This is a genomic window from Pseudogemmobacter hezensis, from assembly GCF_013155295.1.
In the GTDB taxonomy this organism is placed as follows: Bacteria; Pseudomonadota; Alphaproteobacteria; order Rhodobacterales; family Rhodobacteraceae; genus Pseudogemmobacter; species Pseudogemmobacter hezensis.
On the sequence record NZ_JABJXT010000004.1, the window covers coordinates 173,015 to 229,982 of the forward strand.

Consider the following 56,968-nt stretch of genomic DNA (forward strand, 5'->3'; position numbering starts at 1 on the left):
CGCGGGTGGCGGGCAGCGGCTGATCGCCCGCATCGGCCCGGCCAAAGCGGCGCGGATGGTGCTGACCGGGGAAATCATCGATGCCGACACCGCCTTCGCCTGGGGGCTTGCCGCCTGTCGCGCCGGGGACGCGCTGGCCGAGGGGGCGGCGCTGACCGCGCGCCTCGCGCAGCGGGCGCCGCTGGCGCTGCAGGCGGCCAAAGCGGCGCTGATCCAGGGCGCCGAGGCCGCGCTTGCGCTGGATGCCGAGCGGGCCGCATTCGAGGCGCTGCTGGACAGCCAGGACAAGGCCGAGGGCATCCGCGCCTTCCGCGAAAAGCGCAAACCCATCTGGCAGGGGAAATGACATGGCGACGGTGGCGGTGATTGGCCTTGGCACGATGGGCCTTGGCATTGCGCAGACCTATGCGGCAGCGGGGTTTGAGGTGCTGGCCACTGATGCCCATGCCCCCGTCCGCGACACGGCGGCCAGCCGCCTGGCCGCAGCGCTTGCCCCCCGTGTCGAGGCGGGCAAGATGACGCCCGCCGCCCGCGATGCGCTTTTGTCCAGGTTCCGCGTGGTAAACGGCCCCGAAGTGATGGGCGCGGCGGATCTGGCGATCGAGGCCGTTGTTGAACGGCTGGACGTAAAACAGCATATTTTCAATGCATTAGAGGATGTCATGCGCCCCGATGCGGTGCTGGCCAGCAATACATCCTCGCTTTCCGTGGCCAGGATGGCCCAGGGGCTGCGCCATCCCGAACGCCTGATCGGCCTGCATTTCTTCAACCCCGCCCCGGTGATGAAACTGGTCGAGCTGGTCGCGCATCCGGCCAGCGGACCCCAGGCCCTGCACCTCGCGCGGCAGCTGACCGAGGCGGCGGGCAAGACCGTCATCCAATGCCCCGACCGCCCCGGCTTTATCGTCAACCGCTGCGCCAGACCCTTTTACGGCGAGGCGCTCGCACTGTTGGAAGAGGGCCGCAGCCCCGGCGAGATCGACGCGGCGATGCAGGGCGCGGGCTACCGCCTTGGCCCATTCGCGCTGATTGACCTGGTGGGCGCAGACATCAATCTGGCCGCGACCGAAAGCCTTGCGGCGGCGATGGGCGGCAGCCCGCGCTATCATGTGTTTGAGGCGCTGAAGGTCCAGGTCGCCAGCGGCAATCTGGGGCGCAAAACCGGGCGCGGGTTTCTGTTCCCCGACAGCCCCGGCCCCCTGCCCGATGATGCCTCCAGCCTTGTTCTGCGCATCGAGGCCACGCTGATCAATGAGGCGCTCTGGCTGCTGTCCGAGGGGGGGATTGATGAAAGCGGTATTGATACCGCATTGAAACTGGGGCTGAATTTCCCGCGCGGGCCGTTTGAGATGCTGTCCCTTCACGGCGCAGACAGCGTGCGGGCCACACTTGCACGGCTGGAAACCAGCGCCCCGCCACCGCTGAAAATCCGCTATTTGGCCGCGCCTGGCCTGTAGGAAACCAGACGCCGCATAAGCAAAGGGCCGGGGATTTCCCGGCCCTTTTGTCGCTCAGACAAAGCTGCGGATGGTCTGGATCGCACCGTCGAGATCCTTGCCTTCCTCATCCTTCAGCGCCGCCTCGCGCAGACGACGCGCCCAATCGGCGGCATCCTCGCGCCCGGCGACCAGATCAATCGCCGCGATCACCCGGTCAAACTTCGACAGGCCCCGCGCATGGGTGTCGGAATAGCCCTTGATGAGGCGGCGGCAGCGGATCAGCTCGACCGCGAGGGCGTAGTTGCGATCAACCTCAGCCAGGGCGCGGGTCAGCCAGGCCTCAAGATGCGCCACCTCTTGTGCGTGGCGCAGCGTGCGGCGGCGCCAGAACTTCATGCCGCCCAGCAGGTAAAGCATGGCATAGCCGCGAAAGCTGTCGGTGCGGATGCGCCGCCCATGGCCGAACCAACGGTTCAGTCGCGCCATGGATTTCGGATTGGCCTCGACCCGTGCCCCCCATTTGAGCGGCAGCATGCCGGCGATTTCCTCGGCGCGGGGGTGCATGAACTCGGTCAGCTGCATCAGATGCTGATCCTTTGCGCCCATCTCGCCGCGGATCCGGGCAAAGCGGTTGCCACGGGTTTTCAGATCGGCCACCCGGATCACATCGTCGTAACACATTGCATTTGCGATGTATTTCGCCGCCTGGACCGAGAGATCCCAGGGGGCGTGATCGCGGTCCAGCACGGTTTGCAGCCGATCCAGATAGTCCGCCCCATAGGCGATGTCCTGAAAACTGACCACCTTGCGCAGCCCGTGTTCCCCCATTTCCGCCACCGGAGCGGGCATCGCCTGCAGCCGCGCCACCAGCTTTTCCCAGGCCGCCATCAGCTTTGCCGGGCCGCGCACCATTGTATCTGCTACCGCAGGCGCGGGCTCGTTCTTGCCGATATCGCCGTTCAGCGCCGCATCATAGCCCGCGCCAAAGGCCCGGAGACTGGCCTCAATCCCCTTGCCGCCCGAGTGGCGGATCGCATCCTCAAAGGCCTGGCGCGGGAACGGCAGCGCCCCCGAGGCCGCCAGCGCCCCGAACAAAGTCGAGGAAATGATCGAGCCGTTTTTCACCGCCACCGCCTCATAATCGGCGGCCAGCAGGCGTTTCGCGGTCTGGATCGCGGCCTCGCGCACTGCCTCGGGGTCGGCGACGCCGTCGCCCGGCACCATCTTCTCGGAAACCGCCAGATTGCGATGGGTCGAGGCGATCAGCGTGGTGCGATCAGGCGTGACAAAGCCGCGAATGATGGCGCGACCGGCCTCCATCCATTCGGCGGCGATCATGACATCGACGTCGCCCGCCGCCGGCATCAGCGAGAAAACCGGATCGCCGCCGTCTTTCGGGGCCATCTCGACATAGTAGATCGTGGCCCCGGTGCGCTGCGACACCCCCGCGACCGAGGTCGCCTGGGCCGCAAACCCCTGAGATCGCGCGACATCCTCGATCCAGCCGGTCAGCACGCCGCCACCCTGGCCGCCCACCGCATAGATCGCCACTTTGATGATGGATTTCAGCTTTTCATCGGGCTGACGGGGCGGGATCACTTCATGCAGGCTCATACCGGGAACTCCAGCGTACGGGCGGCGCGGCGGCGGGCAAGCCAGCCGATCAGGCGGGTTCGCAACCCGGCGCGCCATTTCTCAAACCCGGTCGGGTTATGGACCACGTCAGCGCGGTAGAAGCTGGGGCACAGCACCGCCGCATCAGCCACCTCGCCGCAATTGCCGCAGCCAACGCAGGTCTGGTCGATCCGCGCCACCGGGTCATCGCGCAAGGGATCGCCCGTGTGTTTCAGCCCCAAAGAGGGGCAGCCCGACAGCCGCATGCAGGCGTGATCGCCGGTGCAGACCGCCTCATCAACGCCAAAGCGAGGCGCCTCAACCCGGCGGCCCTCTTTGATCGCTTTGGCCTTCAGCGGCCGCTCGCGGCGCTGCTTGTTCAGCATACATTCCGACGAGGCGACGATGACTTTCGGGCCTTTTTCGTCGGTGGTCAGCGCCTCGGTGATGGTCGCTTTCAGCTTTGGCACATCATAGGTGTGGTCGATCTGGCGCACCCATTTCACGCCGATTCCCTTTACCGCCTGCGAGATCGGGTTGTTCGTCGCCTTGGTGTCGTTTTTCGCCCGCGACGACATCACATCCTGGCCGCCCGTCGCCGCCGAGTAATAATTGTCGACCACGACCACCAGGCTGTCAGACTTGTTGAACACCATATTGCCGATCGAGGTGTTCAGCCCGTTGTGCCAGAAGCCGCCATCACCGATGATCGAGATAGGCCGCCTCTCGCCACCGCCGTCAAAGGCCGCGTTGGCCGCTGGCCCAAGGCCATAGCCCATCGTCGCCCCGCCCACATAAAAGGGCGGCATAGAGCCGAACAGATGGCAGCCGATATCGGCGGTGATCTGATGCTTGCCGCGTTCCTGCTGCACCATTTTCAGCGCGGCAAAGATGGGGCGCTCGGGGCAGCCGGTGCAAAATCCTGGCGGCCGCATCGGCACCACTTTGGTCAGATCCGGCAACTGCGGCTTGTCCTCATTCGGTGCGCGGACGGTGGCGGGCAGCATATCGGGCGCGGCGATTTTCAAAAACGCCGTCAGACTGTCCAGCATCACCTGGCCGGTATATTCGCCCCCCATCGGCAGGATGCCCTTGCCGTGCAGTTTGACCGTCGACCCGGCGCGGTAGAGATAGGTGGAAAGCTGCTGCTCCATAAATTCGGGGTGGCCCTCTTCGACCATCAGGAGGTTTTCCTTGCCCTCGCAGAATTCCAGAAACTCTGATGAAACAAGTGGATAGGCCACATTCAGGCAATAGATCGGCAGGTCTGTATTGCCGTAAAGATCGGCCAGCCCCATGCGCTGCAGCGCCCGGATCACGCCGTTGTACATGCCGCCCTGAACCACCAGCCCGGCCTTGCCGCCCTTCGGGCCGAAGAATTCATTCAGCTTATGCTCGATGATGAATTTCTCGGCGGCGGGCCAGCGATTGTTGATCTTGTCCTGTTCATGCAGATAGGTGAAGGGCGGCAGCACCACGCGGGTAACATCGGCCTGCGGGTTCTTCAGCGCGTCTTTGACGGTCAGCGGCGGGCGCCTGTTGTCGCGGCACTCAAAGGTGCCGGTGACATGGCAAGAGCGGATCCGCACGATCATCATCACGGGCGTATTCGTCGCCTCGGACATATCAAACCCGTAATGCACGGCGTCAACCATCGCCTGCAGATTGGGGCGCGGGTCCAGCAGCCACATCTGCGATTTCATCGCAAAAGCGTGGCTGCGTTCCTGCATGATCGAGGAGCCCTCGCCATAATCCTCGCCGACGATGATCAGCGCGCCGCCATTGACGCCGGAATCGGTCAGGTTCGCCAGCGCGTCAGATGCCACATTGACGCCCACCGGCCCCTTGAAGGTCACCGCCCCCCGGATCGGATAATGGATCGAGGCCGCCAGCATCGCTGCCGCCCCTGCCTCATTCGCGTTGGCCTCAAAGCGGACGCCAAGCTCTGCCATCAGCTCTTCGGCATCGGCCAGCACATCCATCATATGCGAGATGGGTGCGCCCTGATAGCCGCCGACATAGCCGACCCCGCTTTCCAGCAGCGCCTTGGTCAGGGCAAGGATTCCCTCGCCGGTAAATGTCTCGCCCGCGCCTTTGCGCAGGTGCTCAACCTCGGCCTTGAAGCTGCGCTCTGCCATGGTTCAAACCTCTTGCTTGCATATATTGGCTAGCATTTTCTGAAGGGTGCCGACGAAAGCATGCCGCTCTTCGTCGGAAATGCCGCGAAACATCCGCTCGGTGGCCAGCGCCATATGCGGCCAGATCCTCTCGAATGCGGCGCGGCCCTGATCGGTGGAAAAGACGCGGGTGGCGCGGCTGTCATTGGCGTCAGTCTCACGCCGGACCAGCCCCTCGGCCTGCAGCTGATCCAGCGCCCGGGACAGGGTTGATTGTTCGGTCACCGCCAGCTCTGCCAGCTCGCGGATCAGGGGGCCATCCATCACGGAAAGCACCCCAAGCGCCCGCATCTTGGCGGTGGTCAGGCCCATATCGGCCATCTCACCGCGCAGGATGCCGTTATACTGGCTCATCAGGCGGTTCATCAGATAGGGCGGAAAGGCGGAAAGACCGATCTGCCCCAGCCGCTGCGCCGGGCTGGGGGTCTCGCTGCTCATGCGCCCAGCCTTTTCGCCGCATTATAGCCCGAGCCGCCGCCAAGCCCCGGCCCCGGATGGGTTGAGGCGCCGATATGGATCAGCCCGCGCACCGGGCCGGTGCCATTCGTCGAATTGTAGAAGGGCCGCCAGATGAAGAACTGATCGACCGCGCAGGAACCGCCATAGGGATCGCCGCCGACCAGGTTGACGTTCATCGCCTCCAGGTCTTTGGGGCTATAGGCGCGGCGTGCCAGAACCATCTTGTCGAAATCTTTGATATGGCTGGAAAGAATGGCCTGCAGGCGGTCGGCGAAGGCCTCTTTCGCGGCGTCCCAGTCGCGGGCCTCGATCTCGCCTGCGGCATCGCCTTTGATCACTGTGGGCACGTCGGGGATCTGCATCCAGATCACCGATTTGCCCTGAGGGCAGCGGGTTGGATCAAGACGCGAGGGCTGGCCCACGCAGATCGTCGGTGTGACCGGCAGCATGCCGCGCTCGGCCTCGTTTGACGATTTTGAGACCGCATCGACGCTGTCCGCCAGATGGATCAGCGCCACCTGTTCCAGCCCCGGCGTTTTCCATTCCGGCACTCCGTCCAGCGCGAAATGCAGCTGGAAATCGCCACGCCCATGGCGGAAGCGCTTCAGCGCGGCCTTTTCCTCGGGCAGGCTCACATCTTTCAAAAGCCGGTTGTAAAGCTGCCCCGGCGCGACCGAGGCCAGCACCGATTTCGAGGCGATATGTTCACCGCCCTTCAGCCGCACGCCCGTCACGCGGCCATTTTCCACCGTGATTTCATCGACATCGGCGCTGCAGCGCACCTGGCCGCCATTGGCCTCTATCAGCGAGACGAAGGCCTTCGCCGCCTGCCCCGCACCGCCTTTTGAGATCGGCGCGCCTGCGCCTTCAAGCGCGAAGGCGATCACCCGGCCCATCGCGCCGGAATAGGCATTCTCGACCGTCAGCCCGCAATGCAGCGCCCAGGGGGCGAAAAGCGTGCGGGCTTCTTCGGATTTGAACGTGGTCTCAACCCAGCCGCGCATCGGATCCAGCTGCTGGCCCATCCAGCCCGCAATCCCGCGCAGGCCCCGCTTGCGGGTCTCTTTCAACAGGGTTTTCAGCGTGGCCCAGGACCAGAGCGGCTGGCCCAGGATCGCAAACATGAAAGGCGCATCCGCCGCCAGACGATCCACCTCGGCCGCGAAAGCATCCCCATCGCCGGGGGCCGCGGCATTCAGCGCCGCGACGTTTTCCGCCCGGTTGGTTGACAGCACCAGCGAGCGGCCATCCTTGCGCAAAACAGCGGTCGGATGCGGGGTGTTGCAATATTCAAAGCCATGTTTGGCGAGGTGCGGCCCAAGCGCCGCCCCCGCCGCACTGGTCATAAACAGAACGAAAGTGGTCGCCATTGGGTCATGGACAAAGCCGGGATGCAGCTCATTGGTGCGCAGACAGCCGCCTGCCACCTCTTCGCGCTCCAGCACCAGAACCTTGCGGCCCTTCAGCGCCAGCAGACTGGCCGCAACCAGCCCGTTAATCCCGGATCCAATGATAATATGGTCAACAGCGGCCATTTTCACTCAACTTTCTGCAACAAGCGCCAGCGCACGCATCGGCGAGCCGGTGCCATTTTTGATTTTCAAAGGCGCGGCAATCAGCACCGCGCCTTTGGGCGGCAATTTATCCAGGTTCACCAGCGAGGCGAGACCAAAGCGGTTGTTGGCATGCAAGAGGTTATGCGCCGGGAAAGGTGGGCTCATACCGCCTGCGCAGCCCGCGTCAGTGCCGATGCACTGGCTGCCCCAGCCAACGATGCCCTTGTCGACCAGGAACTGGATCGCCTCGGCGGTCGGGCCGGGGGTATGGGGGCCGGTCTCATTGGCGTTCAGGAACTGCGCCTCATCATGGTTAAAGCGATCCCAGTCAGAGCGCAGCACCACCCATTCGCCAGCCTGAATCGCGCCATGTTTGGCCTCCCATGCCTCGATATGCGCGACGGTCAGCAGGAAATCCGGGTCAGCGGCGCATTCGGCGCTGAAATCCAGCACATTCACCGGGGCAATCAGACGCTGAACATCGATGGTGTCGGTATAGCCTTCGGGGTTTTCGCGCCCGGTGATCCAGTGATGGGGCACGTCGAAATGGGTGCCCGAATGCTCGCCCAGCTCCAGCCAGTTCCAGGCCCAGAAGGGGCCATTCTCGTCATATTCGCAGATCTTATGGATTTTGATCGGCGGCGTGTCTTTCGCCAGTTCCGGCGGCAGTTTCAAAAGCGGCGTTTCCGGCCCCAGCGTCGCGGTCAGGTCAACCACCCTGATCCCGCCCGAGGCCAGCAATCCGGCAAGCTGCATCAGCGCATTGGCTGCGGTCATATCGTTTCTCCCTGTCTGACCTGTTGGTCTTCGATTGGTGTCTGGCATCCTTTGCGCCCGACAACAGAGGGGCCCGGATGTCATGACGCTTTTCTCTGCGTCTGTGAGAATCACGCTAGACAGAAATAAATGCGTTTGCAAATATATCTTAAAAAGCGGGGGTAAGAAATATGTCAGACAGCTATGACGTGGTTCTGATCGGGGCCGGCCACAATACCCTGGCCTGCGCCCTGCACCTCGCGGCAAAGGGCTGGAAAACCGGCCTTTTTGAGGCCGCCCCAACCCCCGGCGGCGCGGTGAAAACCGGGGAGTATACCCTGCCCGGCTTTCGCCATGACTGGGCGGCGATGAACCTGAACCTCTTCGCCGGATCAGCGTTTTATAAGGACTATTCGGCAGAACTGGCGCAGCATGGCTGCGCCTTTACGCCTGTCAGTAAGCCCTTTGCCTCGGCCTTTCCCGATGGCTCCTGGCTGGGGGTTACCACCGACCGCGCGGAAACCCTGGCCCGCATCCGCGCCGAGGATCCCGCCGATGCCGAGACCTGGTCGCGCCTGAATGACAGTTTTCCGCAAACTGCCGAAGCGATAGGCGGTCTGCTTTCGATCCCGATGAAATTTAATGCGATTGCATGTTTCATGTTTAAAATGCTGCGCCGCAACAAAATCGGCGGCAGCCTGGATATCGCGCAGTTCATGGCCCAGACGCCGCGCCGCTTTCTGACGCGCAGCTTCCGCTCAGAGAAGATGCAGGCGCTTTTGGGGGCCTGGGGGCTGCATCTGGATTACGCGCCCGATGTCGCGGGCGGCGGCATTTTCCCCTATCTTGAGGGAATGGTTGCACAAAACCTGGGGATGACGCTGGGCCAGGGCGGCGCAGACACCATCATCCGGGCCATGGTCAAAGCGATTGAGGCACGCGGCGGGCGCGTCGAATGCAATGCCAGTGTCGCCAAAATCCTGCATGAAAACGGCAAGGCCAGCGGGATCGAGCTGGCAGATGGTCGCCGCATTGCAGCGAAAAAAGCGGTGATTGCCGGTGTTGCGCCCCAGGCCCTGCTGCGGATGACCGGGCCGACAGAGTCGCGCTTTGACCAGGCGATGCGCGATTACGCCTATGCGCCGGGCACGATGATGATCCACCTGGCGATGGACAGCCTGCCCGACTGGGCGGCGGGCGCGGCGCTGCAGGAATTCGCCTATATCCATCTTGCCCCCAGCCTGGACCAGCAGGCGCGGGTCTATCAGCAGGCCCAGGCCGGCCTGTTGCCGGATGAGCCGATCCTTGTCGTGGGTCAGCCGACAACCGTTGACCCCTCGCGGGCGCCTCAGGGCAAGCATGTCCTTTGGGTGCAGGTGCGTATGGTGCCGGGCCAGATCAAAGGCGATGCGGCGGGCCAGATCACGGCGAAAACCTGGGATGAGGCCACCGCGCCGATGGCCGAGCGGGCGCTGGATATTCTTGAGCGCTATGCTCCCGGCACGCGGGCAAAGATCCTGGAGAAACACGTCGTCTCACCCCTGGATCTTGAGGCTGAGAACCCCAATCTGGTCGGCGGTGATCAGGTTTGCGGCAGCCATCACATCTCGCAAAACTTTATGTTCCGCCCGGCGCGGGGCCATTCTGACGGCTCGACCGCGCTGAAAAACCTGCATCTGACCGGGGCGGCCGTCTGGCCGGGCGCGGGCACAGGCGCGGGGCCAGGCTATCTCCTGGCAAGGAGGCTGGCAAAATAAGACCCTCCTTCAAATAAGACCCTACGGCCGCGCGCGCATAATCCGGCATCAGACCGGAGCGGGCGGAAAAACCGACCCATCCACAAGACAACGACAGGGAATGATATGAAACTCAATCGCAGAGCCTTGCTGCAGCTCTCGGCGGCCAGTGTCACATTGGGGGCGTTCAGCCTGCCCGCGCTGGCGCAGATCGACGAGCTGGTGATCGCCTATAACGTCACTCTGCCCAGCTGGGACCCGACCACCGGCCCAAGCGCGGTGAACCCGACGATCCAGGGCATCTATCAGTCGGTCTTTGACCAGTTCATCCTGCAACAGCCCGATCTGACGCCCGCGCCGGGGCTGGTGACCGAATGGGGCTGGAATGAGGATTACAGCCAGATCTGGCTGGTGGTGCGCGAGGGCGTCAAATGGCATGACGGCTCGGATCTGACGCCCGAGGATATCGCCTGGAGCCTGGCGCGTGTGGCCGATCCGGCGACCGGCAGCCCGATCCAGTTCGTCTGGGGCACGCTGGAAAACCACCGGGTCGAGGGCAATCGCGTCATCGCCGATGTGAAGCAATTCGACCCCACCATCTTCAAATGGATGTATTTCCTGACCGGCTATGTGCTGCCGAAAGCCTATTATGAAAAGGTGGGGCCTGAGGGTTTTGAGGCCGCGCCGATTGGCACCGGCCCCTATATGGTCGAGAAATTCGAGCGCAACGCCTATGTGCGGCTGAAGGCGAATGAGGCCTATTGGGGCGGCGCGCCCGAGTTCAAAACGGTGACGATCAAATTCGTAACCGATGCGGCGGCGCGGGTGGCGGAAATCGAATCCGGCAACAGCCATGTCACCCTTGAGATGCCCTATGAGGAATATGACCGCCTGAAAGGGTCGATGAATGGGGTGGCTGCGCCCATCTCGGATATCGGGATGATTTTCCTCAATGATATCGATGTGATGCTGGATCCGAATGTGCGCAAGGCGGCGGCGCATGCGATTGACAAACAGGCGATCATTGATCGGTTGCTGTCGGGGTACGGCGTGAAGATCGACACGCTGGAGACGCCGGAATATGTGGCCTATGATGCGTCAATCACCGTGCCCTACGACCCGGAAAAGGCGGTCGCGCTGCTGGCGGCCTCGGGCTATTCGACCGACAACCCGGTGAAGTTCAAAATCCAGACGACGCGGGGCTTCAAGCCCAAGGATTATGAGATGATCCAGGCGATTGTCGGGCTCTGGCGCCGCGTCGGCATCGAGGCCGAGATCGAGGTTTATGAGATCGCCAAACATTATGAGCTGCGGGCCGCAGATCAGCTGGCCCCGGCGGCGTTCTACAACTGGGGCAACTCGGTTGGGGATCCGACCACGGGGACGGGTTTTGCGATGTTTGGCCCCAGCCCGCATTCGGTCTGGGACGGGCAGGATCTGATAGACATGATCAACCCGCTTTGGGGCGAAAAGGATGAGGCGAAGCGGATCGAGGGCTGGAAGGCCGTCGATCGGTTCATCGCCGAGGATGCGCTGGTGATTCCGCTGTTGCAATATGTGCAGCCGATCCTCTCGGCGAAGGGGGTTGTGGTGACGCCGCATGCCTCTGGTGCCTTGCTGCCGCATCTGATGAAGCGCGGCTGAGAGTGACCGACCCGGGGGGCTTTGCGCCCCCCGGACCCCCCGCAGGATATTTAAGGACAGATGAAAGGGCCAGGGGACTGGCGCTTTCTGGATGGTCATGCAGCATCTGAGAACAGTAATGGGGCGGCTGTTGACCACGCTGATCACGCTTTTGGGCGTGGCGGTGGTGGTCTTTGTCGTCATCCGGGTCGTGCCGGGCAATCCGATCGCCATGATGCTGCCCCCGGGCGCGACAGAGGCGGATATTGCGCGGCTGAACGCGCTTTATGGGTTCGACAAGTCGATCCCGCAGCAGTTTTTTATCTGGCTGGGCGGCGTGGTGCAGGGCGATTTTGGCACCTCGATCACCGCGAGGCAGCCCGTGACGGGGATGGTGCTGGGGCGGCTGCCTGCGACGCTGGAGCTGTCGGTCATGGCGCTGGTTATGGCCTGCGTGATGGGTGGCGCGATGGCGCTTTGGGGGACGCGGCGGCGCGAGACAAAGACCGAAGCCGCGATTGATGTGGCCAATGGTATGGCGCTGTCGGTGCCCGATTTCCTGTGGGGGCTTTTGCTGATCCTGGGGTTTGGGGTTCTTTGGCCGGTGTTTCATATCTCGGGGCGGGTGACGCCCTCGCTGGAGCTGCCTTTCACCACGAATTTCTATCTGTTTGAAAGCCTGATCCGGCTGCGCTTTGATCTTTGGGCCGATATCGTCAGCCATATGTTCCTGCCTGCGCTGGCGCTGGCGATCCCTTTGTCGGCGATCATCGGGCAGCTTCTGAAGCAAAGCCTGAAAGAGACCATGCATCTGGATTACGTCACGCTGGCGCGCACCCGCGGCTATGGCGAGACGCATGTGATCCTGCGTGAGGCTTTGCGCAATGCGATCCTGCCGACGCTGACGCTGGTGGGGGTGCAGTTCACCTTTCTGATCGGTGGCACGGTGATCATCGAGCGGCTGTTTTCCTATGAGGGGCTTGGCAATATGGCCATTGAGGCGGTGACCAACCGCGATCTGCCGCTGATCCAGGGGATCGTGATCCTTTTCGCGCTGATCTTCACCGGGGTGAACCTGGTCGTCGATCTGCTTTATGCCGTTCTGAACCCGAGGCTGCGCCATGGCTGATGCGCGAATGATGGTTAGGCGCCAGGCCGGGGCGCGGCTGTGGCTGTCGGCTTTCTGGCTGGGGCTGGTGGCGCTGGCGGCGCTTTTTGCGCCACTGATCGCGCCGCATGACCCGCTGGCGCAGGATCTGTTTCTGGGCCGGATGCCGCCCTTCTGGGTGGCGGGGGCCGAGCCTGGCTATTGGCTGGGCACTGACAGCCTGGGCCGCGATGTTTTAAGCCGGCTGATCTATGGCGCAAGGATTGCGCTGACAGTGGCGCTGGTTGCGGGGGCTGCGACCTGCGTGCTGGGCGCGGGGCTTGGGCTGATGGCGGGCTATATGCGCGGCTGGGTCGATACCGTCATCTCACGCTTTATCGACATCTGGATGGCCTTTCCGCCGGTTCTGTTTTCCATCCTGCTGATTGCGGTGATGGGGCCGGGGCTGATCTCGATCATCATCGCCATCGTCATCATCGACTGGACCCGTTTCGCGCGGGTGATCCGGGCCGAGGCGATGGGCCAGGGGGCGATGGATTATGTCGCCTCGGCCAGGGTGGCGGGGCGCGGGCGCATCTCGACCATGCTGACCGAGATCCTGCCCAATGTCCTGCCGACCATCGTCGTTTTGCTGACGCTGGAGATGGGGATTGCGGTGATCATCGAGGCGATCCTGAGTTTCGTGAACCTGTCGATCCCCACCGATGATGCGACCTGGGGCGGGATGATTTCCGAGGGCCGGGTCTCAATCCATCAGGCCTGGTGGGTGCTGGTTTTCCCGCTGATCGCGCTGTTCCTGACCGTGCTGGCCTTCTCTCAGCTGGGTGAGGGGCTGAAGGACCGCTATGACCCGGTGTTGCGGTGAGGGGGCTGCGATGAATTATCTTGAGCTGAAGGGCCTTTCGGCGCGGATCATGCGCCAGAACCATCCGCTTTTGCGTTCGGTTTCACTGGCGCTGGCGCCCGGAGAGGTGCGGGGCCTGGTGGGCGAAAGCGGGGCCGGAAAGTCGATGATCGGCAAGGCGGTGCTGGGCATCCTGCCCAAAGCTGTAGAGCTGACCGGGGGTGAGATCTGGCTTGATGGCCAGGATCTGCAGCGCCTTTCCGCCCGTGATCGCCGCCACCGGATCGGGCAGAGCTGTGCGCTGATCCCGCAGGATCCGCTGACGGCGCTGAACCCCTCACGCCGGATCGCGCCGCAGATCACCGACCGGCTGGTTGACATCCTGGGGTGGGAACGGGCGCGGGCGGTGACCCGCGCCGAAGAGCTGCTGCATGAGGTCAGGATCGAGGATCCGGCGCGGGTGATGCGCGCTTATCCGCATGAGCTCTCGGGCGGGATGCGCCAGCGGATCCTGATCGCCTCGGCCTTTGCGGCAGAGCCGAAGCTGATCGTCGCGGACGAGCCGACCACCGCGCTGGATGTGACGGTGCAAAAGCAGATCCTGAAACTTATCAAAGACATGCAGGCCCGCCACGGCACCGCGATCCTGTTTGTCACCCATGATCTGGGCGTGGTGTCAAAGGTCTGCAACCGGCTTTCCGTGCTTTATGGCGGCATGGTCGTTGAGGATAATGACATCGACAGTTTCTTCGCCGGGCCGCGCCATCCCTATTCGCGGGCGCTGCTGGCGGCGACGCCGAAATACACCGATCCCGGGGCCAGCCTGACCCCGGTTCCCGACAGTGTCATCGCCGGGGTGCGCGGCGAAATTGAGGCTTTTGACCAAAGGCAGGCCCATGTCTGAAGATCTTTACCGCGCCGAGGGCCTGCGCCTGTCGCTGCCCGATCTGAACCGCAAACCGCTTTGGGGCCCGGCGCCGCGAAACGAGATCCTGAAGGGCCTGGATTTCAGCATCCGCAGGGGCGAGATCCTTGGGATTGTCGGCGGCTCGGGCTCGGGGAAGTCGACGCTGGGGCGCTGCCTGGTGCGGCTTTTGCAGCCGACGGGGGGCCGGGTGCTGTTTGACGGCCAGGACATCACGCATCTGGATGACGCGGCCCTGCGCCCGCTGCGGCGACGGTTCCAGATGATCTTTCAGGATCCGATGTCATCCCTGAACCCGCGCCACCGGGTCGGCCAGCTGATCGCAGCACCCTTGCATCTGCATGGCGTTCAGGATGTGCGGGCCCGGGTGGCCGAGGCGCTGGATCTGGTCGGCTTTCCCCAGGAAATGGCCAGCCGCTATCCGCATGAGATGTCAGGCGGTCAGCGTCAGCGGGTTGGAATCGCCCGCGCCATCGCCCTGCGCCCCGATTTCATCCTGGCCGATGAGATCGTTTCTGGCCTTGATGTCTCAAGCCAGGCGCAGGTGCTGAACCTGCTGGAGCGGCTGGTCAAAGATCTGGGGCTGACGCTGGCCTTTATCAGCCATGATCTCAGCGTGATCCGGCGGCTGTGCTCGCGGATCATGGTGCTCTATCAGGGCGAAATCGTTGAGGAATCCGAGACGGCGGCCCTCTTTGCAGCCCCCCGCGCCGCCTATACGCGCGAACTGCTGGACGCGATCCCCCTGCCCGATCCGCAGCAGGTCTGGGCCTGATCCCGGCTGCGGGTGGCTGATTGCGAATAAATCATGGATACAGATACAACAACAACACCATTTCATTCTTAATCGGGTGGCGCGATATTCCCCTCAACACGGAAGGCGGCCGGAACCACTTCGGATCCCGCCGCTTCCCCCGAATGGGAGAGCGAAAATGAATACCGCACAGGCCCTTGCCCAGCTGAAAGAGCGTCTGAAAGCCTCTGACCGCATGCCCCTGGTCTTTCTGGGCCATGGCTCGCCAATGAATGCCATCGAGGACAATGAATATTCCCGCTCATGGGAGGCTTTGGGCAAGGCTTTGCCGCGCCCGCAGGCCATTCTTGTGGTCTCGGCCCATTGGATGACCAATGGCACGACGCTGGTTGATGTCTCGAATGTGCCGCGCACCATCCATGATTTCTACGGCTTCCCGCCTGAGCTGCATGCCACGCAATACCCCGCCCATGGCGATCCGGCGCTGGCAAAAGAGGTGGTCAGCCTGCTGGCCAGCCACCATGCCGAGGGCGATGACACCTGGGGGCTGGATCACGGCGCCTGGTCGGTGCTGGCCCGGCTGTATCCTGAGGCCGATGTCCCGGTTTTCCAGCTGTCGATCGATATGTCGAAAGACCTCGACTGGCATCTGAATATCGGCAAGGACCTGGCTGATCTGCGCAGGAAAGGCGTGCTGATCCTGGGGTCGGGCAATGTCGTGCACAATCTGCGCGCCATGCGGTGGGGCGGCAAACCCTATGACTGGGCCGAAGAATTCGACACCTTCTTCGCCAGCCAGCTGGAGGCCCGCGATCTTGCCCCTCTGGCTGATCGTCAGGGCATGGGCAACCTGTTCCGCATGGCCCAGCCGACGCCGGACCACTATCTGCCCGCCCTGACCATCGCCGGCCTGGCCGATGCAAAGGACCAGCTGACCTTTATGAACAATTCCATCGACATCGCCTCGGTGTCGATGCGCAGCTTCATCTTCCACTGACCGCAGCTGAAAAGCGGCCCCGGTCGTGCGCCCGCTGCGCCCCAGCTGCGCGGCAGTCGCGCTGCGGAAAACGGCCTGAGCCGGGCGTGACCCCGGCATGAAAGGAAATCCAATGTCTGTCTCTCTGGTGATCATGTTGCATGGCGTCGGCAGTCGCGGCGCTGATCTGGCGGGGCTTGCGCCTCTTTTGCAGCCCTCACTTCCCGGTGCCGCCTTCGAGGCCCCCGATGCGCCGCTGCCCTTTGATATGGGCGGGCCAGGGCGGCAGTGGTTTTCCGTGGCAGGTGTCACCCAGGCCAACCGCGCTGCCCGGATCCAGGCCGCCCGGCCCGGTTTTGACCAGGTGATCGGGGATCTGATCGCCCGCCACGGCCTGACAGATCAGCCGCAGAAGGTCGCTTTCCTTGGCTTTTCGCAGGGCACGATCATGGCGCTGGACGCGCTGGCCTCGGGGCGCTGGCAGCCCGGCGCGATTGTCGGCTTCTCGGGGCGGCTGGCCACGCCCGACCCGCTGTCACCCGCGCCGCAAACCCGGGTTCTGCTGGTGCATGGCGAGGCCGACAGCGTTATTCCGGCCCAGGACTCCGCCCAGGCCCTGGACCGTTTGCAGGCCGCCGGGGCGCAGGCAGAGCTGAAACTGCTGCCCGGGCTTGGTCATACGATCAGCCGTGAAGGTCTTGCCCTGGCCGCCAGCCATCTGGCCGGGCGCTGAGCCGATACCGGGCCTGTCTGGCCGGCGCATCTGCGGGACCGTCTGAGGGGCCGTGTCTGAGGCGCCGTGTCTGAGGGGCTGTGTCTGGGGGCCACATCTGGGGGGCCATGTCTGGGCACACCTTGGGGCGCGCATCACGATTGCCAGTGGTGCGGCCCCGCGCTCAGGCGGCGCACCACATCCGGCAGGTCGCCCTCGGCCAGGCTGGCCAGGCTGGTTGCATCCAGCACCTCACGGATCGCGGCGCGAAAGGCGATCCAGACATCCTGCAGCGGTCGGCTGCGCGCGTTGTAATCAACCGATTGCGGCGGGGTGCCGCGCACCAGTGCAATCTCGCCCTCAATCGCGCGGATGATCTCCCCGACCGAGATGGTGCGGGCCGGGCGTGCCAGCCAATAGCCGCCCTCGGTGCCGCGCTGGCTGTGAACCAGCCCTGCCCGCTTCAGTTCATTCAGGATATTGACCAGGAAATTAAGCGGCATCGCCTGCGCCCGGGCAATGGTCTCGCATTTCAGCGGCTCTTCGCCATGGGCGGCCAGTTCGATCATCGCGCGCAAAGCGTAATCGGTCCTCGCGGAAATATGCATCGGCCGAAACGCCCTTCTCAACAATATCGGTTATAAATGCCCCAGGGCCGCCCCTGCAACCGGATGCCGCCATGATTCCATAGCGGTTGGACGAAGTAAAGCTGACTATCTGTTCTGTTTCTGCGCCCGTTTCTGGCTATTTTCTTCCAAATCCGGCCCTGCGGAAACAGGGGTTCTTTCTATCTTCATCCGCCTTGTTGACAAGTCTTGTTATGAAAATGAACCATGCGCCCAGGGATCCGGTCAGCGCGGCAAAACCCCGCCGCCACCGGACAATCAGGAGCGAAAATGGCAAGCATACCCCCCCTTGTCGATGGTGACTGGCTAGAGGCCCGTCTGGGCGATCCGCAGCTGCGGATCTTCGACGCGACCACCCTGCTGGCCTTTCCCGAAGATGGCCAGGACGGCTATTATACGCTGTCTTCGGGCCGCGACGCCTATGTCGAAGAGCATATCAGCGGCGCGGCCTTCGCCGATCTCTTGCTGGAGCTGACCGATCAGCAGGCGAAACATGCCTTCACCGTGCTGCCATCCCAGGACTTTGCCGAAAGGATCGGGGCGCTTGGGGTCGGGGATGACAGCATCGTCGTGGTCTATGACCAGTTCGACCCGACCCGCAATCCGGATGCCTTTTACCAGCATTGGGCGGGGCGGTTGTGGTGGCAGCTGCGGCTTGAAGGCTTTGGCAATGTCGCGGTGCTGGACGGCGGCCTTGCGCAATGGCGGCGCGAGGGGCGGCCGGTGGACTCGGGCGAGACCCATTACCCCCCGGCGCAGTTCACCGCCCGCCGCCGCCCAGAGCTGATCGCCGACAAAGACCAGGTCCGCGACGCGATCACCCGCGAGGATGTCGTGCTGCTGAACACGGTCGATCCGGTCACCCATGCCGGCGGGCGCAGCACTTTCGCACGCCCCGGTCATATCCCGAACAGCCGCAATGTCTGGTATGAGGATCTCTTCGACACCGCCACCGGCAAGCTGAAATCGCCCGACGATCTGCGGGCGCATTTCTCCCGCGTCGGCGCGCTGGATCCGGCAAAACGCACCATCACCTATTGCGGCAGCGGCATCGCCGCCTCGGTCGAGGCGCTGGCTTTGGCCACGCTGGGGCGTGATGATGTTGCGGTCTATGACGGATCGCTGACCGAATGGACGGCGGACCCCGATCTGCCGCTTGAAACCGGGGCCGATCACTGAGGCCCCTTTCCCAAAGACCCTCAAACCAAAGGTAAAATGATGACCAGAATTTCACGCCCCGCCTCCGGCGGGCTTTCCAGACGTGCGCTTTTGCAGGCCGGGGGCGCGGCGGCGCTTTTGCCGGTTCTGGGGGCAGGCGCGCTTCGGGCCCAGACCGCGCAGCGGATCGGGTTCACCCCCTTCAGCTATGCAGCCACCCTTTCGGTGCAGATCGCCGAGGCCTTCAACGCCGCCGCAAAACAGCTGGGCATCGAAGGCGAAAGCTTTGACGGCCAGGCCGATCCCTCGATCCAGGTCAATGGGCTGAACCAGCAGATCGGGCGCGGCTTTGGCGGCATCTCGCTGGAGGCGGTCGATGGCGGCTCGATCCGGGGGCTGGCGCGGGTGGCCGAGGAAAACAAGGTCTGGCTGTCGCATGTCTGGGGCAATGCGCCCTGGTTCACGCCCTGGGATGCCAGCGAATATTACAGCCTGCATATCCAGCCCAATGAGTTCGAGGGCCTTGGCCAGCTGACCCGCGTGCTGATTGAGGCGCTTGGCGGCGAGGGCACCATCGTGCGCGTCGGCGGGCTTTTGAATGACAGCTCGGATGTGGTGCGCAGCGCGGGCGCCGATAAGGTCATCGCGGAATACCCGGGCATCACCTTCGCAGGCGAGCTGCCCGGCGACTGGACGCCAGAGCAGTCGCAAAAGGCCGCCGCTGCCCTGCTGTCACGCTTCCCCGACACCCGCGGCATCATCGCGCAAAACGACGATACCGCGACCGGGGTGATTGCGGCGATCCGGGCAATCGGCAAGGTGCCGGGCAAGGACATCCTGGTCGTGGGCACCAATGGCACGCTGGATGGCGCACGCCGCATCAAAGAGGGCACCCAGCTGGCCTCGGCGGCGAACAACCCCTCGTTTATCGGCTATACCCTGGCCGCAAACCTTTACGACCGGCTGAACGGCTGGACGCCCGAGCCGCTGGAACGCGCCCTGACCTTCCGCGCCGAGATCCTGACCCAGGCGAATATCGACGCCTATATCGCCCGCTATATCGACGCCCCGGTGGAAACCCATTTCGATGCCACCAAAATCTCGCGGGTGAAAAGCCCCGAAGACTGGGATCCGCAATATGAGCTGATCCCCAGCGATATTGACGAGCAATGGATCAACCAGCCCAAACCCGAGGGCTATACCTATCCCGAGGCCTATGTGAAGGGCCGCGAAGACGGCTCTTATGAGCGCATCGTCCAGCAGTTCAAAGATCACTATAAGATCAAACTGCTCGACAAATCGCCGCTGGCGGGCTGACCAGATGGCCCCCGCAACCCCCTTGCTGAAGCTGACCGGCATCGCCAAAAGCTATGACGGCCACCAGGTCCTCAGCGATGTCTCGCTGTCGCTGAAACGCGGCGAGATCATCGGCCTTCTGGGCGAGAATGGTGCGGGGAAAAGCACGCTTCTCAACATCCTCTCCGGAGTCGTTCCCAAAGACGGCGGAGAGATCCGCAGGAATGGCACCGTCATCGCGCCGCGCAGCTACCGCGAGGCCAATACGCGCGGCATCTTCCGGGTGTTCCAGGATCCGGCGCTGATCGGCAATCTGACGGTGGCGCAGAACCTTTGGTTCGGCTGGGAGAGCCTCTTTCGCAATGCCGCAGGCCTTCTGGACCAACGCGCGATGCAGGAGGCCGCGCGGGGCGTGTTGGCCTCGGGCAATCTGGCCTCGGTTCCGGTGACGAAACGGGTGGGCGCTCTGCCCCCCGGTCTGCGCCAAAGCCTTGATATCGCAAGGGCCGTGGCGCTGGCCGATCGGCTGCAGATCCAGGATCCGGTGATCCTGTTTGACGAGCCGACCACCGCGCTGGATCAAAGCCATGAAGAGAATTTCCTGCATCTGCTGGATCGGCTGCGCGGCCGAGCCGGGGTTGTGTTCGTCTCGCACCGTCTGGGCGAGGTGCTGCGCAGCTGCGACCGTGTCCTGGTGCTGAAAGACGGCCATCTGGTCACCGACCAGCCCGTCGCGGGCCTGACCGAGCCTGATCTGCACCGGCTGATGGTCGGACGCGAGCGCGGTGCGAATTACTACCTTGGCGACTTGCAAAGGGGCGGCCAGGACAAAGGCGGCGCGGCGGCGCCCCCCCGGCTTGAGCTGCGCGATCTGCGGCTGGCCTCTGGCGTCGGCCCGCTGGGCTTCACGATCCGCCCCGGCGAGGTGGTCGGCATCGCCGGCACCGATGGCTCGGGAAAGCGGCGGGTGGCGCAGGTTCTGGGGGGTGACATCGAACCCGATCAGGGCGAAACGCTGGTCAATGGCCAAAGCATCGGCAAGGGCAGCGTCGCGGCGGTTGGCGCGGGCATCGCCTTTGTGCCGGGTGACCGCCAGGCCGAGGGGCTGATCACCAGTGCCAGCCTGGTTGCGAATTTCCAGCTGCCCTCGCTGCGGGATCTGTTTGCGACGCGGCTGGGGTTCTGGCGCGAGACCCCGGCCCGCAAAGCCGCCGAACAGCGGTTCCGGGCGCTGGAGGTGAAGGCCCCCGATGGGATCGACAGCCCTGTCCTGGCGCTGTCGGGCGGCAATCAGCAAAAGGTGCTGCTGGCCAAATGGCTGGAACGCGCGCCCCAGGTGCTGGTGCTGGAAAACCCCACCCAGGGCGTTGACAGCGGCGCGCGCGAGGCGATCTACCGCACCATTCGTCAGGCCGCCACCGATGGCATCGCGGTGCTGATCGTCAGCGATGACCTGCCAGAGCTGATCGGCCTTTCCGACCGTATCCTTGTGATGGTCGAGGGCCGGATCACCCGCGAAATCGCCACCCCGCCCGAGGCAAAACCCGAAGAGGCCGAGATCGTCGCCGATATGATCCCGGCAGGCACGCCCGCAGGTGCCCCCGAGGATGCGGCGAATGTTGCGGCAGATCAGATAGCCATCCTTCCGTCCACGTCCGCCTTCACGCCAGCCCATCCCATCCCGTCAGATGACCCGCAGGCGCCGCTTTCGGATCTGGCCCGTATTTCAGGAAATATCCATGTCTGAACAAAGCCTTAGCCTGCCATCTGCCCGCCCCTGGCTGCAACAGCTGCGCCCCGGTGATCTTTTGCCCATCGCCGTTCTGGCAGCCCTGATCCTGTTTTTCGCGCTGCGGGCAGAGTCCTTTCTCAGCCCGGCCAATCTTTTGATCATGAGCGGCCAGGCCGGGATCCTTTTGCTGGTGGCGCTTGGCGCGACGCTGGTGATCCTAATGGGCAGCATTGATCTCTCGGTCGGCTCGATCATCCTGCTGACAGCCGCGATCCTGTCCAGGGCGGTGAATTACGGGATCAGCGATCCCGCGCTGATCATCCTTGTGGTGATCCTGGTGGGCGCGCTGGCGGGGCTGGTCAATGGGCTGATCTTTACCTTCGGCAAGGTGCCCTCGTTTATCGCCACCCTTGGCACGCTTTCCTTCTTCGCCGGGCTGGGGCTGACGGTAATCGGCGGGCGCTCGATCTATTTCGACGCGCCGGGGGTGCTGTCGCTGTCTATCGGGCAGTGGATTCCGGGGGTGCAAAACTCTGCGGTGATCGGGCTGATCGCGCTGGCTTTGGTGGCGCTGGTTACCAACCGCACGCGCTTCGGCCTTTATATCTACGCGATCGGCGGGAATGAGCGGGTGGTGCGCCTGTCTGGCATCGGGCTCAGGCGGGTGAAGATCCTGGCCTTTGTCGCCTCAGGCGTGACGGCGGCGCTGGCGGGGCTGTTGATCGCCTCGCAGCTGGGCTCCAGCGGGCCATCGCTTGGCTCGACGGCGCTGCTGGATTCGCTGGCGGCGATTGTGGTCGGCGGCACAGCGTTGTCGGGCGGCGTTGGCGGCGTCGGGCGGACGTTTCTGGGCGTGCTGATCATCACCGTGCTGGTCAACGGTCTGAACCAGATGGGCGTGCAGGATTTCGCCCAGACCATGATCAAGGGGGCCGTGATCGTGCTGGCCGCCATCTTCACCATGGCCTCGCAACGCGGCCTGACCATCAAGTGACAACAGGGGGGCAAGATGCCGAAACTCTACACAAATTTCGAATCCGGCAATAGCTATAAGGTGCGGCTTTTCGCGGCGCTGGCAAGGATCACGCTTGAGGAATATCAGGTCGACCTGCCCGGAAATGAGCACCACGGCCCGGACTTTCTTGCCATCAACCCGCGTGGCGAGGTGCCTGTCCTGGTGGATGGTGAGCGCACCTTCCGCGATTCCGCCGCGATCCTGACCTGGCTTGCCGGAACCTATGCCGCCCCGGGCTGGGGCGGCCGCGATACAGGCGAGCAGGCCGAAGTCATCGACTGGCTCGCCTTCTCAGCCAGCTGGATCCAATACGGCGTCTTTACCGCCCGCGCCATTGTCTCATTCAGGGGCACCTATAACGGCGTCGGCTTTCAGAAAGAAGAGGTCACCCTGAACGAGGCCCGCATCCGCAGCCAGAAATCGCTTGAGATCCTTGAGACCGCCCTGCGCGGCCAGGACTGGCTGGTGCTGGGCCGCCCGACCATCGCCGATATCTCGGTCTTTCCCTATGTCGCGCTGGCCCCGATGGGGGACATCCCGCTTGAGCCATGGCCCGCGATCCGGGCCTGGATCGACCGGATCCGGGCGCTGCCGGGGTTCATCCCGGTGATCGGGCTGGACGATCCGCATTACCGCCGCAAGGAAAGCCAGGCCTGACCCGGAACGCGCGGCCGGGGCCGTTCGGACAGTGCTTTCAGGAAGCGTGATATGGGCCCAGATCGGGAGGCCTGATCTGGGGGCACATCCGGCCAGCACATCCGGCCGGCGTATTCGGACAGCGTATTCGGCCAGCGTATTCGGGTGGCGCGTTCAGACAGCCTTTCGTCCCGGCCTGATAGCTGCAAAACATCGTCGACAGCCAGACCGGAGCGCCCCTTGATTCCGTCTTAGCCATCCCCCTTGCATTCTGAACTGTCCGGCATCCCTGCCGCACCGTTTTCACCCTTATGAGGACATCATGTCTGACCACAGAAATTCCGACCGCCTTTTGATCCCGGCCCTTGGTGGTCTCTGGGCTGGCCTGCATAATTTCGCCGAGACCCTGCTGCGCGTCGTGGCGGGCGGGCTTTTGATCAGCCATGGCTGGCCGAAAATCCAATCCCCCTTTGGCCTGACCGAGATGATCGCGGGCAGCGGCCTGCCATTCGCCTCTTTCTTCTCGCTTGGCGTCTCGGCGATCGAGTTCTTCGGCGGCATCCTGCTGGTGCTGGGCCTGTTCACCCGCCTCGCATCGCTTGGGGCGCTGATCGTGCTGCTGAACACCGTCTATTTCCACTGGGTCGTGTTCCAGGAGGGCTTCCAGGGCGCTGAATATTCTGTCCTTTGGGCAACAGTCGCCTTCTTCTTCCTGATCCGTGGCGGCAACGCGCATTCAGTGGATGCGAAACTGGCCCGCACGTTCTGATCTTTGAAACGACCTTCGCCGCAGCAAGGCGGAGGTCACATTCCGACGGGTTGCACGCGCTGTGCAAACGCAGCGCCGCCCCACAAAGCGCCGCAGGGCCCGAATGGCCGAGCCGCGCAGACCATACAGACGGGCCACGCCATCCCCGGCCTCGCGCAAAACCAGCACATATCAGGCGTGAAACAGCCGCCAGGCCGTGCGGGAAAACCTGCCCGCATCCGCCTGGGCTGCAGAACGGCAGAACGGCAAGGGCGCATCATGACGCCCATCCGTATGCCATTGGCATACAATATGTATGAATAGTTTGTCTTATCATATGTAAGCCGACATGCCATCTTCTGCCCCGAAGGAGATCACCATGGTCACGCAAATCACCTGCCTGCTCGACCCGCTTTGTGGCTGGTGCTATGGGGCCGCGCCCGCGCTCAGCCGCCTCGCCGCCGATCCTGGCCTTTCGCTTAGCCTGCAGCCGACCGGGCTGTTCGCCGGTGACGGGGCCCGCCCGATGGATGCAGGTTTCGCCGCCTATGCCTGGTCGAACGATCAGCGCATCGCCGGGCTGACCGGCCAGCCCTTTACCGAGGCCTATCGCCGCAACGTGCTGGAGGCGGGCGGAATGTTCGATTCCGGCCCCGCGACCCTGGCCCTGACCGCCGTGCGGCTGACGGCCCCCGCCGAAGAACAGACTGCGCGGGAACTGGCCGCTTTGCACGCCATTCAAAAGCTGCGCTATGTCGATGGCGGCAACAATGCCAGTCTGCCCGCATTGGCGCAGGTGCTGGACGGGTTTGGCTATAATTCCGCCGCCCGCCGGGTCGAAAGCCCGGATCAGGCCCTGCAAGAGGCCTGCCGCGACCGGATGACCCAGGGCCGCCGCCTGATGGCGGCCTATGGGGCGAATGGCGTTCCGGCCCTGATCGTCACCTCTGACGCGACGGGCCGGGGCAAGCGCCAGCAGCTTCTGAATGCCAGCGCGCTTTTCGACGATACCGACAGCCTGATCGCACGCCTGCACGCCGCCTGATCCTTTACGGAGAAAACAGATGTCCGCCCAAAGCTACCCCGCCCCCGGCCATATCTATGAGGCCGATTTCGGGGGCCTCGCCTTTCATCTGCGCTTTCACGATGACGGCAAGACCATGCAGTTCAAACCCGCCGCCGCGCCGGATTTCGCCCAGGCCCAGGCGGTGAGCTATAGCGCCACGGTCCTTGCGCCAGACATTTTCATGGTGACCTGGGCCGAGGCCGACAAGACCACCGTGACCCATGTCCAGGATTTCGGCGCGGGCAGGGTTCACACCAATATCACCCAGCCCGACCATAATTTCCTGAACCTCACCGGCCGCTGGACGCGGCTTTCCTGACCCCCTGACAGAAGAAGAACCGAAATGCTGACCCGGAGAGACATCATGAAAACCACTCTCGCCCTTGGTGCGGTTGCGCTGGCCCCGTCGGGTATCGCCCGCGCCGCAGGCCAGGCCCTGAAATGGACCCATTTCCCCGCCGGCCCGAATGGCTTTTACCGCGCCCCCGTGCTGATCGAGGGCGCAACCGAAGCCGTGCTGATCGACGGCGGCTTCACCCTGCCCGATGGTGTGGCGCTGGCCGAGTCGATCAAAGCCACCGGCAAAAAGCTGACCACGATTTACATCAGCCAGTCCGACCCCGACTATTACTTCAGCCTGCGCCCGGTGGTCGAGGCCTTCCCCGAGGCCCGCGTTCTGGCCGCCACCGCCACCGTCGAGGCGATCGAGGCCAGCGTTGACGGCAAGCTGGCGGTCTGGGGCCCGCAGCTGGGCGAGGCCGGGCCGCAAAGCCGCGCCGATGTGGTTTTTGCGACCGCCTGGGACGAGCCCACCCTCACCGTCGACGGCGAAACCATCGAAATCATCACCCCCGATACGATGGAAAACCGCCGCTACCTCTGGGTGCCGTCGCTGCAGGCGGTGTTCGGTGGCGTGCTGATCTTCAACGGCGTCCATGTCTGGACCGCAGACACCCAGACCCCGGAAATCCGCGCCGAATGGGTCAAAGTGCTCGACAGTATCGCGGCCCGCAATCCCGCCGTGGTCGTCGCAGGCCATGCCGAGGCTGACGCCGCCACCGATATCTCGGGTGTCACCCATACCAAAGCCTATCTGCAGGCCTTTGACGAAGAGCTTCCGAAAGCCGCTGACGGGGCTGCGCTTGAGGCCGCGATGAAAGAGCGCTTCCCTGGGCTGGGCATGGAGGTGGCGATCCAGATCGGCTCAAAGGTTGCCAAAGGCGAGATGAAATGGGGCTGACCCCCAGCTGATCTGCGCAGGCATGGAAAGATCAAAAGGCCGGGCAATGCGCCCGGCCTTTCTTGCCTGCAGGGATGGCATTGCGACGGCTTCGGGCCGGGCCGTTCTGCGCCACCCCCAAATGGGGTCAGTCCGTCACCGATGGCTGATCCTGCGGCAGATATTTCGGCGTAAAATCAGGCGCGTTGCCGTTCAGATACCAATCCCCCACCATCCGCGACCGGAAAGCCAGCGGGTTATGCGAGATCACCGTGCGCGCATTGCGCCAGTGCCGGTCCAGCCGCAGCTTTACCGAGGTCGCGGATGATCCGAGCGCGTCGAAAATCCGGGTGGAGACCAGCTGCGCGGCCTCGGCAATCACGATCTGCGCCTCATAGGTGGCGATCTCGGCCTCAAGTTTCAGACGGTTGCGCGTCGTCTCATCCGCGCTGCTGATATTGGCCTCATAGGCCAGCTGGGTCTTTGCTGCGGCGGCCAGGAATACCGCCTTTGCACCCGTCGCCCGGGCCGCAATCTCACCGATGATCTGCTGGATCTGCACATCATCCTGGCCACGCGCGGCATTCCCCTGCGGATAGGCGCGGGGCCGCGCTTTGACCAGCGCCACCGCATCGCGCAGCACCGCGGCGGTGATCCCGACCAGCACGCTGAGAAGGATCAGCTGATAAAAGACCGGCTGATAGCTGAAACGGCCGGTGAAGGGGATCACATCCTCTGCAGCGACTGGCACATTCTTATAGACCGAGGTGCCGGACCCGGTCAGTTGCTGGCCAAACCCATCCCAGTCGTCATGATGGGTCAGGCCGGGGCTGTCGTTCCTGACCCGCGCGATCACGTTTTCCTGGCCCTGGCGGCAGGCCACTTCCAGCCAGTCGGCATAGATGCTGCCGGTGGCGTAGAACTTGCGGCCATTAAGCCGCCAGCCCGCGCCATCCGGCGTCAGCAGGGTTTCAAAAGTGCTCAGCGCCTGGGCTCCGGGTTCGGTCCAGGCCCCGCCCGCAATCGCGCCCTCACGGATCCGGGTCAGCCATTTGTCGCGGTTTGGCCCCGGCGCCTCATTCAGATGCTGTTCGACAAAGGCGAAATGGTTGCGCAGCGCCTGGGGCAGATTGGCATCCGCCGCCGCAAGCTCCGCCAGCAGGTCGAACAGCTGCGGCAGCGAAAGGCCTGCCCCGCCCTCGGCCTTTGGCAGCCTCAGGGCACCAAAGCCAAGGCCGCGCAGCCGGCTGATCTCTGGGAAAAGCAGATGGCGGTGGTCTTCCCGCGGCTGTGCGCCCTGGGCAAATTCAGCAAAAACGGGGCGATAGACATCGTTCAGCAGGGTCTGGAAATCGAGGTCGGACAGAGTGGGGATCGTGGTCATTGAAGGTCCTGAGAGGCGGCTGCGCGCAGGATTGCGGCATCGGTGAGGTCAAAACGGTAAGCGGCCAGATGTTCGACCGGCGCATAGCCCTGGCCCAGATAAAGCCAGACCGCCCCCGTCCGGTTGAAGATATCGCTGCCCAAAGACACGGCCTGATGCCCGCGCAGCAGCGCCTCAAGCCAGAATTTCTGCAAGATCAGCTTTGCCAGCCCCTGCCCGCGTAAATCAGGGCGGATGCCGATATAGTCGATATGCGGCAGGGTCTCGAGGGCGGGGCCGCTGTCATCGGTGTAAAGCGAGGCCAGCGCATAGCCTGCGACCGCACCGCTGGCCTCATGGATCAGCGCAAAGCTGAAATCCGGCGCGAAAGCCGGATTGCCGATGTAATGCGGCCAGTCGGCGGCGGTCTTCGACATATTGCCGAAATGCTCTTTGAAGGTGGTATATTGCAGCTGGCGGACGGCTTCGGAAAGCCCGCTTTCCAGCGCCTCGGCCCAGGACAGCAGGCGGTAGCCGGGCACGAAAGCCCGCGCAAGCGCGCCTTCATCGTCAAAGGCGAGGCTGCGGCGAAAGCGGTAGAAACGGGTCTCGATCCTGGCGCCATGACGCAGCAGCGCCTGCACCACAGGTTGCTGCCGATCCCCCTGAATGAACCGCAGATGCGCAGCCGGGCCCAGGGCCGCGCCATGGCGCTGAAACGCGCCCAGCTGCGCGGCCAGCAGGTGATCGGCCAGCGGCTGCACAAGATCGGGCAGCGTCAGCAGGGTCGAGAGGATCTCAGGCGCATCACCATGCTGGCTGTGCAGGAGCGAAAGCGCCGCAACGCTGCCGCCGGGCCCGCGCAGGATCTGTGCCTCGCCGGGGATGGCAGAGGCGATCAGCTCTTCGATATCGCGCGGCGCGGCCCCGGATTTCTTGCCCGCAAGACGCGGCGTGGCGGTCAGAAAGGCGATCAGCTCCGGGATATCTGCGGGGCGGACAAGGCTTAGCTGCCAGCCGGGCGGCAACTGATGGGCGGGCATGGGGTGTTTCGGGATCAGGGTCATATGCGGTCTTTGCCTCGGGATCAGGAATAGAAGCCGGGAACCGGGGCGGTGCCGGTCAAAAGCCAGCGTCCGATCTCAAGTTCCTTGTAATGCAGCGGATCATGCAGGGTCAGCGTGCGTGCATTGCGCCAGAACCTGTCGAGCCCGCTTTCAAGGCTGGCCGAACGTGCACCCGTCAGCCCGAAGATCTTCGACGAGATCTCAAGCGCCGCCCCGGCAGCCTGCAGCCGCGCGGCAGAGACGGCCACCGCGCCTGCGCCGCGCTCTTCCCAGGTCAGGGCATCGCCCCGGGCCAGCAGGTGGTCAATCTGGCGGCTGGTTTCGCGGGTCAGGGCCTCGGCGGCCAGAAGCTTCGGCCAAAGCTGCCCGAAGCGCTCTTGCAAATGCGGATCCGCGCTGGCCGCCGCAAGATCGGTTTCCACCCAGGGGCGGGCGCTGGTTTTCACATAGGCCAGCGCCTCATCAAAAGCCCCACGCGCAAGGCCGGTGAAGATATTGGCAAAGGCCGAATACATCAGCAGCACGTCAAGATTGGCGGCGGGCGTGGTTTCCAGGACGCCGTATCCCTGGTGGATCACATCCGCCTCACTGACCGCTGCGTTTTCGATCACCAGGGTGCCACTTGCCGTGCGGCGCTGGCCCAGCGTGTCCCAGCCGCCCGCATAGCGGATGCCAGGCGCATGGATCGAGGTCGAGAATGTCACCAGATGGCCCGAGACGTCCTGCCCCAGGTATTGCGCCCCCTGCGAGAACTGCGCCCAGACCAGCAGCCGGTCGCCAACGGATGCGCCACTGGTAAAGGGTTTCGCGCCATTCAGCAGATAGCCGCCCTTGCCATCCGGCCGGGCCTCGACCAGCGGCGGATAGGCGGCCTGCGCCAGGGTGCCATGAAAGAGGTTCTCTTTCGCCACCCCGGCAGCATGGCGGTCTGCGGCACTGCCATTCGCACCGGGCGGCGTGCCGCGGGCGCCGAAATAGTGATAGGCAAGGATATGCGCGACAGAGCTGTCAGCGCGGGCGATCTCATGGATCACCCCGGCCACGACGCTCCAGGATGCGCCCCCGCCGCCCAGGTGTTGCGGCACAAAGATGCCAAGCAGCCCCGCCTCTTTCAGCAAGGCGACCTCATACTCTGGCACCCCGGCCTGACGGTCTCGCAGCGCAATACCATCGCGCAGCTTGCGGGCAACCGCACGGGCCGCATCAATCCAGGCCGCGTGCTGCGCCTGGGTAAAGCCATCGGGGGGGCTGTTTTGCGTCATCGGAGGCTCTCCGCGTCAAAGGGCAAAGGCGCAGACCGGCGTGCCCCGGTCTGCATCAGAGGTCAGGACGTGGCGGATTGCGCCTCATCTGCGGCTTTCAGCAGGCCAAGGCTGGTCAGGCGTTCCTGCTCTGAGGGTGACAGGGTCTGGATCGAGCCAATACGCGCCGCAGTCGCGGGCTGTGTGCGCCTCAGCCAGAGATACCAAAGCGCGCCCGGCACCAGCAGCAAAAGGTAATACCAGGGCAAAAGATTCAGCGGGTATTCATCGACAAAAAAGAAGTTGTTGAAGACCACAAAGCCAAAGCCAAGGGTTGCCGCCAGGGACACCAGGTAATGCCAGATGGTGCCCGCTTTGATCCGGTACAGCCAGATCGGCGTGGCGATGGCGACCAGCAGATAGCTGATCAGGAAGCCATAGGTTGCGACATAGCCGATATAGATGTCGAACACGAGCCGCCCGGTCGAGCTGAGCGTGGCGATCACCGAAAAGACTACTGTGATCAGCCCGACCAGCAGAATACCGACATGAGGCGTGCCGAACTGCGGATGCACCCGCGCCAGCACCTTCGGCAGCGCTCCTTCACGCGCCAGCGTGAACAGCCCGCGCGACGAGGCGGTGACCAGCGCCGAGACGAAAACGATATAGGCCAGGCTGACCGCGACGGAAAGGAAGATGGTGATCCAGCCGACCCCTGTCTGTGCGGCCAGCGCGGGCAGGATGGCAGCATCGGTGTTGATCTCGTTGAAATGCAGGATCTGCGGATAGGTGGTCAGGACATAAAGCCCGCCCAGGATCAGCACCACAACCAGCAGCGAGCGCGCGATATTTCTATGCGCATTGCGAACCTCGGCCCCAAGCGCGGCCACGCTTTCAAACCCGGCATAGGATCCGACCGCCACCACGGCGGCATAGAAGGTCAGGCTGTTGTTCAGATGCGAAAGGCTGAACTGCTCATAATCGATCTGCCAGCCATAGGTGATATAGGCCGCAATGATCACCACAAGGATGGTCGCAATGGCGATGATCTCGAAGATCAGCTCATATTTCGCGGTCAGCGCCAGGCCCCGGTAAGGGATGATCAGCGAGACAAAGGCCACGCCCGCCACCAGCGCCAGCCGGAAGAACTGGCTGTCCGACCCAAGGCCAAGCGCGTCGAACACCGCATTGACGTAAAGCACGCCACCCAGCACGCCGGTCGTCGCAAAACCGATATAGCCGATCAGCAGGCTCCAGCCTGAGAGGAAGGCAAAGCCCGGCCCCAGCCCATTGCCGGTATAGGTGCCAAGCGAGCCAGAGGTCACCGTGCGCCGCGCCTGAAAGCTGATCGTGGTCGCCAGCAGCGCCACCAGCACCAGGCCGATCAGAACCGCCCAAAGCGCGCCCTTCCCCGCCATGATGAAAAGCGAGACCGGCACGATGGCCAGCGCCACACTCGGCGCGGCGGCGGCCAGCCCCTGGGCGAATGCCCCGAGCCCGCCGATCGCATCACGTTTGAGATCTGCGCCGTGAATGGCCCTGGTTGCGGGGTCTGCGGCTGCGAACTCCCGTCCACCTGTTGCATCTGTCACTGTCATCTCCGTTGCGGCTTTGCCGCTTTTTCATGTTGCAATGCGCCCGGCTGCGGTCGCTGCGGTCGCTGCGGTCTTTGCCGCGCGGGCAAACCTGTCCTGGCCGCCGCAGCGGGCGGACAAAGGCAGGGCGGAAATTCTCTGTCGGGCTAAGGGTGGTCGGCCCCGGATCTTGTCGTCAGGACAGGGGCCTCCTTTCACGTGCCGCGATCCACAGATCGCTGAGCGTGGTCATCAGGATGATCCCCGCGCCGGCGGTAATGGTGGTGCCGATCACCACCGGGAAATCACCATCCAGCGCCGAGGAAATCGCCAGCCGCCCCAGCCCGTCGAGACCGAAAATCGTCTCGGTCACGATGGCGCCGCCCAGCATGGTGCCGATTTCAAGCCCGCCAAGGGTGATCACCGGGTTCAGCCCGGCCCCAAGCGCGTGATTGTACCAGACCCGGCCCTCACCGAGGCCCTTGGCGCGGGCCGTGCGAATGTAATCATGCCCCGCGACATCAAGCACCGCGCCACGGGTGATGCGCTGGAATGTTCCGGCCTGAACCATGGCCAGCGTGATCCAGGGCAGCGCAAGATGACGCGCCCATTGCCAGGGATCGCTGGTCAGCGCGACATAGCCCGATGAGGGAAACAGCGGCCATCCCGCCTGGGTCAGCTGGTAGAACAGCACATAAGAGACAAGGATCCCGCTCAGGATCAGCGGCGTCGCCATGAAGACGAAGGACACCGCCCCGCTCAGATGATCCTGCCAGCGGCCCTGGTTCTTTGCAGCCCAAACCCCGGCCAGCAGCGCCCAGGCGAACCACAAAACCACCGCCCCCGCCACCAGCGACAGCGTGACCGGGATCTTATCAAGGATCAGATCGGTCACAGGCGCCTGTTTGCGGAAGGAATAGCCAAGCCCCGGCGGCCAGTTGAAAAGCCCCATTTTCGCGCCCTGCACATCCGGCCCGCGCCAGAGGTAATACCAAAGCTGCTGATACCAGGGCTCATCAAGGCGCAGCGCACGGGCTACAGCGGCAATGCCCTCCTGGGTCGCATTGCGCGGCGCAAGCATGGCGGCGGGGTTCTGATAGGCCAGCCGCGTCAGCCCGAAACAGGCGATCAGCAACACAAGCAGCGTCAGCGCGGCCTGGGACAGGGCTTTGGTCAGACGAAGGGCCATGGCTCAGACTCGCAATGCGCTGTGGGGATCAAGGCGGCTGCGCAGCCCGGCTGACAGGATATTGGCGCCCGCCACCGCCAGAAACAGCGCCAGCCCCGGCCCCAGCAAAAGCCAGGGCTGCACCTGGTAAAGCCCCGAGCGCTGCGCATCGGCGATCATATTGCCAAGGCTGGGGGTCGGCGGGTTGATCCCCACGCCCAGGAAAGACAGCGTCGCCTCGGCCACGATATTGGCGGGCAGCTGCACCGACCAGAAAACCGCGATCTTGGGCAGGATCACCGGCAGCACCTCACGCCACAGGATCTGCGGCACGCTGGCGCCTGAGACCCGCGCCGCATTGACCAGCGGGCCATCACGCAAAGACCGGGTGATGCCACGCACAAGGCGGGCGAAATAGATCCAGGAGAAGCCGGCGATCACCAGCACGACCAGCGCCTCTGGCGGGATCCTCGGCTGGCCATCGGCACCGCGGTTGATCGTTGCCAGCGAAAGCGCGGTCAGGATGAACGGGAAGGCGATCATCACATCCATGAAGCGGCCAAAGAGCTGATCGCCCCAGCCCCTCGACCAGCCAGCAACCAACCCGATCAGCGTGCCGACAAGCATCGCAAGCGTGGTGGCCGGCAACCCCACGATCAGCGAGATCCTTGTGCCATAAAGCACCCTGACCAGCACATCGCGGCCAAAGCCATCGCTGCCCAGCAGAAATTCCGCATTGGGGCGCATGGGCAGGCCCATCTGGTCAAGGCCGGTGGTGCGGAACTGATCGGTCGGCCCATGGCCGGTGACCCAGGCCACCAGCGGTGCGGCAAGTGCCGCCGCCACGACCAGGCCCGAGAGGATCAGGCCGAAGCTCAGCGCGTCAATACGAGCGCGGCGGCCTGGCAAGGAGAGAGTGTCAGACATGCTGATGCGGCCCCGTTTGCAGCGGATCGGAATGGTCATCCGGCGGATCGGCCCGCAGCTCGCGCAGCCTGCGGCCAGGAACTGCGGCCAGCAGGGCGCGGGTGTAATCATGGCGCGGCGCGGTGAAGACCGGGGCCACCGGGCCATGTTCGACCAGCACGCCACGTTGCAACACGCCCACCCGGTTGCAGTGACGCGCCACCACGCCCAGATCATGGGTGATCAGCAGGATCGACAGCCCGCGCTCATCACGCAGTCGCGCCAGCAGCTGCAGGATCTCGGCCTGGGTGGTGATATCCAGCGCCGAGACCGGCTCATCCGCGACGATCAGCTTCGGGCGCATCGCCAGCGCCCGCGCGATGGCCACCCGCTGGCGCTGCCCGCCGGAAAGCTGGCCCGGCAGGCGGCCCGCCAGGGCCGGATCCAGCCGCACCGAGCGCAGCAGATCAGCGACGCCGGAAATCGGATCGCCCTCGCCCGCCCGTACCAGGATCTCAGACAGGATCGCCCCGATACGGCGGTGCGGGTTCAGGCTGGCATAGGGGTCCTGGAAAACGACCTGCACCGCAAAGCGCTGCGCGCGGGTGAAGGGCTGCGACAGATCGGCGCCGTCCAGCCGCATCCGCCCGCGGTCCGGGCGGTCGAGCCCGGCGACGATCCGCCCGAGTGTCGTCTTGCCCGACCCGCTTTCCCCCACCAGACCATAGATTTCGGCGGGCGCAATATCGAGGCTGACCTCGCGCAGCACCTCATTGCGGCCAAAGCTGCGCGAGAGGCGGTCCAGCGACAGCAGCGGCGGCGCGTCGGGCGCAGGTGCATCGGCAGGCGTCGAATGGGTGCCATGCGCCAGCCCTGCCGCCGCCAGCAGACGACGCGCATAGGGGTGACGGGGGCGGCGCAGCACCTCGGGCGCGGGGCCTTCCTCGACCACCTCGCCCTGCTGCATGACAAGGATCCGGTCGGCGATATCAGAGACCACCGCAAGATCATGGCTGACAAAAATCACCGCAAGGCCGCGCCGCGCCTGTTGTTCCTTCAACAGCGCCAGGATCTGCGCCTGAACGGTGACATCCAGCGCCGTGGTCGGCTCATCGGCGATCAGCAAAGACGGCTCCAGCGCCAGGGCCATGGCGATCATCACCCGCTGGCGCATCCCGCCGGAAAACTGCCATGGCAGATCATCCAGCCGCGCCCCCGCATTGCGGATCCCGACCTCGGTCAAAAGCGCCGTCACCCGCGCCCTGAGCGCAGCCCGCGCGGGGCGCGGCCGGGGCGCATGGGCCAGGATCGCCTCGGCAATCTGGGTATAGACGGATTTATAGGGATGCAGATTGCTCTGCGGGTCCTGGAAAACATAGCCGATGCGGGCGCCGCGAAGCGCCCGCATCTGATGGGGGGGCAGACGGAGGAGGTCGCGCCCCCCGAAAAGCACCTCACCACCGATCTGCGCCGCGCCTGGCACAAGGCCGGTCGCCGCCAGCAACGAGACGCTTTTGCCCGAGCCGGATTCCCCCACCAGGGCCAGGGTCTCACCAGGCGATACGCGAAGCGAGATGCCTTTGACCGCAGCTTCCCCCTGGCCCGGAAAGCGGACCGAAAGATTGCGGATCTCGAAAAGAGGGGCTGGCCCGGTCATGGCGTGTCAGGGCTTCAGCGCGACATTGGTGATATCGGCCTGCACGCCCAGCGAAGACCAGGTCCAGTTGGTCACGCGATCAGATGACAGCACGATCTTGCGCTTCTCGATCAGCGGGATCCAGGCGAGATCGGTCGAGACCAGCTGATCGGCCTTCGTCCAGATCGGGCCGGGATCATCCGAGCCATAGGCCTCAGCGGCGAGCCTGTTCAGCTCCAGGTTCGAATAGCAGATCGCATGAACATTGCCGGTGCCGCAGGGCGCCGCATCGGAATTGAGCCAGCCGCCCAGCAGCATCCGCGTCGACGGCCCCTGCCAGTCGGGCGCAAACTGACTGCCAAGCGAGATGTCCCAGACGCTGCCGGGGTCCTGGATATAGGCATACCATTGCGTCGGTGGGATCGGGATCAGGTTGATGGTGATCCCGGCGCGGGCGGCATCTTCCTTAACGGTCAGCGCAATGGCCTCGAACTGGGCGGTGGTGCGGTAGGGGGCGTCCAGCGTGATCCCGTCCGGGTATCCGGCCTCGGCCAGCAGCGCCTTCGCCTTTTCCGGATCGCCCTGGTCGTCTGCGGTGGGATAGGGGTCGAAGGGCTCAAAGCCCAGAATGGTCGAGGTGATGATTTGCGTCAGCGGCACCGCCGCAATCGGCCCACCCTGGGTTTGCACGATATTGGCGCGGCTGATCGCATAGGTCAGCGCCTGGCGCACGCGGATATCGCGCAGCGCGGTCGCGCCGGGGGTGGTCGCCTCGGGCCGCGCGTTGAAGGTGATGAAATTCGCAGCCCCCGAGTTTGAGGCATGCAAATTCGGGCTGTTCTCGCCCAGATATTTCGCAATGGTCGCGCGTGGCGGCACCTCAAGATAAAGCGACAGATCGGCCTCGCCGGTCGCAATTTTCTGCACGATGGTTTCTTCGTTATTGGTGGTGAAATCGACGATGATTTCATCGGCATAGGCCGCCCGCACCGGATCCAGCGCCGCATCATAGCTGGCGGCGCGTTTCAGCACGAGTTGCTGACCCTGAGTGTAATTTTCGACATAATAAGGGCCGGAGGATGGGAAATTCTGCCGGAATTCAACCGAATCCGGGAAATATTGCGAGGCAATTTCTTCCGGCAGAGGTGTCACAAAATTCATCGACAGGATATTGAGGAAATCGTAATTTTTCGAATCCGATTTCAGGACCAGCGTATAATCATCCGGCGCAGAAACGCCGCTGATTTGATTGGCGTCGATGAAATCTTTTGCCGCCTTCAGATCACCCGGCGCGACCTTTGAAAAGGCATCGCAGAAATCTTTAAACCCCGAAAAAGCGAGATTGAAATAATTGATCGCGGCGACCTGTTTATTGGGGTCACAAAACCGCTTGATTCCATAAACGAAATCTGCCGCTTTTATTTCGCGGTCGGTCGACCCGGAATAATGAACGCCTTTGCGCAGATGGAAGGTGAATTCCTTGCCGTCTTCTGATATATCCCAGGACGTCGCCAGATCCGGCACCAGATCGGTATCGTCACGGATATCGGTCCCGGCCCCTTTATATGTCACCAGCTGCCGCGTCACCGCACGTAAAATGGCCCATGAATCAGTGCTGTAGCCGGTCAGAGGGTCAAAGGCATCCAGATCGGAATTCAGTGAGGCAATCCGCAGGGTGCCGCCCTTTTGCGGCGTATCGGCCAGCAGCGGCGCAGCTGTAAGGGTCAGGGCGGCAAAGGTTCCAATCAAAAGAGACCGGGTAGAAAGCATAGTCATCTGGAACTCCGAAGATCCGAAAGGTTGCAGATTTTATGGATTTTAATTTCCTTCGTCGCAATTAGAGCAGGATTTTTTGTTTCATGCCTGTTTTGGCAGCATCATTCTGCGCTGCCACCTGCAATCAGAAGGAAATGCCAGACCATGGCTTCTCTCCGCCAGGGTGCAGAGAATCGAGCGCGGCCACCGTATCCGCCGAAGCTGAAATACGGTCAGTGACCAAAAGAGCGGCCGCGCTGACCGCCCCGAAAATCCAGCTGGACAGATCTGCCACCGAAATTGAGATCCGGGCGAAGATGGCAGAATTACGGTCTCCGATCTGATAGACCCGGTTATTTTCGGCAATAACCGGATCTTTGACCTGCAATTCTATACGCAGGCCGGATTTTACCGGCAGGGCGGCCAGAACCGTTTCAGGATCAAGAATACGAATCCAGCTTTCATCTCTGCGCCCTGCAATCTGCAAGGCCCTCGGATTGTCGATCAGCAATGGCAGCGGATCATCCTCTGGCCGCGAGGGGAAAATAACCCGGTGCAGAATGTCACGCGAAAAGAGGTAATGGATCAGCGTGCGCCATGCCCCGGCATCATGCGCGACGAAATCGTCGATCACCGCGCGCCGCTCAGACGCGGTGAACCAGGCCCCTGCAGCGTCAGAGTGAAACCGCAGATAGCCGCTCTCGGCCCCGGGCGGGCCGACAACCACCGCGTGATGCACGCCCGGCGCATGGCGCAACCGGAAAGCCTGCATCTCCCACCAGGCATCCCACCGCGCCAGCCGCGCCGGGCGGGGGGCGGGCTCGGTCTCTGCGATGCGGCGCAAAAGCGGCAGATCACCCAGCGGATCGACCGCGCGCAGCGGCGTGGACGCGGCCTCAGGCAGCGGCCGCGTCCCGGTCAGATCAAGCTCATGGCTGACCGACCAGGAGCCGATGCCAAAGCCATAGCGCCCATAGATCCGCGCATCCGAGGCCCGCAGACCCGCCAGCGGCAGCCCGGCCGCGCGGGCACGCTGCAGTTGCGCCGCCAGCAGGCTGCGGGCAAAGCCGCGCCGTGTCGCGCCGATGCCGGTGCCGACATGGGTGACGGAAAGATGCGGCAGGCTTGCGCCACCCGGCAGGGTGATCTCGCTGGCATAGCCATTGGCAACCGCCCGCAGGCGGTCCGCCTCAAACGCGCCCAGAAAAGCACCGCTTTCCAGATACCGCGTCTCGGCCCCGGGGTCTGTCGCGCCGAGATCGGGCAGGCCCAGCATCGCAGTGCGGAACAGCGCGAAAGCCTCGCGCTTTTCATCAGGGCTGATCAGGTCGCGGATCACAACCGGCGGCGTTGCGTCATGCGCCATGGCCAGACCCCGCGCTATTGCCATCCAGCGGGGCCAGCACGCCACGCGCGCGCAGGATCGCGGCCGCGCCCTCGCCGAAATGCCAGGCCTCTTCGAGATGCGGCTGGCCCGAGAGGATGAAATGGTCAAAGCCGGTCCGGTGATAGGTCTCGATCAGATCAGCGACCTGAGCATGGCTGCCGACCAGAGCCGTCCCTGCACCGCCGCGCACCAGACCATAGCCGGACCAGAGGCCGGGCCAGATCTCAAGCTCGCGGGCATGGGTGGGCAGGCCCTCACGCCCGGCATGCAGCGCCGACATCATCGCCTGGGCGGTGGATTCCGACTTTGCCAGCAAGGCGCGCGCGCGGGTGACTGCCTCGGGGTCCAGCCAGGACAAAAGCTTGTCGGCCACCGCCCAGGCCTCGGCCTCGGTATCGCGTGAGATCACATGCAGGCGGATGCCGAACCTGAGATCGCGCCCCTTTTCCCGCGCGAGCGCCCGCAGCCGGGCAAGACGCGGGGCCTCGACCTCGGGGGGCTGGCCCCAGGTCAGCCAGACATCGGCCTGATCCACCGCCACCGCCTCGGCCGCCGGGCTGGAGCCGCCGAAGAAAATCGGCGCCAGCGGATAGGGGGCAGGGTCGATCTTTGCGTCACGGATGTCGTAATGCGCCCCGGCCTGGCTGAAAGCGGCGCCCTCAGTCGTCACGCCGCGCAGCACCTGCAGAAATTCGCGGGTGCGGGCATAGCGGGCATCATGATCCAGATGGTCGCCAAACCGCGCCTGTTCAAACCTGTCTCCGCCCGTCACCACATTAAGAAGAAGCCGCCCCCCGGTGATGCGCTGGAAGGTCGCCGCCTGATGCGCCACCAACGTGGGCGAGATCAGGCCGGGGCGAAAGGCCACCAGGAATTTCAGCCGCTCGACCTCGCGCGAAAGGGCAGCGGTGGTGATCCAGGCATCCTCGCACCAGGTGCCGGTTGGGGTGAGGACGGCGTGGAAATCCTGGGCCTGGGCGGCGCGGGCCACCTCGGCCAGGTAAGACAGCGAGGGCGCGCGAAAGCCGCCCGAATGGCCGATCGTCGCGCTGTCGCTGCCCGATCCGGTCAGGCCACGACTGTCGCCATTGGTCGGCAGATACCAGTGAAGGAAGATGCCGCTCATGCCGGCAGCCTTTCAGAGGCGGTGCGCCAGTCCTGGTCCAGCACCGATGGCCCTTGCAAAAGCGCCCGGAAGGCCGCGCCCGGGTGATGCGGGGCCAGATGGTCATGGCCCAAAAGCCGCCCGCGCAGGGTCTGACCCGTGCCTTCCGGCGTCAGGCGACCGCGCCGCCGCAGCTCTGGCGTGACATAGCGGATGAAATCCCCGAAAGACCCAGGGCTGACCGCATAGGCGATATTGAAGCCATCGACGCCCGCCTCATCCGCCAGATACTCCAGCTGATCGGCGATCTGCGCCCCGGTGCCGACGACCTTCGGATGAATGCCGCCGACCCCGATATATTCGGCGATATCGCGCACCGTCCAGCGCCGCTCGGCATCCTTTGCGGTCAGGCCCGCCAGCGCCGAGCGCCCGGCATTGGTCTCGATATATTCCAGCGGATGGTCGAGGTCATACTGCGCCCAGTCAACCCCGGTCCAGGCCGAGAACAGCGCCAGCGCCGCCTCGGTCGAGGTATGGTTCAGATAATCCTGATATTTCGCCTGGGCGGCGGCCTCTGTCTCATCGGCGATCACGGTGATGGCGGTGATGAATTTGATCCCGTCAGGGGCCCGGCCCGCCGCAACCGCCAGCTCGCGGATCGCATGGATGGCGTTTTTGATCTGGGTGGGGTTTGTGCCGCCCAGGAAAACAACCTCGGCATTCTTCGCCGCGAATTCGCGCCCGCGTGACGAGGTGCCGGCCTGGAAGATCAGCGGCGTGCGCTGCGGTGAGGGCGCCGTGATATGGGCATCGGGCACGGTAAACCACCGGCCCTGATGGTTGATCGGATGCACCTTTGCGGGATCGGTATAAAGCCCGGTCTCGCGGTTTTTAACCAGCGCGTCTTCTTCCCATGACCCTTCCCAAAGCTTGTAGCAGACCTCAAGGAATTCCTGTGCGCGGTCATAGCGGGTGTCGTGATCCATCTGGGCATCATGGCCCATATTCCGCGCCGCCGATTCCAGCACCGAGGTCACCACATTCCAGGCCACCCGCCCCTTTGTCAGGTGGTCGAGCGTCGAGAATTTCCGTGCCAGCGCATAGGGTTGCTCATAGGTGGCGGAAACCGTGACGCCAAAGCCCAGCCGCTTCGTCACCCCGGCCATGGCGGCGACCAGCACGGTCGGATCGTTCAGCGGCTGCTGCGCGGCGGTGCGCAGCGCCGCATCCGGCGTGCCTGCAAAGACATCCAGCGGCCCAAGCGCATCGGCCACGAACAGATTGTCAAAGCCGCCCCGCTCCAGCAGCTGCGCCAGATCCGTCCAATAGCCAGACGAGGTATATTCATGCGAGCGGTCCGAGGGGTGGCGCCAGACCCCGGCAGAGACATGCCCCGGCACCGTCATCGCAAAGCCATTGAGAATGATAGGTTTTTTCTGTGTCATGGCAGGCCTCAGCGATAATAGTCCGGCTCGGGGTAATGGCCGTTCAGCAGCCAGTCGCCCACTTCATGGGTTTTGTAGTGGATCGGATCATGCAGCGTATGGGTGCGGATATTGCGCCAGAAGCGGTCAAAGCCGTATTTGCGGGCCGCAGCCCTGGCGCCCATCAGCTCGAATATGCGCGAGGTGACCTCCAGCGCGGTTTCATGCGCGACGATCTTGGCCTGGGCCGCGATCACCGCCACCGCGCCGCGCCCCTCGGGGCCAAGGTCCGGGCCTGCGGCAATGGCGGCATCGGCACGCACACCTGCCGCATCGGCCAGCGCCTCGGCGGCGGCCAGCCGGGCGGAAAGCTGGCCCAGACGGTCAAGGATCAGCGGATCCTCGCCCGCATTCTGATAGGGCGTGGTCACCCAGGGGCGACCATGGTCGCGGATGTAATCGACCGCCGCCTGCAAGGCCCCCTTTGCGGTGCCGATATACAGCTCGGCAAAAGAGAGCTGGATCACCGGCACATGCACGGTGATATGCGGTGGATGCGCGGTGTCCTCGGGGTAATGCGCCACAAGGTCAGAGCGGGCGACCCGCACATCTTCCAGCGCTGCGCTGCCGGAAACCGTCAGCCGCTGGCCAATCGCGTCCCAGTCGCCGCCAAAGATCAGCCCGCGTGAGGGATTGGCCACAATGAACTGCCCGATATGGTCTGAGGCGTCCTGGCCATCCACGGTGGCCCCAGGCGCAAACCGCACCCAGACCTGCAGCGTATCTGCCACCGCCGCGCCCGAGGTGAAGGGTTTCGCGCCGTTCAGCACATAGCCCGCGCCGTCATTTCGCGCCTCGATCAGCGGCGGATAGGCGGCCTGGGCGATACCGGCATGGAACCAGCCCTCGTTCAGAAACCCTTCCAGCCGTTTCGCACGCAGGGCGGGGTCGGCATCCAGCCCGCTGCGCGAGCCGAAAAGGTGATAGGTCAGGATCTGCGCCACCGAGGTATCTGCAGCCGCGATGCGGCGGATCACCTGCAGGATTTCCGAGGCGCGGGCACCGCCCCCCCCACCGCAACCGGCAGGGCAATGGTCAAAAGCCCCGCCTCTCGCAGCCATGAGATTTCCTCGACCGGGTCCTGGCCTTCACGGTCACGCGCAACTGCCGTTGCCGCAAGCCGTGCCGCCACCTGATCTGCCCGCGACAGCCAAAGCGTCAGCCCGCCCTGCGGGTTTGTTTCGGGGATATCTTTCATGATGCGGCACTTTCCGAAGACGCCCGCGCCGGTATCAGGGCCAGGCGGTGAGAGGGGTGATCGGCGGGGGGCAGCGCGCTGTCCTGGCCAAAAAGGCGCGGACGCAGCGGGCCGGGCCGATCCTCGCGGATGCGGCCAAGGCGGCGCAGCTCTGGCACGACATGGGTGATGAAATCGGCCCAGCTGCCGGGGCTGACCACATGCTGGATATTGAAACCGTCCAGCCCGGTGGCGATGGCCCAGGCATCCAGCGCCTTCGCCACGCTCTCACCCGAGCCGACGAATAGTTTCGAGCGCCCGAAGCCATCCTTCGGGGCCAGCGCATCGCCCAGCGTCCATTCGCGCCCGCTTTCCTCTTTGGCGAACATGCCCAGCAGGCCCTGGCTTGAGCGGGTCTCCAGATAGCGGATCGGCGTCTCGGGGCTTTGGCCCGAGAAATCGACATTGGTCGAGGCCGAGTAATGCACCACCGCGCCATCGGCGTCGAAATAGCTCTGATAGTCGCGCAGCTTCGCCTCGGCTTCCGCATCCGTCGCGGCGGTGACAACGACAATCGAGGTGACAAAGCGCACCGCGTCAGGCCCGCGCCCCTCTCCGGCGGCAAGCAGTCTGATCTTTGCGATATTGCGCCGCAGGGCCGCATCATCGGCACCGACGACAAAGACCACCTCGGCATGGCGGGCAGCGAAAGCCTGACCCCGGGCCGAGCCCCCGGCCTGCATCAGAACCGGCACCCGCGCCGGGCTGGGCTCTGAGATGAACGGCCCGGGAGTGGTGAAATACCGGCCCCTGTGGTCGATCGGATGCACCTTTGACGGGTCGGTATAAAGCCCCTCGGGATGGGCGGCGCTGCCCTTGTCGCGCAAAACCGCGCCGTCCTCCCATGACGAAAGCCACAGCTTATAGGCAACCTCAAGGAACTCATCGGCGCGGTCATAGCGGCTGTCGTGATCGGCCTGGCTGTCCAGCCCCAGATTGCGCGCTGCCGATTCCAGCTGCGAGGTGACGATGTTCCAGCCGATCCGCCCGCCTGTGGCATGATCCAGCGTGGTAAATTTCCGCGCAAGCAACCAGGGGTGTTCGTAGCTGGTGGAAACCGTGACCGTTATGCCAAGCTGTTCCGTCACCGCCGCGATCCCCGAGGCCACCAGCAAAGGGTCGGTAATCGGCGTCTGCACGCCCTTCGCCAGCGCTGCCCCGGCATTGCCGCCATAGGTGTCGAGATGGCTTAACGCATCGGCGATAAACAGATTGTCAAAGCCCGAGCCGTCCAGCAGCCGCCCGATCTCTTGCCAGTATTCCAGCTCGGCGTGGCGGTGATGCTGATCCTCGGGGTGGCGCCAGAGGCCATAGGCGGTATGCGAGGCGGCGTTCATGGTGAAGGCATTCAGCAGAAAGGGTCTGCCTTCGCCGAGGGTATCATTTGGTGACATGTCTTTCCCGGGACAGGGGGGCGAAATCCTGCGTTCTGCGCATCGCCCTTGCCTGCGTCCCAGCTCCTTTTCCTGGTCAGATCTCTGCGGGCGCAGCAGCGCAGAACCGCAGGTTACAGGCGCACAACTTAGACCTGATCCAAAGAATTGGATTCCAAATCTGGCAGGCAGAGCAAACACTTAATACTGCAATACCCGACCACCGGCAGAATAAGACAACCCTTCACGAAAGATCACCGGCGGTGGGCCGACAGATGATTCACCCTGGGCCATGAGTTCATATGCAGAATTTGGCGGCCCTGCCCTCTGCCCCTATCCGCCCGCACAGGGCCTGGTCCCTGCCTGCGTCAGACAGGAAAGGCCAAAGCCCGCGATGCGATGACCCTGGCGGTGATGCGCAGCATGGCACCACATTGGTTGCAGCCTTCTACGCCTTCACCGATCCGGCGGGCCTGTTCCCGAAGAAGCACGCCTCCTTGCAGGATCTGCCCGACGGGGCCACCATCGCGGTCCATGTTGACCCCTCGAACCACTGGTGCCGTTCCTGATCTTGGTGGATGCCGGGCTGATCACGCTGAAAGAGGGGGGCGAGCCACTGACCGTGATCGGGCGCGACATTGCCGAAAACCCGCGCAACCTGACAGTCGTGGCGCTTGATGACGCGCGGCTGATCCCGGCCCTGGATGATGTGGATGCCTCGTTCCTTTATTCAAGCCAGGCAATCGAGGTCGGGCCGGGGGGCCGTCGCGACGCGCCTGTCCCTGAAAGCGAGACATTCCGGTCGCCCGACGTGGTCTGTGTCAAAGCCGGAACCGGGGCCTCGGTCAAAATTCCTGCGCTGAAAAAAGCCAATCAGAGTAAGGGTCCGGCAGGCGCTGCTTGACACCTGTGCGGACAAAGAAGTGCTGGTGCCCGCCTGGTAAAGGCCAGGCATCCCCCATTACATCCGCGATCCAAAGCCCCGGCAGCAAGACGCCGGGGGAAGGTTTCCGGGAACAGGTTCGGGAGGCAGGTTCGGTGGGAAAGCTCGGGATGCAGCTTCGGGGGCGGGCTTCCGGGGCCGCTACATCGTCGCGCCAATCTGCCAGGGCACGAACTCGACACGGCCAAAGCCCTGCGCCTCGCTTTTGGTGGGCTGGCCCGAGGCCACGTCCAGGATCATGCGGTAGATCTCGGCCCCTTTGCTGGCCAAAGGCACACCATCAATGATATCGCCGCAATTGATATCCATATCCTCTGACATTCGCGCCCAAAGGTCGTTGTTCGACGACAGCTTGATGCAGGGCACCGGGCGATAGCCGGAAACCGAGCCGCGGCCGGTGGTGAAAACGATCAGATTTGCGCCAGAGGCCACCTGCCCGGTGACCGAGCAGGGATCATAGCCGGGGCTGTCCATGAAAACGAAGCCGGATCTGCGGATCGGATCGGCATAGCGATAGACGGCGGCCAATGGGGCGCTGCCGCCCTTGGCAACGGCGCCCAGCGACTTTTCCAGGATTGTCGTCAGCCCGCCCTTCTTGTTGCCAGGGCTGGGATTGTTGTCCATGCTGCCACCAAAGCGGGCGGTGTAATCCTCCCACCAGCGGATGCGCTCCATCAGGGCGGTTGCCACATCGGGCGCGGCGCGGTTGGTCAGAAGATGCTCGGCCCCGTAGATTTCCGAGGTTTCCGACAATACCGTCGTGCCGCCCTGGGCCACCAGAAGATCAGAGGCGACGCCAAGCGCAGGATTGGCGGTGATCCCCGACAGGCCGTCCGACCCGCCGCATTGCAGACCGATCACCAGCTTTGCCGCCGGCACCGGAACGCGCTTTGCGCGGTTCGCCGTTTCGGCGAGTTCGCGCAGCACCGGCCGCGCGGCCTCGATCGTGGCGCGTGTGCCGCCCTGGTTCTGGATGCTGAGAAACCGGAAATGCGCCGGATCCTTTAACTGCGGGGCCGATTGCAGCACGGGCAGCTGCAGCACCTCGCAGCCCAGGCCCACCACCAGGATTGCCCCGAAATTCGGATGCTGCGCATAGCCCGCCAGGGTGCGCAGCAAGATGTCATAGCCCTCACCGCGATCGGCCATGCCGCAGCCGGTGCTATGGGCGATGGGCACGATGCCATCGACATTCGGCAGATCGGCCAGAAGCCCGCGCCGCTCGGCATCCTCGGCAATGAATTGCGCGACCGAGCCAGAGCAGTTCACCGTCGTCAGGATGCCGATAAAGTTGCGCGTCCCGGCCCGGCCATCGGCGCGGGGAAAACCCAGAAATGTATCTGGCGTGGTGGCGGGCGCGATCTCTGGCATGGGGCCATGCCCCGCATCGCCGCCGCGATCCTGCCCCATGCCGAGGTTCTGCACATGGACATGCGCGCCGGCTGGAATATCTGCGGTCGCCGTGCCGATGATCTGGCCGTATTTGCGCACGAACCCGCCCTGCCGCACCGGATGCAAAGCGAATTTATGGCCGCGCGGAATGGCCTCGGTCGTGCCGTCCTGACCGGGGGCAAGATCGGTCAGCGCGATCCCGACATCATCGTCGGGATGCAGCCGCAGGACACGTGCGCCGGTCATGGCCGGACAACCGCCTTGATCAGCCCATCCCGGTCAGCGGCCAGGGCTGCAAAGCGGGTGGAGAGATCGGCCAGCGTCAGCTCTGCGGACAGCAGGGCGCCAGTGTCGATCTGACCGCTGCGGATCGCCGCCATCACGCGCTCAAAATCGGCCTTCAATGCGTTGCGGCTGCCGATGATGCGGGTTTCGCGCTTGTGGAACTCGGCATCCTCGAACGTGATCTGATCCTTGACCACGCTGACCAGCACATAGCTTGAGCCATGCGCCAGCAGCGGAAAGCCCGCCTCGATGGCGGCCGCCGTGCCGGTGGCGTCGAAGATCAGGTCAAACCCGTCAGCCAGATCCCCGGCAGAGGCGGCAGCAACCGAATCGTGCAGATGGGCAAAGCCGAATTTCTGCCCGGCCATTTTCAGCCGCTGCGGGCTGAGATCCAGCAGATGCACCTCTGCCCCTTCAAGCCGGGCAAACAGCGCCGTGCCGATGCCGATCGGCCCCGCGCCGGTGACCAGAACCCGGTCACCGCTCTGGATGCCCGAGCGCGCGACCGCATGGGCCCCGATGGCCAGAAACTCGACCATCGCGGCCTCGGTCTCGGTCATATCCCCGGCCGGATAAAGATTGCCGACAGGCACCGCGATACGCCCGCAAAGGCCGCCGTCACGATGCACGCCCAGCACCTGGATGCTGGCGCAGCAATTGGGCTTGCCACGCCGGCAGGCCCGGCAGCTGCCGCAGGAGAGATAGGGGTTGATAACGACCAGCTCTCCGGCTGCCATCCCGCCCGCGGGCTCGGTCAGGCGGCCCGAAAGCTCGTGGCCGATGACGCGGGGGTATTGCAGATAGGGGTGCTTGCCCGCGAAAATATGGTAATCCGTGCCGCAAAGCCCGACCGCCGCAATATCGACCAGCGCCCAGCCTTCGTGCGCGGCCTGGGGCAGCGGCGCCTCACGCAGCTCGAACAGGCCGGGCTCGACACAGGTTCCGGTCAGCATAGCCGGGGCCTCAATCAATCCTGAAATGCTCATTGCAGTCGCTCCGTATTGCGCGGGGCCCAGTCGTCCGGCAGCGCCCCCTTGATGATCAGGCTAAGCACATCATCCTTGGTCACCTCGTCAATACGGTAAGAGCCGACATTATGGCCCCGGTTCATCACCACCACCCGATCACAAAGGTCAAACACATCATGCATGTCATGGCTGATCAGAAAGATACCAACGCCTTCCTGGCGCAGCTGTTTGATCAGCTGGCCGACCATCGCCGTTTCAGCCGGGCCTAGCGCCGCTGTCGGCTCGTCCATGATCAGGCATTTCACGTTGAAATAGATCGCCCGCGCAATGGCGATGACCTGACGCTGCCCACCCGACAGCCGCGACACCGGATCGCCCAGGTTGCGGAAATTCGGGTTCAGCCGGGCCAGCACCTTGCGCGCCTCGGCAAGCATCAGCTTATCGTCCAGGTTGCCCCAGCGGGTGCGCAGCTCGCGGCCCAGAAACAGGTTCGCGGCGGCATCCAGATGATCGGCAAGGGCAAGCGTCTGGTAAATCGTCTCGATCCCATGGCTGCGGGCATCCTGCGGCGAGCCAAGGCTGGCGCTTTTCCCACCGACGCGGATTTCCCCTGCCGATGGCGACATCGCGCCAGAGAGGATCCGCATCAGACAGGACTTCCCCGCGCCATTATGGCCCAATACGCCAACAACCTCGCCGGGATGCAGCGAAAGCGACACGCCATTCACCGCATGAATGCCGCCAAAATGCTTTTCGATCCCGATCATTTCCACGAGAGGGGGAGTCATCTCTATGCCCTTCATATTCCCGCAAACTGCCCCGGGCGGCAGGGTTATCTGCCGCCCGAAACCTGGTGATCCGCCTCAGTAGAGGACGTTTTTCGCCTCATCGGTGTCGATGTTTTCTTTGGTCACAAAGACAACGCCGGTGTCGATCTGCGCCTCGACAGACTTGCCGCCGATCAGGTCAGCCACGGCCTTCACGCCCAGATCGCCCATCTGGAACGACCCCTGCACCAGGGTGCCCAGCAGGGTGCCGTCTTTGACGAAGGCCTGCAGATCCTCGTTGCCGTCAAAGCCGATCGCCACAACCTGCCCTGCCTTGCCAGCCTGCTGGATGGCGCGGGCCATGCCGATGGCGGTCGGCTCATTGGCACCGAAAATGCCTTTCAGATCGGGATTGGCGGCCAGAACATCGGTGGTCTGGTTCAAAGCGGTCGCCATTTGCGATTGCGAGTAGAACGGCCCGACGATCTCGATCTTCGAGCTGGCTTTGACCTCTTCGACAAAGCAGCCGACGCGGCCAAGCTCGGAGCCGACGCCCGCGACATAGGACATGACGGCCACCTTGCCCTCACCGCCGACAGCCTCGATCATCTTGCCCGCCGCCAGCTTTCCGGCGGCGCAATTGTCGGTCGAAAGCAGGGTCTGATAGGTGCCCGCACCGCCCTCTCCAAGCGCCGAGTCGATAATGGCGACCGCAATGCCCGCCTCATTGGCGCGCCGGACGGCCGGGATCAGCGCCTCGGGATCAGAGGGGGCCAGAACAATGCCTTTGACGCCACGGTTGACGGCATTGTCCACCATGTTCACCTGGTCCGCGACTGCGGATTCCGAGGCCGGACCATCAAAGGTCATCGTCAGCCCCGAGCCCTCAACAGCGGCCAGGGCGCCCTTGTTGACGTTTTGCCAGAAGTTTGAGTTGGTGGTCTTGACGATGACGGCGATCTCATCTGCCATCGCCGATGCCGGAAATGCCAGGGCCACGCCAATGGCAAGGGCCGCTTTCAGGGTGATTTTCATTCTTCCTCTCCTCCGTTGAACTTTTTTATTGGCCTCTACCGATCATCGCCGGTTGCGCATCTGGTCAATAAAGACGGCCAGGATCACGACGACGCCGATAATGATCTGCTGGATGAAGGCCGAGACCCCGGCCATGTTCAGCCCGTTTCGCAGCACACCGATGATAAAGGCCCCGATCATCGTGCCAGCGATCCCGCCGACACCGCCATTCAGCGATGCCCCCCCGATGACCGCCGCCGCGATGGCGTCCAGCTCATACATCACGCCCTCATTGGGCTGGGCGGTGACAAGGCGCGACATCAGCACATTGCCCGCCAGACCCGCCAGGGCACCCGACATCACATAGGCGGCAATCTTGGTGCGCACGACATCCACACCCGAAAGGCGCGCAGCCTCTTCATTCGAGCCGACGGCGTAGATATGGCGACCAAGGCTGCGGCGGCGCAGCAGATATGCGGCGGCCAGCGCAGTCACGATCAAAAGGATCGCCGGATAGGGAATGCCGGGGAAAATTACCTTTGACAGGCCGTTCGGCTGCGTTTCGACCATGCGAAACAGCGCACCATTGCCCAGGCGGCCAAAGGCCTCGCCCAGTTGCGAGATCGGGGCCGCGCCGGTCAGCTGCAGCGCCAGGCCCCGCGCGATCAGCATCATGCCAAGCGTGGCGACAAAGGGCGTGATCCGCATCTTCGTGATGATCAGCCCGCTGGCCAGCCCGCAAAGCGCCCCGACCGCGACACCCGCCGTCATGCCGATGGGCACCGGCACCCCGGCCTTGACCAAAAGCCCCGTCACCGTGCCCGACAGCGCCAGTACGGACCCCACGCTCAGGTCGATGCCGCCGGTGATGATCACCATGGTCATGCCGATGCCCAGAAGGCCGATGACCGAGGTCTGCAGCAAAACCGTCAGCCCGTTGTTGATCGAAAAGAAGGCCGCATTGCCAAGGGCGAATACACCGACCAGCAGCGCAAGCGTGGCCAGCGCAGACAGTTTGTGGAATGTTTCGGCATTGAGGCCGGGCGGGGCTTTGGCTTTGCCTGCCCCGTTTGCAGCAACCGACATGACGCCTCCCCGCGTTTCGGTATCTAATAATTGCGTACAAGGCTTGCGCATCAATTTCGCCCTGTCAATTGTTTTTAATAATTGTATGCAACCTGGCTCCGGGTTAATCTGCCGGAAAAGGAGATCCCCTTGGCACGCACCGACGAGCGCTTCCGCGAGGCCTATAACGCCATGCTGGACTATTGCGAGACCCTGGCCACCGGCGACCAGCTTCCGGCCGAACATGGGCTTGCCGGGCATCTGAATGTCAGCCGGACGGTGGTGCGCTCGGTCCTGGAACGGCTGGGGGGCGCCGGTCTGCTGCACTGGCAGGGGCGCAACAAGACCCTGCTGCGCCGCCCCGAGGCCGGCGACAGGCTGCCTGTGCAATCCGACCCCATCTCAGCCGACGAGCTGGAGCGACACTTCCTCGACTGGGTGCTGCGCTTTGACGTGCCGCCCGGCACCCCTCTGAATGTCACGGAAATGGCGCGAAAATTCGGCGTGGCCCCGCATAGCCTGCAGGAATTCCTTGCCTCGCTCAGCCGGTTCGGGCTGGTGCGCCGCCGCCCCCGTGGCGGATGGGAGCTGGTGGGCTTCACCCGCGACTATGCCATCGAACTGTCTGATTTCCGCATGGTGCTGGAGCTGAACGCCGTCTCGCATCTGGCGGCTCTGCCGACCGATCACCCGATCTGGCCGCAGCTTGCCGCGCTTGAGGCCGAGCATCACGCCCTGGCTGCCGAGATTGACACGCGTTATCACGACTTTTCCCTGCTGGACGAGCGCTTCCATGCGGCGATTGGCAGCGTGGTCCGCAACCGTTTCGTAACCGAGTTTCAAAAGGTCATCACGCTGGTTTTCCACTATCATTATCAGTGGGACAAAAAGGACGAGCGCGAGCGCAACCTGGCCGCAATCGACGAGCATCTGCGCGTCATCACAGCCCTGACCGACCGCAATGAGTCCGCAGCCGTGGCAGCGGCGCGCGATCATCTGCGCACGTCAAAGCAGACATTGCTGTCATCCCTGCGCAACCACGCGCTGGTTTAGGCCAGCGCCGCCCCGGCTGCGGGCGGCAGGGGTGTGGTGGCCGCAGCCATATTGCGGTCCAGCGACGAGACCTGCGAAGTGCCGATCAGCACCGAGGCTGCAAGCGGATGGCGCAGCGCGAAATGCAGCGCGGCCGTGGCCAGGGGGATGCCCGCCGCGTCGGCTCGGGCCTGCAATGCGGCCGTGCGGGCAAGGATTTCGGCGGATGCGGGCGCATAGTCAAAATGCGCACCAGCCACCGGGCCGGTGGCAAGGATGCCCGAATTGAAGATGCCGCCCAGCACCAGGCTGACCCCCCTCGCCCGGCACAGCGGCACCAGCTCTGCCTCGGCAGAACGGTCCAGCAGGGTCAGCCGTCCGGCCAGCAGGATCACATCGATATCGGCCCTGGCCAATACCTCCAGGCAGACCTCGTTTTCATTCACACCAAGGCCAAAGGCCCCGATCCGCCCGGCGGCCTTCAGCTTTTCCAGCCGGGGCAGCCCGGTCCGGATCAGGTCAGAGAAATGGCGCCGATGCGCCGCGCCATGGGTCAACTCTCCGATATCATGGACATAAAGAACGTCGATGTAAGAGGTTCCCAGCCGCTCGCAGCTTTGTTCAAACGCGGCCTCGATCCCGTCGCCGCTATAGTCATAGTGCACGGCATTTGGCAGCGGCTCGATAAAGCCATCGGCCTCGGCCAGCTGCGGCCCGGGCGAGAGCAAGCGCCCGACCTTGGCAGAGATCACATAATCCGCCCGGTCGCGCCCCCGCAGGAAGGTGCCCAGCCGCTGCTCGGACAGCCCGCGCCCATAGTGGGGGGCCGTGTCGAAATAGCGGATGCCGTGCTGCCAGGCGCGTGCCAGAACGGCGGTCGCATTCTCATCGCTGATCCTGCGGTAAAGGTTGCCGAGGCCCGAACAGCCAAAGGACAGCGTCGTGACCGTCACGCCGGTCTTTCCGATGCGGTTGCGGTTCATAGGGTATCCTTCACCCGGGTAAGCGCCCTGAATAATCGGCCTGGGTCAGCGCCTGTTTCAGCCGGGGCTGGCTGAGCCCGGGGCAGACACCTGCCCCCCAATCCAGAAACAGCCCGATCCGGCGCTGCAGTTTATCTGCATGGCTCTGCGCGATGTCTGACAGGCGATGCGCCAGATAGGGATTGGCGAAACGATCCAGCGTGCTGGCCACATAGGCAGGGGCCTCATCATATCCGGCAGCGGCGAAAACCGGCAGCACCTCAGCCGCATAAAGGCTTTCCAGATCAGCGCGGGCGGCAGGATCGGCCATCACCTCACGCACCAGGGGCGCACCACCACCACCCGCCACGATCCATCTGCTGACCATATAGCTATGGCCAAGGTTCAGGATATGCAGCTTCAGCCGCTCGATCCTGTGCAGGTCGGGAACCAGCTGAATGCAGGGGTGGCGGCAGGGCAGCACAAGCCCCGGCTGCGCCTCGATGGCCCATAGCGCATAGGGCTCGGCCACCGCACCGGCGGGTTCAAGGGGTTCGGAAACGATCCGATCCACCAGCGAATTGGCAAAAACGACGCGGCCCGCGATCCAGTCGGCCAGCGCCGGATCAACTGCGCCAGCCAGCTCCAGCACCCGCGCCCGCAAGACATCACCATTGCGGGGCACCAGCTCTGTGGGCATCACGGTCAGCGGCGCGCCCCCGGCTATATAACGCGCGCGCAAAAGATGCGTCAGCTTTGCCGGGAATGACATCTCTTGCCGGAAGTCAGGCGCATGATCTGCGGCTTGCGGCTGCCAGCCGGAATCCCCGGTGTTCGACAGGATGACCTCTGCCTCATCCGCCGCGATGCGGGCCACCTCTGCCCAGTCAGTGCCTGTTGCCAATGTGCGCCGCACCGATGTGACACGGGTTTCGCGGCGGACGGTCTGGCCGCCCTCAATCCCTTCGATCCTTACGCGGTATCCTTCGGGGGCCGCCAGGGCCTGCAGCCGCCCTGCCCGGCTGGCATCGCCACTGGATTGCACCACGCTCACCGGCCCGATGGCCTGCCCGCTTTCAGGGCCAGTTCCCGGCCCCCGGGCCAGGGCTTCAGAGATGAACAGATCGGCATGTGCCTGAAGAAACCGGCTGGTGCCGAATTGCAGGATAGGTGTTCGCATCGGCGCCTCCTCTTGGGAATGGTTTTTTATGATTATATACATCAAGTCAAGAGGCCGCGGAACACGCATGATCGACAGGCATCAGCATTTCCGGCGCCTGCCGCGCGGGGGGATCATCCCTGGTCCAGCGAAAGCACCGCGCCGATTTTCATGATGTCACGCCCCTGTACCTGTTGCCGTATCTTGCAGCGGCGGGGGGCGGACCAGGGCGTCTTGCAGCAGCCGCAGACCGGCTGGATCGACCGTTCGGGGATGCAGCCAGCCCTTATCCGTCATCTCCAGACAGGCGTGCCACCATTGCGAAAACTGAAGATTTCAGTGGATGTAATTTTCGCAGTACCGGCACTCCCCTCGATGGAATTGCGGCGCGGGTGTCTGTTGCTTTGCGCAAACCACCGTCTTGGGTCGGGTGCGCGCAAATGAAGACATCGCCTCATTCTGGCACGGATTTTGGATCGTGCCGGTCAGCCTGGGACGAGAAACAGGCGTTTTCCGAAAGCGTTGCTGCATCCGAAATATAACTTGTGTGATGGCCCCGCCCCGCCCGGCCTTTCTGTTCCTTATGCGCAACGGGTGCCCTTACGTTCAGAGGGCACAGCGGGCGTCGCCCCGCGACCTGAATGGTCGCTGTCAGCAATCTGTCCGCGCTGCCGTCACCGAGGGCAGTTCGCCGAACAGGGCGTGATAGGCCCCGGCGAAGCGCCCGAGATGCCAGAACCCCCATTGCGTTGCCGCTTTCGTGACGGGTGCCCCGGCTTTCAGCATGCGCCGCGCCCGATTGAGGCGCAGCATGCGCAGATAGCATTCGGGCGCCATCGCGGCATGGGTCTGAAACGCATAATGCAGGCTGCGGCGGCTGACCCGAAGCGCATCACAGAGATGGCGGATCGACAGCTTCTCATCGCCGATCTGCGCCAGAGCATATTCGACCGCCTCGTGAAAAATTCTTCGGCTGCGCGCGGCAGGGGCCTGCTCTGGCGGGGTCTGGCTGGTGTTGGTCAGGCCTGACAAAAGATCCATGGCCTGGCGCAGAAATGCGCGGCTTTTCTGCGCCCTTCGCGATGCCTCTGCCCTGCTGGCGAGACCGCCCCCCGATAGCCCATCCGCAAGATGGCGGCGCAAAGCGCGCGCGCGCTCGGGGCGCAGCGGCACCAGCCGACAGTCGCGCAAACCCGGGGCCAGAATGCGCAGATCTTCTTCCCCGAGCCAGGGCGACAGGTGTTCCGCCCTGATCCCAAGGCACAGCATCTTCTGCCCGGGGGCTGTGTGAAACTCGAAGCCCTCGCTGCCCGAGAAGATATGCAGCGCATCGGCATCGGCCAGAGCGCCGCAGAAATCCGTCCGCCCTGTCTGCGCCTCGGGGAGGCCAAAGCCAATGATGGTGCTGTCGACCCTGCCCGCCTGGCGCAGGCCCGTGCTGGTATATTCGCGGAAGAGGTGCAGCCCGTCCTGCCAGACCTCTTGCAAGACCCCGGTGAAGGGCCCTCGGGTCAGTTGGTCATAGCTTTGGTTCCAGCCCGGAAGATCGGCCGAAAGCTGGTCGACATCTTCCCGCCGCGTGCGCCGCAACCCGGCAGGCGGGGCCGCAGTCTGCAAAGCAGAGGGGTCGGGCAAAAGGGGCGCGGTCAAGGGTATTCTCCGGAAGAGACAGCAGAGATTTGCCACTTTTTTCGCCGCTTGCAGCCGGACGCCATCCGTATTTCGCGCAGACCCGGTGCTTTTGCAGAAAACGGATAGCGCGTTGCCTCAGAACGGGCAGACCGGGGCCACCGCTTCTGCTTTCAAGGCACCAAACGCATGCCCGAATACTCTTATACCCTTAACCGGACCCGCTACAGGTTCGCTTCGCTTGCCGATCTGATGGCGCGCGCCAGCCCGCTGCGCTCTGGCGATATGCTGGCCGGGATTGCCGCCATAGATCCGGAAGAGCGGGCGGTTGCGCAGCTTGCTTTGGCGGGGGTGCCGCTGCGGGTCTTTCTGGAAGACCACCTGATCCCCTATGAGACGGATGAGGTGACGCGGCTGATCATCGACAGCCATGATGCGGCGGCCTTTCGTCCGGTCGCGCATCTGACGGTCGGGGGCTTTCGGGAGTGGCTTTTGTCTGACGCAGCGGATGCGGTCAGCCTTGCGGCCCTGGCGCCTGGGCTGACGCCCGAAATGGTGGCGGCGGTCTCAAAGATCTGTCGCAACCAGGACCTGATCCTGATCGCCGCGAAATGCCGGGTGGTCACCCGGTTTCGCAATACCATCGGGCTGGAGGGCACGCTTTCCACCCGGCTTCAGCCCAATCACCCGACCGATGACGCGGCCGGGATCGCGGCCTCGATCCTGGACGGGCTGCTTTACGGCAATGGCGATGCGGTGATCGGCATCAACCCGGCCACCGACAGCCTGCCAACCACCGAGCGGCTTTTGCATCTTCTGGATGAGGTGATCCGCCGTTATGAGATCCCGACCCAGGCCTGCATCCTGACCCATGTCACCAATACGATGCAGCTGATCGGGCGCGGTGCGCCGGTTGATCTGGTGTTTCAGTCGGTCGCCGGAACCGAGGCTGCGAACAAAAGCTTCGGCCTCAATATTGCGCTTTTGCGCGAGGCGCGTGAGGCGGCGCTGTCGCTGGGGCGGGGCACGCTGGGCGACAATGTGATGTATCTTGAGACCGGGCAAGGCTCGGCGCTGTCGGCCGGGGCGCATCATGGCTGCGATCAGCAGACGATCGAGGCGCGGGCCTATGCGGTGGCGCGGGATGTAAAGCCGCTGCTGGTCAATACCGTGGTCGGCTTTATCGGGCCGGAATATCTTTATGACGGCAAGCAGATCATCCGCGCCGGGCTGGAGGACCACTTCTGCGGCAAGCTGCTGGGCCTGCCGATGGGCTGCGATATCTGCTATACCAACCATGCCGAGGCCGATCAGAACGATATGGACGACCTACTGACCCTGCTGGGCGTGGCGGGGATCAATTTCATCATGGGCATTCCCGGCTCGGATGATGTGATGCTGAATTATCAGACGACCTCATTCCATGACGCGCTTTATCTGCGCCGCGTGCTGGGGCGCAGACCGGCACCGGAATTCGACGCCTGGGCGCGTGAGGCGGGGATTTTCGAGCAGCGCGCCGCTGGGCTTTTGCGCCCGGACATACCAGGTGCCTTTCGCCATGTCATCGCAACAGACAGCGGAGCCGCCGCATGAACAAGCCCGTCATTTCAAATCCCTGGGGGGCTTTGCGCGCCCATACTCCGGCCCGCATCGCGCTTGGGCGCAGCGGGATCAGCCTGCCGACCGCACCGCATCTGGCCTTTCAGCTGGATCATGCGCGGGCGCGCCGCGCGGTGCATCACGCGCTGGATATGCCAGCGCTTGAAGGTGCGCTTGCGCCCCTCGGGCAGGAAATCATCGTGCTGGAAAGCGCGGCCGACACCCGCGCGATCTATCTGCAGCGCCCGGATCTGGGGCGCAGGCTGTCGGACAGATCGCGGCTTGAACTGGCGCAGCATGCGCCGCCAGACGGGCAGGACCCTGACCTCGCTATCGTAATCGGGGACGGGCTTTCCGCCCTTGCCATCGAGGAAAATGCCCCCGGGTTTCTTTCGATAATGCTGCCGGTTCTGGCGCAGGCCGGGCTGCGGCTTGCGCCCATCGTGCTGGCGCGTGAGGCGCGGGTGGCCATCGGCGATGAGATCGGCGCGGGCCTGCGCGCGCGTCAGGTGATCGTGCTGATCGGAGAGCGGCCCGGCCTGTCCTCGCCCGACAGTATGGGGATCTATTTCACCCATGCACCGCAGGCAGGGCTGACCGATGCCGCGCGCAACTGCATCTCGAATGTGCGCCGGGCCGGGCTTTCCTGGCAGGGCGCGGCGCATAAGCTGTGGTTCCTGAT

The 56,968-nt window shown here is 63.9% G+C and carries 52 protein-coding genes (2 of these 52 cut by a window edge); 24 read left to right on the plus strand and 28 right to left on the minus strand.

Annotated elements, in window-relative coordinates:
• Both HOY34_RS06415 and HOY34_RS06420 read left to right on the plus strand, forming a co-directional pair.
• On the plus strand, positions 1 to 346 hold the final stretch of the coding sequence (locus tag HOY34_RS06415; protein ID WP_172360998.1) for an enoyl-CoA hydratase-related protein. The gene continues 410 nt to the left of window position 1, outside the view; only the last 346 of its 756 coding nucleotides appear in the window; the start codon falls outside the window, past its left edge; the stop codon is at positions 344 to 346.
• Position 347: 1 nt separating this feature from the next.
• Complete coding sequence (locus tag HOY34_RS06420; RefSeq protein WP_172361000.1) at positions 348 to 1,457, plus strand: 3-hydroxyacyl-CoA dehydrogenase; 1,110 nt, start codon at positions 348 to 350, stop codon at positions 1,455 to 1,457.
• A gap of 54 nt (positions 1,458 to 1,511) precedes the next feature.
• Here HOY34_RS06420 and HOY34_RS06425 read toward each other — a convergent pair whose 3' ends face one another.
• The 5 genes from HOY34_RS06425 to HOY34_RS06445 are packed head-to-tail and all read right to left on the minus strand — an operon-like array spanning position 1,512 to position 8,022.
• Positions 1,512 to 3,053 carry an indolepyruvate oxidoreductase subunit beta family protein gene (locus HOY34_RS06425; RefSeq protein WP_172361002.1) on the minus strand — a complete coding sequence of 514 codons (1,542 nt, stop codon included), beginning with the start codon at positions 3,051 to 3,053 and terminating at the stop codon, positions 1,512 to 1,514.
• Positions 3,050 to 5,191, minus strand: coding sequence for a thiamine pyrophosphate-dependent enzyme (locus tag HOY34_RS06430; RefSeq protein ID WP_172361004.1), 2,142 nt, complete (start codon positions 5,189 to 5,191; stop codon positions 3,050 to 3,052). The genes HOY34_RS06425 and HOY34_RS06430 overlap by 4 nt, the downstream gene beginning before the upstream one ends.
• A 3-nt stretch (positions 5,192 to 5,194) precedes the next feature.
• Entirely contained in the window at positions 5,195 to 5,668 is a 474-nt protein-coding gene (locus HOY34_RS06435) for a MarR family winged helix-turn-helix transcriptional regulator (protein ID WP_172361006.1), read from the minus strand.
• Entirely contained in the window at positions 5,665 to 7,224 is a 1,560-nt protein-coding gene (locus tag HOY34_RS06440; protein ID WP_172361180.1) for a phytoene desaturase family protein, read from the minus strand. Before HOY34_RS06440 ends, HOY34_RS06435 begins: the two co-directional genes overlap by 4 nt.
• A 6-nt stretch (positions 7,225 to 7,230) precedes the next feature.
• Entirely contained in the window at positions 7,231 to 8,022 is a 792-nt protein-coding gene (locus HOY34_RS06445) for a cyclase family protein (protein WP_172361008.1), read from the minus strand.
• Positions 8,023 to 8,192: 170 nt separating this feature from the next.
• On the opposite strand from HOY34_RS06445, the gene HOY34_RS06450 reads away from it, so the two are divergent.
• The 8 genes from HOY34_RS06450 (at position 8,193) to HOY34_RS06485 (ending at position 16,700) form a co-directional block, all read left to right on the plus strand.
• On the plus strand, positions 8,193 to 9,758 hold the full coding sequence (locus HOY34_RS06450; RefSeq protein ID WP_172361010.1) for a phytoene desaturase family protein: 1,566 nt from the start codon (positions 8,193 to 8,195) through the stop codon (positions 9,756 to 9,758).
• A gap of 105 nt (positions 9,759 to 9,863) precedes the next feature.
• Positions 9,864 to 11,381: an ABC transporter substrate-binding protein gene (locus tag HOY34_RS06455; RefSeq protein ID WP_172361012.1), complete on the plus strand. Its 1,518-nt coding sequence runs from the start codon at positions 9,864 to 9,866 to the stop codon at positions 11,379 to 11,381.
• 118 nt (positions 11,382 to 11,499) lie between these two features.
• Positions 11,500 to 12,489, plus strand: a complete 990-nt coding sequence (locus HOY34_RS06460; RefSeq protein WP_216654663.1) for an ABC transporter permease — start codon at positions 11,500 to 11,502, stop codon at positions 12,487 to 12,489.
• Positions 12,490 to 12,496: 7 nt separating this feature from the next.
• Entirely contained in the window at positions 12,497 to 13,333 is an 837-nt protein-coding gene (locus tag HOY34_RS06465) for an ABC transporter permease (RefSeq protein ID WP_253944248.1), read from the plus strand.
• A gap of 10 nt (positions 13,334 to 13,343) precedes the next feature.
• Positions 13,344 to 14,216: an ABC transporter ATP-binding protein gene (locus tag HOY34_RS06470; RefSeq protein WP_172361018.1), complete on the plus strand. Its 873-nt coding sequence runs from the start codon at positions 13,344 to 13,346 to the stop codon at positions 14,214 to 14,216.
• A complete protein-coding gene (locus HOY34_RS06475) occupies positions 14,209 to 15,012 on the plus strand; it encodes an ATP-binding cassette domain-containing protein (protein ID WP_172361020.1) in 804 nt (267 codons plus the stop codon). The genes HOY34_RS06470 and HOY34_RS06475 overlap by 8 nt, the downstream gene beginning before the upstream one ends.
• A gap of 157 nt (positions 15,013 to 15,169) precedes the next feature.
• On the plus strand, positions 15,170 to 15,988 hold the full coding sequence (ygiD, locus tag HOY34_RS06480; RefSeq protein WP_172361022.1) for a 4,5-DOPA-extradiol-dioxygenase: 819 nt from the start codon (positions 15,170 to 15,172) through the stop codon (positions 15,986 to 15,988).
• 112 nt (positions 15,989 to 16,100) lie between these two features.
• Positions 16,101 to 16,700 carry an alpha/beta hydrolase gene (locus HOY34_RS06485; protein ID WP_172361024.1) on the plus strand — a complete coding sequence of 200 codons (600 nt, stop codon included), beginning with the start codon at positions 16,101 to 16,103 and terminating at the stop codon, positions 16,698 to 16,700.
• A gap of 134 nt (positions 16,701 to 16,834) precedes the next feature.
• On the opposite strand, the gene HOY34_RS06490 is transcribed toward HOY34_RS06485, so the two are convergent.
• Entirely contained in the window at positions 16,835 to 17,287 is a 453-nt protein-coding gene (locus HOY34_RS06490; RefSeq protein ID WP_172361026.1) for an RrF2 family transcriptional regulator, read from the minus strand.
• A gap of 288 nt (positions 17,288 to 17,575) precedes the next feature.
• On the opposite strand from HOY34_RS06490, the gene HOY34_RS06495 reads away from it, so the two are divergent.
• The 9 genes from HOY34_RS06495 (at position 17,576) to HOY34_RS06535 (ending at position 26,196) form a co-directional block, all read left to right on the plus strand.
• Positions 17,576 to 18,484 carry a sulfurtransferase gene (locus HOY34_RS06495; RefSeq protein WP_172361028.1) on the plus strand — a complete coding sequence of 303 codons (909 nt, stop codon included), beginning with the start codon at positions 17,576 to 17,578 and terminating at the stop codon, positions 18,482 to 18,484.
• 39 nt (positions 18,485 to 18,523) lie between these two features.
• Complete coding sequence (locus tag HOY34_RS06500) at positions 18,524 to 19,780, plus strand: sugar ABC transporter substrate-binding protein (RefSeq protein WP_172361030.1); 1,257 nt, start codon at positions 18,524 to 18,526, stop codon at positions 19,778 to 19,780.
• A 4-nt stretch (positions 19,781 to 19,784) separates the two neighbouring features.
• On the plus strand, positions 19,785 to 21,506 hold the full coding sequence (locus tag HOY34_RS06505; RefSeq protein ID WP_172361032.1) for a sugar ABC transporter ATP-binding protein: 1,722 nt from the start codon (positions 19,785 to 19,787) through the stop codon (positions 21,504 to 21,506).
• The gene (locus HOY34_RS06510) at positions 21,499 to 22,485 is read left to right on the plus strand and encodes an ABC transporter permease (protein WP_172361034.1); all 987 of its coding nucleotides are present in this window, start codon (positions 21,499 to 21,501) and stop codon (positions 22,483 to 22,485) included. Before HOY34_RS06505 ends, HOY34_RS06510 begins: the two co-directional genes overlap by 8 nt.
• A gap of 15 nt (positions 22,486 to 22,500) precedes the next feature.
• A complete protein-coding gene (locus HOY34_RS06515; RefSeq protein WP_172361036.1) occupies positions 22,501 to 23,163 on the plus strand; it encodes a glutathione S-transferase family protein in 663 nt (220 codons plus the stop codon).
• Positions 23,164 to 23,464: 301 nt separating this feature from the next.
• Positions 23,465 to 23,911, plus strand: coding sequence for a DoxX family protein (locus HOY34_RS06520; protein ID WP_172361038.1), 447 nt, complete (start codon positions 23,465 to 23,467; stop codon positions 23,909 to 23,911).
• 358 nt (positions 23,912 to 24,269) lie between these two features.
• Positions 24,270 to 24,935: a DsbA family protein gene (locus tag HOY34_RS06525; RefSeq protein WP_172361040.1), complete on the plus strand. Its 666-nt coding sequence runs from the start codon at positions 24,270 to 24,272 to the stop codon at positions 24,933 to 24,935.
• 19 nt (positions 24,936 to 24,954) lie between these two features.
• Positions 24,955 to 25,275 (plus strand): MoaF-related domain-containing protein, encoded by a 321-nt coding sequence (locus tag HOY34_RS06530; RefSeq protein WP_172361042.1) that lies wholly within the window; start codon positions 24,955 to 24,957, stop codon positions 25,273 to 25,275.
• A gap of 45 nt (positions 25,276 to 25,320) precedes the next feature.
• On the plus strand, positions 25,321 to 26,196 hold the full coding sequence (locus HOY34_RS06535) for an MBL fold metallo-hydrolase (protein WP_216654664.1): 876 nt from the start codon (positions 25,321 to 25,323) through the stop codon (positions 26,194 to 26,196).
• A gap of 127 nt (positions 26,197 to 26,323) precedes the next feature.
• Here HOY34_RS06535 and HOY34_RS06540 read toward each other — a convergent pair whose 3' ends face one another.
• The 14 genes from HOY34_RS06540 to HOY34_RS06605 form a co-directional block, all read right to left on the minus strand.
• Positions 26,324 to 27,559, minus strand: coding sequence for an acyl-CoA dehydrogenase family protein (locus tag HOY34_RS06540; RefSeq protein ID WP_172361046.1), 1,236 nt, complete (start codon positions 27,557 to 27,559; stop codon positions 26,324 to 26,326).
• Positions 27,556 to 28,605 carry a GNAT family N-acetyltransferase gene (locus HOY34_RS06545; RefSeq protein ID WP_172361048.1) on the minus strand — a complete coding sequence of 350 codons (1,050 nt, stop codon included), beginning with the start codon at positions 28,603 to 28,605 and terminating at the stop codon, positions 27,556 to 27,558. Before HOY34_RS06545 ends, HOY34_RS06540 begins: the two co-directional genes overlap by 4 nt.
• 20 nt (positions 28,606 to 28,625) lie before the next feature.
• Positions 28,626 to 29,867: an acyl-CoA dehydrogenase family protein gene (locus tag HOY34_RS06550; protein ID WP_172361050.1), complete on the minus strand. Its 1,242-nt coding sequence runs from the start codon at positions 29,865 to 29,867 to the stop codon at positions 28,626 to 28,628.
• A gap of 62 nt (positions 29,868 to 29,929) precedes the next feature.
• A complete protein-coding gene (locus HOY34_RS06555) occupies positions 29,930 to 31,438 on the minus strand; it encodes an APC family permease (RefSeq protein ID WP_216654665.1) in 1,509 nt (502 codons plus the stop codon).
• Between the two features lie 178 nt (positions 31,439 to 31,616).
• Positions 31,617 to 32,609 carry an ABC transporter permease gene (locus tag HOY34_RS06560; protein ID WP_172361054.1) on the minus strand — a complete coding sequence of 331 codons (993 nt, stop codon included), beginning with the start codon at positions 32,607 to 32,609 and terminating at the stop codon, positions 31,617 to 31,619.
• A gap of 3 nt (positions 32,610 to 32,612) precedes the next feature.
• On the minus strand, positions 32,613 to 33,515 hold the full coding sequence (locus tag HOY34_RS06565; protein ID WP_216654666.1) for an ABC transporter permease: 903 nt from the start codon (positions 33,513 to 33,515) through the stop codon (positions 32,613 to 32,615).
• Positions 33,508 to 35,151, minus strand: coding sequence for a dipeptide ABC transporter ATP-binding protein (locus HOY34_RS06570; RefSeq protein WP_172361058.1), 1,644 nt, complete (start codon positions 35,149 to 35,151; stop codon positions 33,508 to 33,510). The genes HOY34_RS06565 and HOY34_RS06570 overlap by 8 nt, the downstream gene beginning before the upstream one ends.
• 6 nt (positions 35,152 to 35,157) lie before the next feature.
• Complete coding sequence (locus HOY34_RS06575) at positions 35,158 to 36,906, minus strand: ABC transporter substrate-binding protein (protein ID WP_172361060.1); 1,749 nt, start codon at positions 36,904 to 36,906, stop codon at positions 35,158 to 35,160.
• Between the two features lie 124 nt (positions 36,907 to 37,030).
• Complete coding sequence (locus tag HOY34_RS06580; RefSeq protein ID WP_172361062.1) at positions 37,031 to 38,251, minus strand: GNAT family N-acetyltransferase; 1,221 nt, start codon at positions 38,249 to 38,251, stop codon at positions 37,031 to 37,033.
• Positions 38,241 to 39,398 (minus strand): LLM class flavin-dependent oxidoreductase, encoded by a 1,158-nt coding sequence (locus tag HOY34_RS06585; protein ID WP_172361064.1) that lies wholly within the window; start codon positions 39,396 to 39,398, stop codon positions 38,241 to 38,243. Before HOY34_RS06585 ends, HOY34_RS06580 begins: the two co-directional genes overlap by 11 nt.
• Complete coding sequence (locus HOY34_RS06590; RefSeq protein WP_172361066.1) at positions 39,395 to 40,822, minus strand: LLM class flavin-dependent oxidoreductase; 1,428 nt, start codon at positions 40,820 to 40,822, stop codon at positions 39,395 to 39,397. Before HOY34_RS06590 ends, HOY34_RS06585 begins: the two co-directional genes overlap by 4 nt.
• A gap of 8 nt (positions 40,823 to 40,830) precedes the next feature.
• A complete protein-coding gene (locus tag HOY34_RS06595) occupies positions 40,831 to 41,838 on the minus strand; it encodes an acyl-CoA dehydrogenase family protein (RefSeq protein WP_172361068.1) in 1,008 nt (335 codons plus the stop codon).
• Complete coding sequence (locus tag HOY34_RS06600) at positions 41,835 to 42,059, minus strand: hypothetical protein (RefSeq protein WP_172361070.1); 225 nt, start codon at positions 42,057 to 42,059, stop codon at positions 41,835 to 41,837. Before HOY34_RS06600 ends, HOY34_RS06595 begins: the two co-directional genes overlap by 4 nt.
• Complete coding sequence (locus HOY34_RS06605; RefSeq protein ID WP_172361072.1) at positions 42,056 to 43,492, minus strand: NtaA/DmoA family FMN-dependent monooxygenase; 1,437 nt, start codon at positions 43,490 to 43,492, stop codon at positions 42,056 to 42,058. The genes HOY34_RS06600 and HOY34_RS06605 overlap by 4 nt, the downstream gene beginning before the upstream one ends.
• A gap of 281 nt (positions 43,493 to 43,773) precedes the next feature.
• Between HOY34_RS06605 and HOY34_RS06610 the strand changes: the two genes are divergently transcribed.
• Both HOY34_RS06610 and HOY34_RS06615 read left to right on the plus strand, forming a co-directional pair.
• Positions 43,774 to 44,040 carry a MetQ/NlpA family ABC transporter substrate-binding protein gene (locus HOY34_RS06610; RefSeq protein WP_172361074.1) on the plus strand — a complete coding sequence of 89 codons (267 nt, stop codon included), beginning with the start codon at positions 43,774 to 43,776 and terminating at the stop codon, positions 44,038 to 44,040.
• Complete coding sequence (locus tag HOY34_RS06615; RefSeq protein WP_172361076.1) at positions 44,028 to 44,375, plus strand: MetQ/NlpA family ABC transporter substrate-binding protein; 348 nt, start codon at positions 44,028 to 44,030, stop codon at positions 44,373 to 44,375. The genes HOY34_RS06610 and HOY34_RS06615 overlap by 13 nt, the downstream gene beginning before the upstream one ends.
• Positions 44,376 to 44,555: 180 nt before the next feature.
• Here HOY34_RS06615 and HOY34_RS06620 read toward each other — a convergent pair whose 3' ends face one another.
• The 5 genes from HOY34_RS06620 to HOY34_RS06640 all read right to left on the minus strand — a co-directional run bounded on the left by HOY34_RS06620 (position 44,556) and on the right by HOY34_RS06640 (position 49,926).
• Positions 44,556 to 46,052: a UxaA family hydrolase gene (locus HOY34_RS06620; protein WP_172361078.1), complete on the minus strand. Its 1,497-nt coding sequence runs from the start codon at positions 46,050 to 46,052 to the stop codon at positions 44,556 to 44,558.
• Positions 46,049 to 47,077, minus strand: coding sequence for a zinc-binding alcohol dehydrogenase family protein (locus HOY34_RS06625; RefSeq protein WP_216654667.1), 1,029 nt, complete (start codon positions 47,075 to 47,077; stop codon positions 46,049 to 46,051). The genes HOY34_RS06620 and HOY34_RS06625 overlap by 4 nt, the downstream gene beginning before the upstream one ends.
• Positions 47,074 to 47,847, minus strand: coding sequence for an ATP-binding cassette domain-containing protein (locus HOY34_RS06630; RefSeq protein ID WP_172361080.1), 774 nt, complete (start codon positions 47,845 to 47,847; stop codon positions 47,074 to 47,076). Before HOY34_RS06630 ends, HOY34_RS06625 begins: the two co-directional genes overlap by 4 nt.
• A gap of 75 nt (positions 47,848 to 47,922) precedes the next feature.
• Positions 47,923 to 48,861 (minus strand): ABC transporter substrate-binding protein, encoded by a 939-nt coding sequence (locus HOY34_RS06635; RefSeq protein WP_172361082.1) that lies wholly within the window; start codon positions 48,859 to 48,861, stop codon positions 47,923 to 47,925.
• Positions 48,862 to 48,903: 42 nt separating this feature from the next.
• A complete protein-coding gene (locus HOY34_RS06640; protein ID WP_172361084.1) occupies positions 48,904 to 49,926 on the minus strand; it encodes an ABC transporter permease in 1,023 nt (340 codons plus the stop codon).
• A 129-nt stretch (positions 49,927 to 50,055) separates the two neighbouring features.
• Here HOY34_RS06640 and HOY34_RS06645 point away from each other — a divergent pair, with 129 nt between their 5' ends.
• Complete coding sequence (locus HOY34_RS06645) at positions 50,056 to 50,958, plus strand: GntR family transcriptional regulator (RefSeq protein WP_172361086.1); 903 nt, start codon at positions 50,056 to 50,058, stop codon at positions 50,956 to 50,958.
• On the opposite strand, the gene HOY34_RS06650 is transcribed toward HOY34_RS06645, so the two are convergent.
• The 3 genes from HOY34_RS06650 to HOY34_RS06660 all read right to left on the minus strand — a co-directional run bounded on the left by HOY34_RS06650 (position 50,955) and on the right by HOY34_RS06660 (position 54,708).
• A complete protein-coding gene (locus HOY34_RS06650; RefSeq protein WP_172361088.1) occupies positions 50,955 to 51,920 on the minus strand; it encodes an aldo/keto reductase in 966 nt (321 codons plus the stop codon). The two genes, HOY34_RS06645 and HOY34_RS06650, sit on opposite strands and share 4 nt — an antisense overlap.
• Positions 51,921 to 51,930: 10 nt before the next feature.
• Positions 51,931 to 53,079, minus strand: coding sequence for a mannitol dehydrogenase family protein (locus HOY34_RS06655; RefSeq protein ID WP_172361090.1), 1,149 nt, complete (start codon positions 53,077 to 53,079; stop codon positions 51,931 to 51,933).
• Positions 53,080 to 53,709: 630 nt separating this feature from the next.
• Positions 53,710 to 54,708 carry a helix-turn-helix domain-containing protein gene (locus HOY34_RS06660; RefSeq protein ID WP_172361092.1) on the minus strand — a complete coding sequence of 333 codons (999 nt, stop codon included), beginning with the start codon at positions 54,706 to 54,708 and terminating at the stop codon, positions 53,710 to 53,712.
• Between the two features lie 168 nt (positions 54,709 to 54,876).
• Here HOY34_RS06660 and HOY34_RS06665 point away from each other — a divergent pair, with 168 nt between their 5' ends.
• Positions 54,877 to 56,280: an ethanolamine ammonia-lyase subunit EutB gene (locus HOY34_RS06665; protein WP_172361094.1), complete on the plus strand. Its 1,404-nt coding sequence runs from the start codon at positions 54,877 to 54,879 to the stop codon at positions 56,278 to 56,280.
• On the plus strand, positions 56,277 to 56,968 hold the 5' portion of the coding sequence (gene eutC, locus HOY34_RS06670) for an ethanolamine ammonia-lyase subunit EutC (RefSeq protein WP_172361096.1). 103 nt of this gene lie beyond the right edge of the window; only the first 692 of its 795 coding nucleotides appear in the window; it begins with the start codon at positions 56,277 to 56,279; the stop codon falls past the right edge of the window. The genes HOY34_RS06665 and eutC overlap by 4 nt, the downstream gene beginning before the upstream one ends.

Coding starts and splice junctions, on each gene's coding strand:
- HOY34_RS06420 (WP_172361000.1), top strand. CDS start 348: ATGGCGACGGTGGCGGTGATTGGCCTTGGCACGATGGGCCTTGGCATT.
- HOY34_RS06425 (WP_172361002.1), bottom strand. CDS start 3,053: ATGAGCCTGCATGAAGTGATCCCGCCCCGTCAGCCCGATGAAAAGCTG.
- HOY34_RS06430 (WP_172361004.1), bottom strand. CDS start 5,191: ATGGCAGAGCGCAGCTTCAAGGCCGAGGTTGAGCACCTGCGCAAAGGC.
- HOY34_RS06435 (WP_172361006.1), bottom strand. CDS start 5,668: ATGAGCAGCGAGACCCCCAGCCCGGCGCAGCGGCTGGGGCAGATCGGT.
- HOY34_RS06440 (WP_172361180.1), bottom strand. CDS start 7,224: ATGGCCGCTGTTGACCATATTATCATTGGATCCGGGATTAACGGGCTG.
- HOY34_RS06445 (WP_172361008.1), bottom strand. CDS start 8,022: ATGACCGCAGCCAATGCGCTGATGCAGCTTGCCGGATTGCTGGCCTCG.
- HOY34_RS06450 (WP_172361010.1), top strand. CDS start 8,193: ATGTCAGACAGCTATGACGTGGTTCTGATCGGGGCCGGCCACAATACC.
- HOY34_RS06455 (WP_172361012.1), top strand. CDS start 9,864: ATGAAACTCAATCGCAGAGCCTTGCTGCAGCTCTCGGCGGCCAGTGTC.
- HOY34_RS06460 (WP_216654663.1), top strand. CDS start 11,500: ATGGGGCGGCTGTTGACCACGCTGATCACGCTTTTGGGCGTGGCGGTG.
- HOY34_RS06465 (WP_253944248.1), top strand. CDS start 12,497: ATGATGGTTAGGCGCCAGGCCGGGGCGCGGCTGTGGCTGTCGGCTTTC.
- HOY34_RS06470 (WP_172361018.1), top strand. CDS start 13,344: ATGAATTATCTTGAGCTGAAGGGCCTTTCGGCGCGGATCATGCGCCAG.
- HOY34_RS06475 (WP_172361020.1), top strand. CDS start 14,209: ATGTCTGAAGATCTTTACCGCGCCGAGGGCCTGCGCCTGTCGCTGCCC.
- ygiD (WP_172361022.1), top strand. CDS start 15,170: ATGAATACCGCACAGGCCCTTGCCCAGCTGAAAGAGCGTCTGAAAGCC.
- HOY34_RS06485 (WP_172361024.1), top strand. CDS start 16,101: ATGTCTGTCTCTCTGGTGATCATGTTGCATGGCGTCGGCAGTCGCGGC.
- HOY34_RS06490 (WP_172361026.1), bottom strand. CDS start 17,287: ATGCATATTTCCGCGAGGACCGATTACGCTTTGCGCGCGATGATCGAA.
- HOY34_RS06495 (WP_172361028.1), top strand. CDS start 17,576: ATGGCAAGCATACCCCCCCTTGTCGATGGTGACTGGCTAGAGGCCCGT.
- HOY34_RS06500 (WP_172361030.1), top strand. CDS start 18,524: ATGACCAGAATTTCACGCCCCGCCTCCGGCGGGCTTTCCAGACGTGCG.
- HOY34_RS06505 (WP_172361032.1), top strand. CDS start 19,785: ATGGCCCCCGCAACCCCCTTGCTGAAGCTGACCGGCATCGCCAAAAGC.
- HOY34_RS06510 (WP_172361034.1), top strand. CDS start 21,499: ATGTCTGAACAAAGCCTTAGCCTGCCATCTGCCCGCCCCTGGCTGCAA.
- HOY34_RS06515 (WP_172361036.1), top strand. CDS start 22,501: ATGCCGAAACTCTACACAAATTTCGAATCCGGCAATAGCTATAAGGTG.
- HOY34_RS06520 (WP_172361038.1), top strand. CDS start 23,465: ATGTCTGACCACAGAAATTCCGACCGCCTTTTGATCCCGGCCCTTGGT.
- HOY34_RS06525 (WP_172361040.1), top strand. CDS start 24,270: ATGGTCACGCAAATCACCTGCCTGCTCGACCCGCTTTGTGGCTGGTGC.
- HOY34_RS06530 (WP_172361042.1), top strand. CDS start 24,955: ATGTCCGCCCAAAGCTACCCCGCCCCCGGCCATATCTATGAGGCCGAT.
- HOY34_RS06535 (WP_216654664.1), top strand. CDS start 25,321: ATGAAAACCACTCTCGCCCTTGGTGCGGTTGCGCTGGCCCCGTCGGGT.
- HOY34_RS06540 (WP_172361046.1), bottom strand. CDS start 27,559: ATGACCACGATCCCCACTCTGTCCGACCTCGATTTCCAGACCCTGCTG.
- HOY34_RS06545 (WP_172361048.1), bottom strand. CDS start 28,605: ATGACCCTGATCCCGAAACACCCCATGCCCGCCCATCAGTTGCCGCCC.
- HOY34_RS06550 (WP_172361050.1), bottom strand. CDS start 29,867: ATGACGCAAAACAGCCCCCCCGATGGCTTTACCCAGGCGCAGCACGCG.
- HOY34_RS06560 (WP_172361054.1), bottom strand. CDS start 32,609: ATGGCCCTTCGTCTGACCAAAGCCCTGTCCCAGGCCGCGCTGACGCTG.
- HOY34_RS06565 (WP_216654666.1), bottom strand. CDS start 33,515: ATGTCTGACACTCTCTCCTTGCCAGGCCGCCGCGCTCGTATTGACGCG.
- HOY34_RS06570 (WP_172361058.1), bottom strand. CDS start 35,151: ATGACCGGGCCAGCCCCTCTTTTCGAGATCCGCAATCTTTCGGTCCGC.
- HOY34_RS06575 (WP_172361060.1), bottom strand. CDS start 36,906: ATGACTATGCTTTCTACCCGGTCTCTTTTGATTGGAACCTTTGCCGCC.
- HOY34_RS06580 (WP_172361062.1), bottom strand. CDS start 38,251: ATGGCGCATGACGCAACGCCGCCGGTTGTGATCCGCGACCTGATCAGC.
- HOY34_RS06585 (WP_172361064.1), bottom strand. CDS start 39,398: ATGAGCGGCATCTTCCTTCACTGGTATCTGCCGACCAATGGCGACAGT.
- HOY34_RS06590 (WP_172361066.1), bottom strand. CDS start 40,822: ATGACACAGAAAAAACCTATCATTCTCAATGGCTTTGCGATGACGGTG.
- HOY34_RS06600 (WP_172361070.1), bottom strand. CDS start 42,059: ATGAAAGATATCCCCGAAACAAACCCGCAGGGCGGGCTGACGCTTTGG.
- HOY34_RS06605 (WP_172361072.1), bottom strand. CDS start 43,492: ATGTCACCAAATGATACCCTCGGCGAAGGCAGACCCTTTCTGCTGAAT.
- HOY34_RS06610 (WP_172361074.1), top strand. CDS start 43,774: ATGCAGAATTTGGCGGCCCTGCCCTCTGCCCCTATCCGCCCGCACAGG.
- HOY34_RS06620 (WP_172361078.1), bottom strand. CDS start 46,052: ATGACCGGCGCACGTGTCCTGCGGCTGCATCCCGACGATGATGTCGGG.
- HOY34_RS06625 (WP_216654667.1), bottom strand. CDS start 47,077: ATGAGCATTTCAGGATTGATTGAGGCCCCGGCTATGCTGACCGGAACC.
- HOY34_RS06630 (WP_172361080.1), bottom strand. CDS start 47,847: ATGACTCCCCCTCTCGTGGAAATGATCGGGATCGAAAAGCATTTTGGC.
- HOY34_RS06635 (WP_172361082.1), bottom strand. CDS start 48,861: ATGAAAATCACCCTGAAAGCGGCCCTTGCCATTGGCGTGGCCCTGGCA.
- HOY34_RS06640 (WP_172361084.1), bottom strand. CDS start 49,926: ATGTCGGTTGCTGCAAACGGGGCAGGCAAAGCCAAAGCCCCGCCCGGC.
- HOY34_RS06650 (WP_172361088.1), bottom strand. CDS start 51,920: ATGAACCGCAACCGCATCGGAAAGACCGGCGTGACGGTCACGACGCTG.
- HOY34_RS06655 (WP_172361090.1), bottom strand. CDS start 53,079: ATGCGAACACCTATCCTGCAATTCGGCACCAGCCGGTTTCTTCAGGCA.
- HOY34_RS06665 (WP_172361094.1), top strand. CDS start 54,877: ATGCCCGAATACTCTTATACCCTTAACCGGACCCGCTACAGGTTCGCT.